Source organism: Aeromonas sp. 602658, from assembly GCF_049173005.1.
Classification (GTDB): domain Bacteria; phylum Pseudomonadota; class Gammaproteobacteria; order Enterobacterales; family Aeromonadaceae; genus Aeromonas; species Aeromonas veronii_A.
On record NZ_JAAKRF010000002.1, the window covers coordinates 228930 to 286206 of the forward strand.

General features: G+C 59.2%; 52 protein-coding genes, 1 other RNA gene and 1 riboswitch (1 of these 54 running past the window's edge). Of the genes, 42 read left to right on the forward strand and 11 right to left on the reverse strand.

The annotated features are described in order from the left end of the window. From G5253_RS03390 to G5253_RS03485, 20 genes are all read left to right on the forward strand, one after another. Window positions 1-1311, forward strand: partial view of a terminase gene (locus G5253_RS03390; RefSeq protein WP_421202699.1) — the 3' portion only. The gene continues 387 nt to the left of window position 1, outside the view; 1311 of the gene's 1698 nt are visible here — the last part of the coding sequence; the start codon falls outside the window, past its left edge; it ends in the stop codon at window positions 1309-1311. Further along, complete coding sequence (locus tag G5253_RS03395) at window positions 1311-3437, forward strand: portal protein (protein ID WP_421202700.1); 2127 nt, start codon at window positions 1311-1313, stop codon at window positions 3435-3437. The genes G5253_RS03390 and G5253_RS03395 overlap by 1 nt, the downstream gene beginning before the upstream one ends. Window positions 3438-3556: 119 nt before the next feature. Next, window positions 3557-3925, forward strand: a complete 369-nt coding sequence (locus tag G5253_RS03400; protein WP_421202701.1) for a Gp49 family protein — start codon at window positions 3557-3559, stop codon at window positions 3923-3925. Window positions 3926-4059: 134 nt separating this feature from the next. Then, a complete protein-coding gene (locus tag G5253_RS03405; RefSeq protein WP_421202702.1) occupies window positions 4060-4989 on the forward strand; it encodes a hypothetical protein in 930 nt (309 codons plus the stop codon). 72 nt (window positions 4990-5061) lie between these two features. Further along, window positions 5062-6279: a N4-gp56 family major capsid protein gene (locus tag G5253_RS03410; RefSeq protein WP_421202703.1), complete on the forward strand. Its 1218-nt coding sequence runs from the start codon at window positions 5062-5064 to the stop codon at window positions 6277-6279. A 68-nt stretch (window positions 6280-6347) separates the two neighbouring features. Then, window positions 6348-6737: a hypothetical protein gene (locus tag G5253_RS03415; protein ID WP_421202704.1), complete on the forward strand. Its 390-nt coding sequence runs from the start codon at window positions 6348-6350 to the stop codon at window positions 6735-6737. A 66-nt stretch (window positions 6738-6803) separates the two neighbouring features. Further along, window positions 6804-7241, forward strand: coding sequence for a hypothetical protein (locus tag G5253_RS03420; RefSeq protein WP_421202705.1), 438 nt, complete (start codon window positions 6804-6806; stop codon window positions 7239-7241). Window position 7242: 1 nt separating this feature from the next. Then, window positions 7243-7824 (forward strand): hypothetical protein, encoded by a 582-nt coding sequence (locus tag G5253_RS03425; RefSeq protein WP_159163997.1) that lies wholly within the window; start codon window positions 7243-7245, stop codon window positions 7822-7824. Window positions 7825-7833: 9 nt separating this feature from the next. Continuing rightward, window positions 7834-8511, forward strand: coding sequence for a DUF6682 family protein (locus G5253_RS03430; protein WP_421202706.1), 678 nt, complete (start codon window positions 7834-7836; stop codon window positions 8509-8511). Between the two features lie 11 nt (window positions 8512-8522). Next, entirely contained in the window at window positions 8523-10220 is a 1698-nt protein-coding gene (locus tag G5253_RS03435; protein WP_421202707.1) for a phage head spike fiber domain-containing protein, read from the forward strand. Between the two features lie 219 nt (window positions 10221-10439). Next, window positions 10440-10745 (forward strand): hypothetical protein, encoded by a 306-nt coding sequence (locus G5253_RS03440; RefSeq protein ID WP_421202708.1) that lies wholly within the window; start codon window positions 10440-10442, stop codon window positions 10743-10745. Between the two features lie 101 nt (window positions 10746-10846). Next, the gene (locus G5253_RS03445; RefSeq protein ID WP_421202709.1) at window positions 10847-12451 is read left to right on the forward strand and encodes a hypothetical protein; all 1605 of its coding nucleotides are present in this window, start codon (window positions 10847-10849) and stop codon (window positions 12449-12451) included. Continuing rightward, window positions 12451-16341 (forward strand): phage tail tip fiber protein, encoded by a 3891-nt coding sequence (locus tag G5253_RS03450; protein WP_421202710.1) that lies wholly within the window; start codon window positions 12451-12453, stop codon window positions 16339-16341. The genes G5253_RS03445 and G5253_RS03450 overlap by 1 nt, the downstream gene beginning before the upstream one ends. Next, a complete protein-coding gene (locus G5253_RS03455; protein ID WP_421202711.1) occupies window positions 16338-16697 on the forward strand; it encodes a hypothetical protein in 360 nt (119 codons plus the stop codon). Before G5253_RS03450 ends, G5253_RS03455 begins: the two co-directional genes overlap by 4 nt. A gap of 8 nt (window positions 16698-16705) precedes the next feature. Next, complete coding sequence (locus G5253_RS03460) at window positions 16706-17344, forward strand: hypothetical protein (protein WP_139407377.1); 639 nt, start codon at window positions 16706-16708, stop codon at window positions 17342-17344. A gap of 10 nt (window positions 17345-17354) precedes the next feature. Further along, complete coding sequence (locus G5253_RS03465; protein ID WP_252655467.1) at window positions 17355-17729, forward strand: hypothetical protein; 375 nt, start codon at window positions 17355-17357, stop codon at window positions 17727-17729. Next, entirely contained in the window at window positions 17729-17986 is a 258-nt protein-coding gene (locus tag G5253_RS03470) for a bacteriocin (protein WP_128297332.1), read from the forward strand. Before G5253_RS03465 ends, G5253_RS03470 begins: the two co-directional genes overlap by 1 nt. 13 nt (window positions 17987-17999) lie before the next feature. Then, complete coding sequence (locus G5253_RS03475) at window positions 18000-19400, forward strand: hypothetical protein (protein ID WP_421202712.1); 1401 nt, start codon at window positions 18000-18002, stop codon at window positions 19398-19400. A gap of 134 nt (window positions 19401-19534) precedes the next feature. Continuing rightward, the gene (locus G5253_RS03480; protein ID WP_421202713.1) at window positions 19535-28018 is read left to right on the forward strand and encodes an LPD38 domain-containing protein; all 8484 of its coding nucleotides are present in this window, start codon (window positions 19535-19537) and stop codon (window positions 28016-28018) included. A gap of 73 nt (window positions 28019-28091) precedes the next feature. Next, the gene (locus G5253_RS03485; protein ID WP_069556139.1) at window positions 28092-28295 is read left to right on the forward strand and encodes a hypothetical protein; all 204 of its coding nucleotides are present in this window, start codon (window positions 28092-28094) and stop codon (window positions 28293-28295) included. A 131-nt stretch (window positions 28296-28426) separates the two neighbouring features. Here G5253_RS03485 and G5253_RS03490 read toward each other — a convergent pair whose 3' ends face one another. Further along, window positions 28427-28921: a hypothetical protein gene (locus G5253_RS03490; protein ID WP_421202714.1), complete on the reverse strand. Its 495-nt coding sequence runs from the start codon at window positions 28919-28921 to the stop codon at window positions 28427-28429. Between the two features lie 75 nt (window positions 28922-28996). Next, the gene (locus tag G5253_RS03495; protein WP_421202715.1) at window positions 28997-29443 is read right to left on the reverse strand and encodes an Arc family DNA-binding protein; all 447 of its coding nucleotides are present in this window, start codon (window positions 29441-29443) and stop codon (window positions 28997-28999) included. 49 nt (window positions 29444-29492) lie between these two features. Between G5253_RS03495 and G5253_RS03500 the strand changes: the two genes are divergently transcribed. The 4 genes from G5253_RS03500 (at window position 29493) to G5253_RS03515 (ending at window position 31046) form a co-directional block, all read left to right on the forward strand. Further along, window positions 29493-29657, forward strand: a complete 165-nt coding sequence (locus tag G5253_RS03500) for an Arc family DNA-binding protein (protein ID WP_421202716.1) — start codon at window positions 29493-29495, stop codon at window positions 29655-29657. Between the two features lie 79 nt (window positions 29658-29736). After that, on the forward strand, window positions 29737-30531 hold the full coding sequence (locus G5253_RS03505) for a KilA-N domain-containing protein (protein ID WP_421202717.1): 795 nt from the start codon (window positions 29737-29739) through the stop codon (window positions 30529-30531). Next, window positions 30528-30659 carry a hypothetical protein gene (locus tag G5253_RS03510; protein ID WP_421202718.1) on the forward strand — a complete coding sequence of 44 codons (132 nt, stop codon included), beginning with the start codon at window positions 30528-30530 and terminating at the stop codon, window positions 30657-30659. The genes G5253_RS03505 and G5253_RS03510 overlap by 4 nt, the downstream gene beginning before the upstream one ends. Window positions 30660-30896: 237 nt before the next feature. Then, window positions 30897-31046 carry a hypothetical protein gene (locus G5253_RS03515; RefSeq protein WP_421202719.1) on the forward strand — a complete coding sequence of 50 codons (150 nt, stop codon included), beginning with the start codon at window positions 30897-30899 and terminating at the stop codon, window positions 31044-31046. A gap of 31 nt (window positions 31047-31077) precedes the next feature. Here the strand turns inward: G5253_RS03515 and G5253_RS03520 are convergent, their stop codons facing one another. The 3 genes from G5253_RS03520 to smpB all read right to left on the reverse strand — a co-directional run bounded on the left by G5253_RS03520 (window position 31078) and on the right by smpB (window position 33177). Continuing rightward, the gene (locus tag G5253_RS03520; RefSeq protein ID WP_421202720.1) at window positions 31078-31440 is read right to left on the reverse strand and encodes a helix-turn-helix domain-containing protein; all 363 of its coding nucleotides are present in this window, start codon (window positions 31438-31440) and stop codon (window positions 31078-31080) included. A gap of 722 nt (window positions 31441-32162) precedes the next feature. Continuing rightward, window positions 32163-32522: a transfer-messenger RNA gene (ssrA, locus tag G5253_RS03525) on the reverse strand. Window positions 32523-32688: 166 nt separating this feature from the next. After that, complete coding sequence (gene smpB, locus G5253_RS03530) at window positions 32689-33177, reverse strand: SsrA-binding protein SmpB (RefSeq protein WP_005334498.1); 489 nt, start codon at window positions 33175-33177, stop codon at window positions 32689-32691. A 169-nt stretch (window positions 33178-33346) separates the two neighbouring features. Between smpB and G5253_RS03535 the strand changes: the two genes are divergently transcribed. Together G5253_RS03535 and G5253_RS03540 are read left to right on the forward strand one after the other, a co-directional pair. Next, entirely contained in the window at window positions 33347-33781 is a 435-nt protein-coding gene (locus tag G5253_RS03535; protein ID WP_005334496.1) for an SRPBCC family protein, read from the forward strand. Next, window positions 33774-34121, forward strand: coding sequence for an RnfH family protein (locus G5253_RS03540; protein WP_058059898.1), 348 nt, complete (start codon window positions 33774-33776; stop codon window positions 34119-34121). The genes G5253_RS03535 and G5253_RS03540 overlap by 8 nt, the downstream gene beginning before the upstream one ends. Window positions 34122-34202: 81 nt before the next feature. On the opposite strand, the gene G5253_RS03545 is transcribed toward G5253_RS03540, so the two are convergent. Further along, window positions 34203-35477 (reverse strand): amidohydrolase, encoded by a 1275-nt coding sequence (locus G5253_RS03545; protein ID WP_266134521.1) that lies wholly within the window; start codon window positions 35475-35477, stop codon window positions 34203-34205. Between the two features lie 179 nt (window positions 35478-35656). Beyond that, entirely contained in the window at window positions 35657-38113 is a 2457-nt protein-coding gene (gene fadE / locus G5253_RS03550; RefSeq protein ID WP_266134520.1) for an acyl-CoA dehydrogenase FadE, read from the reverse strand. A gap of 255 nt (window positions 38114-38368) precedes the next feature. Between fadE and lpcA the strand changes: the two genes are divergently transcribed. From lpcA to G5253_RS03565, 3 genes are all read left to right on the forward strand, one after another. After that, window positions 38369-38947, forward strand: a complete 579-nt coding sequence (lpcA, locus tag G5253_RS03555) for a D-sedoheptulose 7-phosphate isomerase (protein ID WP_005334485.1) — start codon at window positions 38369-38371, stop codon at window positions 38945-38947. 164 nt (window positions 38948-39111) lie between these two features. Then, a complete protein-coding gene (locus tag G5253_RS03560) occupies window positions 39112-39921 on the forward strand; it encodes a class II glutamine amidotransferase (RefSeq protein ID WP_201991895.1) in 810 nt (269 codons plus the stop codon). Window positions 39922-40212: 291 nt separating this feature from the next. Continuing rightward, entirely contained in the window at window positions 40213-40548 is a 336-nt protein-coding gene (locus G5253_RS03565) for an Hpt domain-containing protein (protein WP_021229360.1), read from the forward strand. 39 nt (window positions 40549-40587) lie between these two features. Here G5253_RS03565 and G5253_RS03570 read toward each other — a convergent pair whose 3' ends face one another. After that, entirely contained in the window at window positions 40588-41502 is a 915-nt protein-coding gene (locus tag G5253_RS03570; RefSeq protein ID WP_047438497.1) for a gluconeogenesis factor YvcK family protein, read from the reverse strand. Window positions 41503-41615: 113 nt separating this feature from the next. Between G5253_RS03570 and G5253_RS03575 the strand changes: the two genes are divergently transcribed. Together G5253_RS03575 and G5253_RS03580 are read left to right on the forward strand one after the other, a co-directional pair. Next, window positions 41616-42800 carry an FIST signal transduction protein gene (locus G5253_RS03575; RefSeq protein ID WP_040065205.1) on the forward strand — a complete coding sequence of 395 codons (1185 nt, stop codon included), beginning with the start codon at window positions 41616-41618 and terminating at the stop codon, window positions 42798-42800. Window positions 42801-42831: 31 nt separating this feature from the next. After that, window positions 42832-44928, forward strand: a complete 2097-nt coding sequence (locus G5253_RS03580) for a hybrid sensor histidine kinase/response regulator (protein ID WP_266134519.1) — start codon at window positions 42832-42834, stop codon at window positions 44926-44928. Window positions 44929-45176: 248 nt separating this feature from the next. Here G5253_RS03580 and G5253_RS03585 read toward each other — a convergent pair whose 3' ends face one another. The 3 genes from G5253_RS03585 to narQ form a co-directional block, all read right to left on the reverse strand. Continuing rightward, window positions 45177-45752: an LON peptidase substrate-binding domain-containing protein gene (locus tag G5253_RS03585; RefSeq protein ID WP_005334473.1), complete on the reverse strand. Its 576-nt coding sequence runs from the start codon at window positions 45750-45752 to the stop codon at window positions 45177-45179. 103 nt (window positions 45753-45855) lie between these two features. Then, complete coding sequence (narL, locus tag G5253_RS03590) at window positions 45856-46494, reverse strand: two-component system response regulator NarL (protein WP_005334471.1); 639 nt, start codon at window positions 46492-46494, stop codon at window positions 45856-45858. Further along, entirely contained in the window at window positions 46494-48206 is a 1713-nt protein-coding gene (gene narQ, locus G5253_RS03595; protein WP_005334468.1) for a nitrate/nitrite two-component system sensor histidine kinase NarQ, read from the reverse strand. The genes narL and narQ overlap by 1 nt, the downstream gene beginning before the upstream one ends. 78 nt (window positions 48207-48284) lie before the next feature. Beyond that, window positions 48285-48425, forward strand: a riboswitch (molybdenum cofactor riboswitch). Here narQ and moaA point away from each other — a divergent pair. The 11 genes from moaA (at window position 48413) to moaD (ending at window position 57274) form a co-directional block, all read left to right on the forward strand. Next, window positions 48413-49408: a GTP 3',8-cyclase MoaA gene (gene moaA / locus G5253_RS03600; protein WP_266134518.1), complete on the forward strand. Its 996-nt coding sequence runs from the start codon at window positions 48413-48415 to the stop codon at window positions 49406-49408. It overlaps the preceding riboswitch by 13 nt. A 240-nt stretch (window positions 49409-49648) precedes the next feature. Next, on the forward strand, window positions 49649-50191 hold the full coding sequence (gene napF / locus G5253_RS03605) for a ferredoxin-type protein NapF (RefSeq protein WP_202003227.1): 543 nt from the start codon (window positions 49649-49651) through the stop codon (window positions 50189-50191). A 29-nt stretch (window positions 50192-50220) separates the two neighbouring features. Next, the gene (locus G5253_RS03610; protein ID WP_031227438.1) at window positions 50221-50475 is read left to right on the forward strand and encodes a chaperone NapD; all 255 of its coding nucleotides are present in this window, start codon (window positions 50221-50223) and stop codon (window positions 50473-50475) included. Window positions 50476-50576: 101 nt separating this feature from the next. Then, window positions 50577-53066, forward strand: coding sequence for a nitrate reductase catalytic subunit NapA (napA, locus tag G5253_RS03615; RefSeq protein WP_266134517.1), 2490 nt, complete (start codon window positions 50577-50579; stop codon window positions 53064-53066). Window positions 53067-53082: 16 nt separating this feature from the next. After that, the gene (gene napG, locus G5253_RS03620; RefSeq protein WP_201995906.1) at window positions 53083-53820 is read left to right on the forward strand and encodes a ferredoxin-type protein NapG; all 738 of its coding nucleotides are present in this window, start codon (window positions 53083-53085) and stop codon (window positions 53818-53820) included. After that, the gene (napH, locus tag G5253_RS03625; protein WP_216951734.1) at window positions 53817-54692 is read left to right on the forward strand and encodes a quinol dehydrogenase ferredoxin subunit NapH; all 876 of its coding nucleotides are present in this window, start codon (window positions 53817-53819) and stop codon (window positions 54690-54692) included. The genes napG and napH overlap by 4 nt, the downstream gene beginning before the upstream one ends. Continuing rightward, window positions 54692-55147, forward strand: coding sequence for a nitrate reductase cytochrome c-type subunit (locus tag G5253_RS03630; RefSeq protein WP_005334452.1), 456 nt, complete (start codon window positions 54692-54694; stop codon window positions 55145-55147). The genes napH and G5253_RS03630 overlap by 1 nt, the downstream gene beginning before the upstream one ends. Before the next feature lie 11 nt (window positions 55148-55158). Then, entirely contained in the window at window positions 55159-55749 is a 591-nt protein-coding gene (locus G5253_RS03635; RefSeq protein ID WP_005353459.1) for a cytochrome c3 family protein, read from the forward strand. A gap of 242 nt (window positions 55750-55991) precedes the next feature. Then, window positions 55992-56498 (forward strand): molybdenum cofactor biosynthesis protein B, encoded by a 507-nt coding sequence (gene moaB, locus G5253_RS03640; protein ID WP_064340970.1) that lies wholly within the window; start codon window positions 55992-55994, stop codon window positions 56496-56498. Window positions 56499-56507: 9 nt separating this feature from the next. After that, window positions 56508-57032, forward strand: coding sequence for a cyclic pyranopterin monophosphate synthase MoaC (gene moaC, locus G5253_RS03645; RefSeq protein ID WP_266134516.1), 525 nt, complete (start codon window positions 56508-56510; stop codon window positions 57030-57032). Next, complete coding sequence (moaD, locus tag G5253_RS03650; protein WP_266134515.1) at window positions 57029-57274, forward strand: molybdopterin synthase sulfur carrier subunit; 246 nt, start codon at window positions 57029-57031, stop codon at window positions 57272-57274. The genes moaC and moaD overlap by 4 nt, the downstream gene beginning before the upstream one ends. The last annotated feature ends 3 nt before the right edge of the window (window positions 57275-57277 follow it).

The window sequence follows — 57277 nt, forward strand, 5'->3', positions numbered from 1 at the left end:
CGGCGCGGCGGGGCCAATGGCGGTCATATCCTGTTCCGGCATGGCTCCAGCATTCAAGTGGCCACCTCTTTCCGCTCTGGTACCGTCCAGCGCCTGCATGTGTCAGAGCACGGCAAGATCTGCGCCAAGTACCCGGAGAAGGCCAAGGAGGTGCGAACCGGTACCCTGCAGGCTATCCACCCGGGCGCCGTGGCATTCATTGAGTCCACTGCCGAAGGCGTGGGAGGCGACTTCCACGCCATGAGCATGAAGTCCCTCGAGCTGGCCCGGGCATCCGGTGAGCTCAGTAAGCTGGATTGGAAGTTCCACTTCTTCGCCTGGTGGCAAGATCCCAAGTATCGCGCCGACGTTCCGGCGTCTGGCGTGGTGGCAAGCAAGGCTCAGCTCGAATACTTTGCCGCGGTTGAGAGGGCGATGAACTGCGCCATCAGCGACGAGCAGCGTCAGTGGTACGTGCTGAAAGAGTCCACCTTGGGCGCAGAGATGAAGCAGGAGTTCCCCAGCACACCGCTGGAAGCGTTCCTGACCTCTGGTCGTAGGGTATTCGACCCCATCGCCACAATGGAGGCAGAGGGCGACTGCATGCCGCCTATCATCGTCTACGACATGGATCCCGTTACCGGCAAGCGTGAGAAGGTCCGAAAGCCTGACAAACTGGACGAGCAGGGCCAGCGCTCCCTCGAAAACATGCTGTTGGTGTGGGAACTGCCCGATCCCGATGAGGATTACGCCATTGGCGCTGACGTGGCGGAAGGGTTGGAGCACGGCGACCGCTCCAGCTTTGACGTGATCGCCAAGAGTGACGGGCGTCAGGTTGCCCACTGGTTCGGCCATCTGGATCCCGGTCTCTTTGCACAGCTGCTGGCCCATGTCGGCAAGTTATACGGCACCGCAGAGCATGGCCCCGCCTATATCGGCCCGGAGCGTAACAACCACGGCCACGCCGTCCTGCTCAAGCTGCGCGAGCTATATCCTACCCGCCGCATCTACACCCAGGAGTATATCGACCGGGATCGGGATGATGAGACCCAGCGCCTCGGCTGGCTGACCACCCGCCAATCCAAGCCGATCGTGGTGGATGGTCTCAAGGCCCTGCTGCGTGCCGGTCAGGCCGGGATCCGCTGGATAGGCACCATTTCCGAAGCAACCACCTACGTCTACGACAAATCCGGCAGCATGAACGCCCAGGAAGGCTGCTACGACGACCAGCTGATGAGCTACATGATTGCCCAAGAGATGCGCGCCCGCATGCCTGCCCGCATCGTCAAACCCGAATCCACCCGTAAACCCAAGCATTGGATGGCCAACTGATGATCAACTCACAACCCAAAGCCCCCGAGAAGGGCGGCCTCGATACGCAGAAGCTGCTCGCGCTGATGAGCGATATCAATGGCCAGCCAGACTGGCGAAGCCTTGCCAATCGCTCCTGTGCCTACTACGACGGCGACCAGCTGCCGCCCGAGGTGGTCAAGGTGCTCAAGGAGCGGGGCCAGCCCATCACCATCCATAACCTGATCGCCCCGACTATTGACGGCGTGTTGGGGATGGAGGCCAAGAGCCGCACCGATCTGATGGTTGTCGCTGATGACCACGACGACGAGCTCGAGCAGCTGGCCGAGGCTGTCAACGCCGAATATTCCGATATGTGCCGCCTTGGCGGGCTGGATCGCGCCCGGGGCGAGGCCTATGGCGGCCAGATCAAGACCGGCTTGGGCTGGGTGGAGGTAAGCCGCCGCAGTGACCCGTTCGGCCCGCGCTACAAGTTCAGCAGCGTCCACCGTGACGAAGTCTATTGGGATTGGCACAGCCGTGAGCCCGATTTGAGCGACTGCCGCTGGCTGATGCGCCGCCGCTGGGTTGATCTGGATGAGGCCAAGACCATGTTCCCGAGCAAGGCTCAGGCACTGGAGTGGGGCGTCAACGATTGGGCCGGTATGGTCAGCCTGACCGCCATAGAGGGGCTGGATCCCAACCTTGTCAGCGCCTATGACGAATGGAGCCAGTTCAGCGGCAAGGAGATTGAGTGGTGCAGCCGGGAGCGAGATCGCGTTCTGCTCCAGGTGGTCTACTACCGCACCTACACCATGCGCCAGGTGTTGATGCTCGACTCTGGCCGTGCGCTGGAGTTTGACAAGAGCAACCAGCTGCACCGCGCCGCCATTGCCAGCGGTCGCGCCAGGCTGGAGCGCTGTCCGGTAGCCGTGATCCGCGAATCCTGGTTCGTCGGCCCCCATCATCTGGTCGATCGCCCCTGCACCGCCCCGCACAACATGTATCCGCTGGTGCCGTTCTGGGGGTATCGCAAGGACCGCACCGGCGAGCCGTATGGCCTGATTGCCCGCGCCATGCCGGCACAGGATGAGGTTAACCTGCGCCGCATCAAGCTCACCTTCTTGCTGCAGGCCAAGCGCGTCATCATGGATAAGGACGCCACCAACATGAGCCGGGATCAGGTGTTGGAGCAGGTAGAGCGCCCGGATGGCTATATCGAACTCAACCCTGACCGCGCCAACAAGACCAGTGTGAGCGACGCCTTCAAGGTGGAGCAGGATTTCAACGTGGCGGCCCAGCAGTTCCAGGTGATGCAGGACTCGGTGAAGCTGATCCAGGACACCATGGGCGTCTACGCAGCATTCCTGGGGCAGGGCTCGACCGGCCAATCTGGTGTTGCCATCAGCAATCTGGTGGAGCAGGGCGCGACCACCCTGTCTGAGATCAACGACAACTACCGGATGGGCTGCCAGCAGGTAGGGCAACTGGCGCTGGCTTATCTGCTTGAGGATATGGCCAGCAAGCGCAACTACAAGGTGACCGTCAACCGCGACGACCCGCGCCGCCGCAAGGCTGTGGTGATTAACGTGGAGCAGGAAGGGGGCAAGCTGACCAACGATGTGACCCGGCTGCGAGCCCATATTGCCCTGGCTCCCATCCAGCAGACCGCAGCTTACAAGCAGCAACTGGCCGAGCGAATGACGCAAGCCATGTCCCAGTTGCCGCCAGAGGCCGCCGCTGCCTGCTTCGATTTGCTGGTTGAGCTGATGGATGTGCCGCGCAAGGCGGAGTTTGTGGAGCGGATCCGCAATGCCCTCAACATCCAGAAGGATCCGGAGGAGATGAGCGACGAGGAGCGCGCCGCCGCAGAGCAGCAGGCCCAGATGGCCCGAATGCAGCAGGAAATGGCCATGCGCGAGATGCAGGCCAAGCTGGCGGAGCTGGAAGGAAAGTCTGCCAAGTTGCAGGCAGAGGCCCAGCGCATCACCAAACTGACCGACTCCATCCGCTACGATGACGGCCTCAAGCAGGCCCAGACCGGCAAGACGCTGCAGGAGATGGAGCAGTTGGCCGCCCAGCAGCAGGCGATGCAGGCCGAGCAGGCAGCCCTGCAGGCCCAGCTGTTGGACACCATTCAGCAGCAGATAGACGCGATCGCGCTCTGATAGTTGCTTTCCTAATCGCCCAGCGTTAGGATTTCTCCATCATGGCCCAGTCTTTCGAGATTGGGCCTTTTCATTTCCAGACCCGGCCATAGAGCCGGGTTTTTTATTTGGAGCAGGCCATGACCGACCGCCAGCAGATTGATGCCGAGATGGAGCGCGAGATCCAGACTCTCGGGCTGACAGCGCCGCGTGTGACCCCTGACCAGATCGAGGCGCTGATGGGTGGTGTTCGCTATGAGGTGCAGGTTGTGCCTGGCACCACCACCACGCTGGCCACCGCCATTGCTGCCAACGGCTTCACTCTTGCCATCGGCATGACCGCCTGCGCCGACCCGGCCAACTTCAATGCCGAGCTTGGCGCCAAGTACGCCATCAAGGATGCCGAAGCCAAGGCCCGCCAAGAGCTGTGGAAGCTGGAAGGCTGGCGGCTCAAGTGCCACCTTGACGAAGTGAGCGGGCCGCGAGTCGGTGGCCCAACGAATCCCTAGCGATAGACGACAGCAGCCCTTGCCCGCCTTGTGCGGGCTTTTTTATGCCCAGCCCCAGCCGGGGAGCGCTTTCACTGAGAGCCTTCCCCCGCTTGGGCAGCGATACCACCCACTGAAAACCCACGAGGACGACCATGAGCAAAACCATCGATAACCTGACCGGAACTGAAAGCCTGGACGAACTGGAAGCCATGCTGGCCGAGATTGAGCAAGCGCCCGATGTCGAGCTGGACAATGGCACTGACACCAAGCAAACGGACGTAGAACCCGCGCCGTCGGCGGGCGAGGTGGCAGCCGGTAACGAACAAGCCGCAGCCAATCAGGTTGAGGAACAGGCCAGCGCACCTGAAAAGGTCGTTATGGCCAAGAACGGTCAACACACCATCCCGTATGAAGTGCTGGAACAGGCGCGCAACGAGACCAAGCAACTGCGTGAACAGCTGGCTCAGGCGCAGCAGGCACAGGCAGAGCGGGATAAGTTGCAGGCGCTGCTGGAGAAGAACGGGATCGACCCATCTGTTGACCCGGACGACATCAGCCAGGAAGAGCTGGAGCAACTGGCGCAGGACTACCCGGATCTAGGCAAGCCCATCGCTGCCATTGCCCGCAAGCTCCAAAAGCTGGAGCCGCAAGCCGCGCCGCAACAGGTTCAGCCAGTCGCCAACCCGGTACAGGCCGCACTGCAGGCGGTACCTGACCTGACTGCATGGCGTGACGGCGACCAAGACCGCTTCGATATGGCCCTCACTATCGATGACAAGTTGCAGGCCGATCCCGCGTGGAGCAACAAGCCGCTGGCAGAGCGATTCGCAGAAGTGGCTCGCCGCACCAAGCTGGCCTTTGGCGACGAGGTTGAAGCGCCTCCCGCCAAGGCACCCGGCAAGGCGGCAGAGAAACCCGCTGATCACATCCCGTCCAGCCCATCAGAACTCGGCCAAACCCATCACGCACCGGCAACGGGTGTCGAGCGTTATGGCTCCATGTCCCAGACCGAACTGGTTGGTGAGCTTGGTGCTATGAGCGACGCCCAGATCGAGGCGCTGCTGGAGCAGTCCGGGTTCTAACCAACAACCCCGTTTACATCAACCAACCCCGGCCACTGTGTCGGGGTTTTTGTTTTCATGTAGGAGAGGATCATGACCCAAGTCACCTCGGCGCAAGCCAACAAGATTTTGCAGGCCGCCCTGTTTACCGCGGCCAACCGTTCCCACTCGCTGGTGAACATGCTGACCGATGAGGCCCCCAAGGGCGTCAAGGTCAACGGCGGCAAGCAGACCAGTGCAGGCGCACCGGTGGTTCGCATCACCGATCTGTCCAAGCAAGCTGGCGACTCCGTTGATATGCAGCTGTTCCATCAGCTCTCTGGCCGCCCGACCATGGGTGACCAGAATATTGATGGTCGCCTGGAAAGCCTCTCTTTTGCAGACTTCTCGCTCAAGGTCAACCAGACCCGTCACGGTGTGGATGCTGGCGGCAAGATGAGTCAGTCTCGCACCCGGCACGACCTGATCAAGACCGCTCGAGCGCTGCTTGGTGATGGTTACTACGGCCGACTGGTTGATCAGCGCGGCTTTGCCCAGCTGGCCGGCGCCCGCGGCGATTACTACGCGACCGATATCATTCTGCCGCTGGCGGATGACCCGGAATTTGCCGACATCATGATCAACCCGTTGACTGCGCCAACCTACGAGCGCCACTTCTTCGGTGGTGATGCGACCAGCTTCGAAGGCATCGACGCGGCTGACCGCTTCAATCTGGGCTGTGTGGACAACATGTCGCTGTTCCTGTCAGAGATGGCCAACCCTATCCAGCCGATCCGCATGGTGGCGGATCCGTCCGGTGGCGAGCCGCTCTACGTGCTCTATGTCACCCCGCGCCAGTGGCATGACTTCTACACCTCCACCTCTGGCAAGGACTGGCAAGCAATGCTGGCGGCCGCGATGGAGCGCAGCAAGGGTTGGAATCACCCCATCTTCCGCGGTGAAGGTGCGATGTGGCGTGGCATCCTGGTCAAGCCCTACAAGGGCATGCCGATCCGTTTCAACCAGGGCAGCACCGTCAAGGTGTGCGCCGCCAACTCCGCGGCCGGTACGGAAGTGGACAAGGTTGCTGGTACCACCATCGACCGCGCCGTGCTGCTGGGCGGTCAGGCGCTGGCTAACGCCTTTGGCTCCGGCGAGCAGGGTGCTCAATTCGGCATGCACGAAGAGAAAAGAAACCACGGCAACAACACCGAGATCTCCATCAGCTGGGTATCCGGCCTGCAGAAGATCCGCTTCAAGCAGCGTAACGGAAACATTCAGGACCATGGTTGCATGGTGTTGGATACCGCCGTCAGCGCCGTCGGCCGCTAAGCCACCCACCGTAGCGAGGGGGTTGATGCCCCCTCCTGTTGATATCTGACCAGATAAGGAGCCATGTTATGGCCAAAACTACCCTGATCGCCCGAGCGTACCGCTGGTTTATTGGTTCGTTCGGCAACCTCTCTATCTCCCCGACCCTGGTGGCCAAGCTGGCGGCAGTGCCCTCCGGCGACGTCATCGCCTTTGGTGACAAGGTGGAGCCCAACCTGAAAGTGGTCGGTGCCACCATCATCAGCGCCGGGCTGGGTGCCAGCACCACGCTGACCGTCAAGATTGGCGATACCACCATCATCAACGCCGAAGGCACGGCTACGGCGGTATCCAAGTATTTCCCGGTGGACGATCTGATGACGCTGCCCGACCAGGAGATCACCCTCACCGTCGGCGGCGCTGCGGCAACGGGCACGGTCAAGCTCAAGCTGCACTATGAGGTGATCGGCAACCTGTAAGGCTGCCCGTCACGCCATGCCCGGCCCGGTGCCGGGCTTTTTCATTTCTGGATTGGAGATATTGCCGTGAGCGACAAAATTGCCGTGGTTTATATCGGCGACAAGCCGAGCAAGAAAGACACTGTGACCGGATCCCGCCTGGTGTTCCCGCGCCACACGCCAGTTGATGTGGAGAGTCACATCGCCACGCAGCTGCTGGAGTTCCCTACCGTCTGGATCCGCCATGACGCGCTGGCCGGCACGCTGGAGCGGCAGGAGACTATCGCACGAATGGAAGCGGAAGAGCAGGAGCGCCTTGCTGCCGAAGCTGCCCGCCTGGCCGAAGAGCAGAGCATGGTGGTCGGTGATATCGATCTGGCCAAGCTCACCTCTGCCCAGCTGGCGACCCTGATCGAAGGTGAAGATCTGGGTATCGAGCAGAAGGGGCCGCAGGAGAAGGTGGACGACTTCCGCGTTCGCGTGCGTGACGCCCTGAAAGCCAAGGCCGCCAAGGCGGAGGGCTAAGATGCAGATGGTACCCCGCGAGCAGTTCCTGCCTACCGTCAGGCTGCACATCACAGGTCCGCTCGAGATGCTGCTGGAAGAGGCCGTGACCGAGGCGGCAATCACCTTCTGCCGCGAATCCGAGCTGATCACCCTCGATCGCCTGCTGCCAAGTGCGGCGGCTGGCAGCCTTGAGGTGGTGTGCAATGTGGACGGGGTTACCTCCTGCAATGTGTTGCACCTCACCGGGGCCGATGGCGTGCCGCTGGACTCTGGACGCGACTACTTCGCCATGTCGGCCAATGAGCTGAGCATCCTGACCGATCTGAGCAATGTGCGGATCTGGTACGTGGCGGCCCCGGTAAAAGGCGCCAAGGAGCTACCGGCACAGCTCTACACCGACCATGCCGAGGCCATCGCCCATGGTGTGGCTGCGCTGCTCTATGCCCAACCGGATCGCCCCTGGTCTGACCCCAAGCGGGCCAACTTCCATCGCGCCGAGTTTGTCGAGGGGTGGCGTCGTGCCGGCCGGTTCCGCAAACAGCACAGCGCCCCGACCCAAGTCGAATACTACAACCCGCCCCGCAAACACAGCTTTTTCTAAGGAGTCGCCATGGCTACCGTGCCTATTTCAACCATCATCAAGCGGGTTAACACCCTGCTTGTCGATCCGACCTTTACCCGCTGGCCCAAGCAGGAGCTGCTGGACTACTACAACGACGCCACCAAAGCGATCGTGCTGGTTCGCCCTGACGCTCACACCAAGAACGTTGAGTTTATCTGCGTAGCAGGCACCAAGCAGGCGCTGCCTGCCGACGCCCTGCGGCTGATTGAGGTGCTGCGCAACGCCAACGGCAAGGTGATCCGCTTTGTGCCGCGCAAGGCGCTGGATGACAGCTATCCAGACTGGCACTCCGGCAAGACGGCGACATCCGTTGATAACTACTGCTACGAAGAGCGCGACCCCAAGACCTTCTATCTGCACCCTGGCCCGGCCGCTGCGGTCAAGGTGGATGTGATCTACTCGGTCGCCCCGCAGTCCAAGCAGCTGGCTGATGTAGAGAACGCCAGCACCCCAGCCATGGCTGATCTGGATGATATCTACATCAACCCCGTCATAGATTTCATGCTCTACCGCTGCTTCTCCAAGGATGCCGAGTATGCCGCCAACAGCAACCGCGCGGCAGGTCACTACAACGCATTCCTGCAGCAGCTTGGGGAGAAAACCCAGGCTGACGCCAACATGGAAGCCCGTCAGCAGGCTGGCTTTAACCGGGTAACAGGGCAGTAAGGGGCGCATAGATGGCTGGAGTGTGGAAGCGTGACGGCACTGTAGCCGTCACCAACGGCAGCAAGAAGGTGACCGGTACCGGAACCACCTTTGCAGATGCCAAGAACGGGGTGGCCAAGGGCCACCTTTTTTGTATGACCACCGGCACTACGGTTGATCTCTATGAGGTCGATTACGTGGTGTCAAACACCGAACTCCATCTCGTGCAGGCGTTCCGTGGCACCACCGGCACCGGCAAGGCTTACGAGATTATCACCACCTTCTCTGACTCCATTCCGGAGTTTGCCCGTAAGCTGAACGCCTCCCTGTCCTACTACCAGAGTCAGTCGGATATGGTTCAGCAGTTGTTTACCAGCGATGCGGCAGAGATCACGGTAACCGCCCCGGACGGCACGACTCACAAGCTAATCCCTTGGAAGCGGGTGACCAGCGAAGGGGAGGGGCAAGCGGCCCGCGCAAAGGTCGAGGCGGATAAGGCCGCCGCGGCCGCAGCACTTGCCACCGATGTTGTTCGTGACTCGGCCATGCCGCTGCCGGATGTGTGGTCGCCGCTTGTCGATAGCCTGCGATTGGTTACCGGAAAGGGTAAGGAAATCAAGGTTGGTGAGGACGTTGTGGCCCGCCGCTGGGAGTTTGAACGACTGAGCGCCGCGACTGAGCGTCAGAAGGATGGCAAGTTGCGCCTGGTGCCAGCCGGTGAGCCACGTTACGAGGGTGGCGCACTGGTCAAGGAGCGCGGCTCAACCAACCTCTATTTCCCTCATGATGCATCTGTAGGTTGCACCCCTGTTGGTGGCGCCGCCGCAATGAGCACAGGATCGGGGTTGCTTGGGGAAACTCAAACCCTCAAGTTCTCAGAGGACAGCACTAATGGGTCGCACTACCTGTGGTTAAGAACCACAGGTGCCGTCACCGTTGGTGATTCTGTCTCTGTATCCGTTGAGTTGATAGTGCATAAGGCTGCATTTAATAAAATCAGCATTGGATGCAATGAACTGTCTGGTGCTGATCGTGTAACACTATCGGTTACGCCAGGCGTGATCGGTAAGCCGCTGCTGTTAACGTTCACTGGCACAGCTAATGCGGCCACCCTCAGACCATATGTTTGGGGGATGGTTGCTGACTCTCCGTCATGGCAGGGCGATGGCAGCCTGAACTTTGAAATCCTCTCCGCTCAAGTGGAGAAAGGCCCGCCAACATCCTTGATCCCGACAACCACGGCGGCCGCAACCCGCGCCGCTGAATCTGTATGGCTGCCCGGCCCGGCGAACAGTGCGGGCTACGGCAAGAGTAGGACCTTCGCCTTCGAGTTCGAGGTGATCAGCCCTAGTACAGGCGGATACACCCCGTTCATTTGTGATGGTCTATTCCCTACTCGAACATTTGTTGCAATATGGAGTGATGGATCCTTGCAGGCAAATAATGATTACGCAAAGGCGATTTTAACCAACCAGACATTGAAAAAACGAAACGTTATTTCCGCAACATTTGACTATGACGGCGGTTACGTCATGTTCAGCCTTAATGGTGGGCCAATTGTGAAATCCCCTACTCCTTGCACCATCAGGCCGGGCCAAGCGGAGGTTGCGTATGAGAAGCTAGATATCGGGACGTTGGGCAATGGCAACAACCACTCCAGCATTCGCATTCGCAATTTTAGACAGTGGAATCGCGCGTCGTCTGAGGCGCAACTCAGGGCCATCAAATGACCCGCCACTACTGCACGGGGCTTGGACCCATCTCTCCTGGTACTAACCGCTGCTGCCAGCAGCATGACCATGACTATGGCGCCAAAGGCACGGTATCCCGCGCCGAGGCTGACCGGCGCCTGCGGCAGTGCATGATGGCCCAGGGTAAGCCGGTATTGGCCTGGCTGTTCTGGGCTGCTTGCCGCATAGGTGGCTGGTATTTCTGGAAGGATAAAACCCATGGAACTCATTGATCTTTATCTCAAGGCGGCCAGCAAGTCTGCCATGACAACCGCCCTCAAGGTCGCAGGGTTCACCCAAGACAGCGAGAGCGGAACCTTGTATCGCCAGGGCGCTGACATCAGCGTGATTGGCACTATTTACCAGCCGACAGGTGAAACCACCATCGTTGATGGAGAGTCAGTGCCAGTGATGGCCGCCGTTCCTGGCTACCACGTCAATGTGCGAACCACCTCCCCCGAGGTGGCCGCTGCCCTCGATGCACTGCGTACATACCCGGAGACGCCAGTGAGAGTGTGGGCGTAATCTGGTTGCTTGCCTACTGGCGCTGTCAGCGTTAGGATTTACCCATCATGGCCCGCTCTATTCTGAGTGGGCCTTTTTGTTTCCTGCCCGCCGAGAATTCCATGTCAGCCATTGATATCGTCACAATGCGAGGTGTAACGCCGCGCGTTGAACCTCACCTTTTGTCTGATGAAGTGGCCGTGGTGGCCAGAGACTGTCATTTCGACCACGGCGTTATCTCTCCCATTGAGGAGGATGTGAGTGCAGGTGTTGCTCTTCCAATCACCCCAAAGACCCTGTTTCGCTATGGCGAGCACTGGTTTGCATGGAACAAGGTGGTTGAGGCCATGCGTTCACCCATCGCTCAGGATGAATACCGGCGCGTTTACTACACAGATGGAGAGTACCCCAAGGTTACCCATGCCCAGATTGCCACTGGTGGCAGCAATAAGCCTACAGCTTGGTACCGGCTGGGGGTGCCTGCTCCTGGTGTTCCTGTTGGTGTCAGCGCCATCACGCCGCCAGAGGGCGGCAAGGATGACGACATCACCGATGACGAAACACGCTACTACGTTGACACCTATGTCACCGCTATGGGCGAGGAGGGGCCGCCCGGGCCAGCCAGCGGCAAGGTGTCCATCACTATCCCTGAATCAACGGTGACGCTGGCGCTATCTCCTCCACAGTCGCAGGATAACAACATCACCAAGCGCCGGATCTATCGGTCTGTCTCAGGTGGCGGCCTGGCTGATTACCTGCTGGTCGCAGAGCTGCCCATTGCGCAAGCCTCGTTTGTTGATGGCCTTGCCGATGGTGAGCTTGGCCCTGTGCTGGAGACCTACGATTACGCGCCGCCCCCTGCTGCCCTGCGCGGCCTGTGCCAGATGGCCAACGGTATGTGTGCTGGCTTTGCTGGCAACTCGCTCTATCTGTGCGAACCCTATCTGCCCTATGCCTGGCCGGAGAAATACCGGCTCACCACAGAGCACGATATCGTGGCGATCGCTGCCATTGATACTGCACTGGTGATCGGCACCAAGGGTTACCCCTATCTGGCTCAAGGCGTGAGCTCTTCCTCTGTAACAAACCAGAAGCTCAGTCACCTGCCGCAAGCCTGTATCAGTGCGCGCTCAATGGTGGCGATGGATGGTGTCGTGCTCTATGCGTCCCCTGACGGCCTTGTCGGCATTGGCGCCAGCGGTGGGCATGTGGTGACCGAGCAGGTTATCACCCGCAAGCAGTGGCAAGCCATGAAGCCTGAAACCCTGCGCGCATGGCATCACGAAGGCAAGTACATCGGCATGACCGATACCCACGCCTTTATCTTTGATCCCAAGTCTGGCGACCTGCGTGAGCTGACAAATCGCTGGGATGCGGCTGTTTCGGACATGGAGAGCGATAGCCTGTTTGTGGCTAAGGGGCGAGATCTGCATATCTGGCGCGGCGGAGAGGCTGGCAACGGCCAGTTCGTCTGGCGCTCGAAGTTGTTTATGAATGTCAGTGGCACGGCTTATGGCTGCTGCCGGATCCTGTCGTCAGATATCACTCAGATCGGGGTCAGGCTGTTCGTGGATAACCAGCAGGTAATGGAGCTATCACCCGGCAATCTGACTGTGAGCGCGTTCAGGTTACCCCCTGTGCGCGGCCGTTGGTGGCAAATCGAGGTATTCGGTACCGCCACTGTACGGCGTATTACCCTGGCTGGCTCAATGGCGGAGTTGATGTAATGGCAAAAGCAGCATATCGGGCCGGGCGAGATCAGGCCGCCACCGCCGAAAACGTCGAGCTGCTTACAGGGCAGCGCGGCAATAAGTTGGACAAGGCTATCACGCTGCGCGAGCTGACCGCGCTGGGCCTGGCGACCCTGCGCCCTGGTGCTGGCGGCTCGTTCACTCCCGGCAAGAACCCGGACCTATTCCCCACTGGCACCTATGACAAACCTCACGCACCGGTCAATGTGCAGGCTAATGGCGCGTTTCATACCGTAGTTATCGACTGGGATGGGCCTAACTACCGTGGTCATGCTCACGCCGAGGTATGGCGATCAGAGACAGACAGCCTGCCGGCTGCCGCGCTGGTCGGTACTACATCGGCCAATGTGTTCTCTGATGCCATCGGCAAAGGGGCCACCTTTTACTACTGGGTTCGTTTCGTTAATGGCAAGGATGACGCTGGCCCATTTAACGCCAACGGCGTGAAGGCAGAGACCAGCCGCGACGTGCAGGACATCCTTGATGAGCTGCAGGGGCAGATTGATGAGAGCCATCTGGCAAAGGAACTGCTAGACCCCATCAAAAAAGTGCCACAACTATCCATGGATGTGGAGGCGATCAAGCCAAAGCTGGAGGAGGTGGATGTCTCCATCGGCTCAATCCAGAACAAGATCCCCAGCCTCGAGGGGGAGCTGGCGTCGCTGAACAAGAAGCAGCAGGACAGCGAGGCGCTGCTCAAGGACGCACAGGACCAGCTTGGCAATGCCAGTATCGATATCGGGCTGGTGCAGGACCGCCTGAATGACAAGATCGACAAGTACAAGGGAGACTTTGACAGCTTCCGGGATGCGGTGTTCGAAGTTGATCCTGAGAATGGCAACATCACAATGGATGCGGTTAACGCAGTCCGTGAAGAGCTGCGCACCTCCATCACAGAGGTACACCAGTCGCTTGATGCCGTATCAGGGCAGATCACCAGCAAGGCTGATAACGTCACAGTTGATAGCCAAGGGCAGCGCATCACCGAGGCCGAGCAGCGTATCAATGGTCTAGATGCCAGCCTGAGCCAGACTGTGACCAAGGGTGAGTTCACGGAGGAGCAGAAGAAGGTTACCCAGATTGGGCAGGAGCTGAATGCCACCAAGGGGGAGTTGGCCCAGAAGGCGACGCAACAAGAAGTTGACGAGCAGGGTGAGCGGCTGGCCAACGCTGAAAGCAAGCTGACGGTACAAACCGATGAGCTATCTAGCCAGGCGCAGCGAATCGATGGGCTGCAGGCCACCGTGAACCGAGGCGATGAAGCGCTGGATGCCAGGATCACCGAGCTGGCGCGCGTCACCGCTGACGCCGACGGCGTAACAGCCCAGCGAGTCAGTGGGCTGGAGGTGAGGACTGGTAATAACGAAGGCAAAATCAGCGCCCTGGAGGAGATTATCGAGTCAGAGGGCGGCATTACTGCTGGTCGGTTCGATGAAATCCAGGCTGAGATTGAGCTGGCAAAGGACAAGGCTGATGGTGCTGGCGATGCCGGTCAGGCGGCCATTGATGCCGCGTTGGCCGGTGATGAGCGAGACAGGGGCAACCGCACAGCCTTTGGCGCTATTCGCACCCAGCAGCAGGTGATCGTGAATGAGCAGGCCGCCCAAGCCAAGCGCATCACCGACATGAACGTCAAGTTTGAGGGGAAGGATGCCGACACCCAGGCTCGCATCACCGGCGTGGAGGAGGTCTTTGCCGACGCGGACAGTGCACTGGCTCAGCGCATTGATGATCTGAGCGCTTCGACGAGCGGGTCGTTTGGTGAAACCGCAGCGGCCATCAAGGCGCTGGAGAAGGTATCGACCGACGCTGACAGCGCACTGGCACTGCGCCAAGACCAGATGCATGCCGAGCTGACCGATGCAGACAACGCCCTGAGCGCCGGGATTGCCAGCGAATCTGAGGCAAGAGCGACGGCTGATGAGGCTATGTCGCGCCGAGTGGATGAGCTGACGGCCGGTGTGGATGGCGAGCTTGGTGACCTGAAAGCTCGCGTAGCCCAAGAGGAGCAGGCGCGGGCAGATGGTGACGGCGCACTGGCTCAGCGTATCACCACGTTGGACGCCAGCGTAAAGGAGGGGGACGCCACCAACGCGGCCAGTATCTCCAGCCTGGAAAAGGTGGTTGTTGATACCGCCCAGGCGCTGGCACAGCGTCAGGACAATATGGAGTCATCCATCGACCTTGGCGGTAAAACGGATGTCGAGGGGGCGCTGGCAAGCGATGAGCGCGATCGGGAGAACAGGAAGGCGCGCGGCAAGATCATTACTCAGCAGCAAACGCTGGCCAATGCCCATGAGGCGCTGGCTAGAGATGTGACGCAGCTCACCGCAGATTACGAGGCGGATAGCGCCGACCTGCACAGCCAGATCACCGAGGAACGGATGGTGCGCAGTACGGCGGACGAGGCGCTGGCACAAAAGACATCGGTGCTTGAGGCGCAGATAGAGGGGGTTGGCCAGTCGCTGTCTGCTTCTATTGCCGAGGTGGCCAAGGCAAGCGCTGACGCAGACTCAGCCATGACCGAGAAGTTGAGCCAGCAGCAGTCTGCCATGGAGACGGCTGACGCTGCGCTATCAGGGCGCATCAACGAGGAAGCGACAACCCGGGCTGATGCCGTGGAGTCGCTGGCCAGCCAGATCCAGCAGGTTACTGCTAATTATCAGGATGGTGATAATCGGCTAGAAGGCCAGATCACTGCGGAGTCAGAGGCGAGAGCAAGCGCTGTGCAGTCTCTTGCTAGTCAGATCAACACGGTTTCCGCTGTGGCTGGCAGCAAGAATAAGACGTTCTTTCAGGCCACCGCTCCAGGCAGTGGCATGGGAACTGGCGACCTGTGGTTTGACACCTCCAACAACAACCGTCCATATCGGTACAGTGGCACCGCATGGGTGGCCACAGATGACCCGCGGATTGCAGCTAACGCTGCAGCAGTGCAGTCCCAAAGCCAAGCCATCGCAGACTTGCAAAATGGCGCTCAGGCTATGTGGTCAATCAAGGCTCAGGCTGGCGATATCAAGGCCGGGATTGGCTTGGTAGCCAAGAGTGATGGCACCAGCCAGGTGATGGTGTCTGCCAGCCAGTTCTTTGTGTTCAACCCAAACAGCCCAAGCGCCACCGCTCCGTTGTTTGCCATCGATAACGGCCAGACAGTGATCGCCGAGGCCATCATTCGCAAGGCGACTATCCAGATTATCCACTCCGAGAAGATCACCGCCGACTATATCAAGGCGGGGGTGAGCATCAGCGCCCCGCTGATCACCGGCGGCCAGTTCGATATGGGCAACGCCTTTATGTCTGGCGGCGCGGCTGGCTTTGGCAAGGGTGGCCCTTATGGGTGCTGGGGGTGGGGGTGGCACACCATCATTTACGCTAACGGCAGTATCTACACTAACCGTCTCAATGCCGAGGGCGGCTATGTTCGCAATATGACTATCGGTAACTGCACGATAGATCAGAACTGCGTGGTGCTTGGCACCATTTATGCCGATCGGATTGTTGGTGATGTCACCAAGATGCTTACCCACAAGGGAGCATTTACCATTCCGGCATACAGTCGAGCGAGGAACCTGGTGCTGGTGCAGGGGGGTATTACGTTCCGCAGGAGAGTGTCTGGGGCTGGCACTATTGGACTTAATTTGCATGTGTACCTTAATGGCGCACTCATAGAGACACAGACGGCAACCGCAACAATACCAACCGGTGGCGATGTCGATTTAACCGTAACGATCCTTCCATTTATGGTGCTGCCAGCCAACGTCGATGCGTCTATCACATTTGCTACAAGCGCCTACGGGAATGGGGTTCTTTCTGGGCCAGAGTACAACATAACATCAAGAGCCGTTTGGCTAATGGCATTAACATGAGTAAGGCAATCAACCGCATAGCCAGCGACACAGGCAACCCAAGGCTATCAGCCGAACTGCAAGACGCCATCCGTAACCGGGTGGCGTTTTTGTTTGTGCGTGGCGATGACGGCTTCGTGTTGAAGCCGGTCAGCGAGCAGGGCGCTACCGGCGTGCTGGTATGGGTCGGCTGGGGTGATGGCGGTGCGCCAGAGCGCCACCTACCGGAGGTTAAGCGGCTGGCCCGCATGATAGGCGCCCGCTGGTTGCGCTTTCACTCTGCGCGCAAGGGGTGGCTAAGGGTAGCGCCAAGAATGGGGTGGGCGCGTCAGCCAGATGATGCTGACGGGCTCTTTGTGTTTCAGATCAACTTGTGAGGTGAGTGATGGGCAAGGGTGGCTCTAACGAAATTCAGGAGACGGAAGCCCAGAAAGCTGCGGCTGGCGTGGCCATGGAGCAGTGGCAGCTCTATAAAAACGACCTGCAGCAGTATGAGGACATCTTCATGGACAAGGTGGATGACCTCAACAACGAGAGCGAGTACGACAAGCTGGCTGGTACGGCCGCGCTGGGTACCGCTCAATCCTTTGGTGAGGCACGCGCCGGGCTGGCCGACTCTATGGCGGCTGGCGGTGTGGATCCGACCAGCGGCAAGTATCAGGCTGCCATGTCCAATCTGGAGACTGATCAGGCACTGAGCCAGACCGACACCACCAATCGCGCCCAGTCCAGCCAGCAAGATAAGTATGTGGCTGGCCTCAAGGATGTGGTGAGCATTGGCGCCGGGCAGAAGGCCGAATCGCTGGCTGCCATGGGAGATATGGCAACTACCAGCCTGCGCAAGGCCACCAGTGACGCCCAGAGCTCATTCCAGAGCCAGCAGGCGACCGCTGGTCTGGTTGGTACGCTGGCGGGAGCTGGCACGGCGTATGGGCTCAAGGAGCTTAAGGCGCCTGCAACAACCACAACCGTGAGCAAGAAGATCAGCCCGACAGCCAGCGTGCTGCAAGGCAAGGGCTATTAAGGGGTAAACGATGGGATACGCCGCAGATACATTTGCACAGATCACCCGAGAGAGCTACCAGGACTGGAAGGACCGCTTCTACCCGAAGCAGAAGGAGCTGATGGAGCTGGCCACCAACGGCAAGTTGCTGCAGGAGCAGCTCGGCCGGGTGGATGAGAACAACGCCAACGCCCTGCGTTCGGCCCAACAGGCCACGGCAAACCGCAATGCCCGCATGGGGGTGAGCAACAACGCCAACGACAACAGCCAGGGTTTGCGGGCTGCCCTGATGACGGCGGGCACGGAAAACGGCCTGCGCGAGCAGGAGCAGGCGCGCCAGATGGGGATCTTGACCGGCGCTGATGCCGGCCTGCGTGAGGCAATCAAAACTGGTGGAGGTATGTGATGGGGTACGGACTGCTTGATATTGGCGCCCAGACGCGCCAGCAGGGGATGATGGGGCTGCGTGATGCAGCCAATCGGGAGGAGGAGTTGGAAGCTGCCAACAAAAACCTCAAGACTGCCCGCAAAGGGCAGACCCTGAGCACTATCGGCACTGGTGCATCAATGGGGGCCATGCTCGGAATGGCTGGTTCGGTAGGCGGACCAGTAGGCGGGCTTATTGGTGCAGGCGTCGGATTTCTGGCTGACAGTTTGTTTTAAAGGGGAATGAGTGATGGGTGTATCAGGATTGGCAGAGGGCTTTCTGGCTGGCTTCAACACCATGGATCGCTACCAGCGCGGCCAGAAAGAGGACGAGCGGGCCGATCAGGCTATGAGCCTGCGCGACGCCATGTGGCAGAACGAGCAGGAGCGGCAAAAGGTGGCTGATGATCGCTACCAGAGCGAGCTGGATTACAGCAAGGGGCGCGACAAAGTCGCAGATGATCGTTATGAGCGTGAGTTTGCCTTGCAGGAGCAAGATGCCAAGGGGTTGCGTGAATACAGAAACGCTCAGCTCGGGATCTCGATGGCAGAAGAGGGGCGCCGCAAGCAGGAGTATGAGTGGCAGGTAAAGGACAGGGAGAAGCAAGCGTACCAACAGGAGAACCTGCCCATCATCCAGTCTGGCTGGCAAGCGGTGGCAGAAGGCAAAGACCCGGGCCAGCAGTTCTGGAATGTGGTGCGGGATCCGCGGGCTGGCACCTTCAACCCGGAGCGCTACCTGCAGCCGGATTATGCCGAGGCGGGTAAGACCTTTGTCACCCATGCTGGCAATCTGATGCGCCAGGCTCAGGAAGGAAAGCTCGACCCGACCACGCCGGAAGGGCATGCAGCCGTGAACAACCCGCAGTTTATCAAGGCAGCAGGCACCCTTTATCAGGATGAGGTAAACAAGGGGGTTGGCGATATCGACCCGGATAGCGGCAAGACCATCACCGGCAAGCAGCTGAACAACATCATGATCACCCCTGACGGGCGCGGCGTGGTGCTGGGGGTGGAGGTGACCTACGACGACGGCAGCAAGGCAGTCCGACCGGTCACCAATAACCGGACCTCTGCGCCGGATGACACTCCCAAGGTGATCCCCATCAATGACTTCCTGAAACCGGCCTATCAGCGGGCGGCGCTGGCCAAGCACATGATCGGTAACGCCGACCAGCTGCGCACCTCCCTTGGCCTGACGGCAGGCCCGGATCAGGCAGGATACAAGAAGGCGGTCACTGAGCTGGAGAAGCAGCACGGCCAGAACCGCGCCAAGATCTCCTCCAGCAATGCAGAGGATAAAGACCTGCAGCTCGACGCACTGGATGCCCAGCTTGAACAGAGCAAGGCGGCGCTGGCTGACACCTACGGCCTGACCACCAAAACGGATGAGCCAAAGCAGGAGGCGCCACTCAAGGTGTGGACCGGGGGCGATCCCGAGCGCCTGCAGTTTATCAAGGAGGCCAACCAGCACGGCAAGCTGAGCAGCCTGATGGATAACCCGGCACGGATGAACACGGCGTTCGAGCTGTGGCGCCAGCAGGCGGCCAAGCAGAAGAAAGAGGAGCAAGCCACCGTGACAGCCGGCAGGCTGCGAGATGCGGAGGCTGGCGCCTATCAGGCCATCAGTCTGGCGCAAGCGCGCCGCTAGTTGCCTTTCCAACCCCCCAGCGTTAGCATCTATCCATAGTCGGCCAGTCTGCTTATTGGCCAGCACTCCCCATATCAAGCCCTGATCGGTTCGCCGATCGGGGCTTTTCTTTTGCACAAAAAGCCGAGGACACCATGGACAAGCCTGGACTGCGCGACGCCTTGCCACAACCGAAACTATCCGACACCCGCACAGACCCGTTCTGGAGCAATCTCGATAGCAGCCTGTCTGCGGCTGCTGCCCCGTCTGCCGCCCAAACCCCACAGCGCGACCTCAATGTTGGCCTGGGGGATGTGGCGCGCGGCGTGGGCGCTGGCGCACTGGAACTGGTTGGCGGGATTGGTGAGTTGGCCCGGCAGGCAAGCCAGTTTGGCAAGGAGAACGCTGGCAAGCAGGGAGGCGATTACCTGGAGCAGGCTCGCGCCAATATGGCCAGCAAGCTGAGCCCGGTGCTTGATGTGGTGGCTGGCGCTGGCGATTTGGCAAAGTCAGGCGCCGAGTCGCTGACCGAGGGGATGAGCGGCGATGCCAAAGAGGCGATCGGCCGCAGCCTGATTGATGAGACGCCAGAGGGGCGCCTCACCATGGGGGATGGCGCTGGGGATCTCGACGTATGGGCCATGAAGATGGCGCAGGGCGTGGGCTCCATGGTGCCGACCCTGCTGGCTGGCGGTGTGACCGGTGCCGCCGCCAAGGCCAGTATCGGGCGCGCCGTTACCACCTCCATGCTCAAGCGGGGGGCTACTCAGGAGGTGGCCGAGGCTGTCGCCGCCAAGACGGTGGCCAAGCTGGCGACCGGCGCAGCCGTCACCACTGGCGCTACCGGTTCGGTGGGTAGCGCGGGGGTGAATACCCGCGAGTCAGTGCTGGGCATGAGCTTTGATGAGCTGTCCCGGAGCGATACCTTCCGCCAGGCATTCACTCGCATCGACCAGGATCAGCAGACGCAACACCTCTCTGATGAGGAAAAGCTGTCGCTGGCCCGGGAGGAGACTGCCAACGTTGCCAGTCGAGCCACCATGAGCGACGCCAAGGTGTGGGGCGCAGCCGCCATGGGCTCTGTGATGGGCGATGCCATGCTGTTCAAGATGCTGGCAGGCAAGGCGGCGACCGGTGGCGTGCTCAAGGGGGCAGCCAAGGGGGCGGTAGGTGAGGGGATCGGCGAGACCCTCGAGGAGGGGGTGCAGCAATACACCATCAACGAATCCCTTAACGAGGTGGCCGCTGCCGATATCGACCCGATGAAAGGAGTGGTGTCCAGTGCGCTGGAAGGCGGCCTGATCGGCATGGGGACCGGTGGCGCCCTGGGTGGCGCTGGCGGGCTGCGTGGCAGCAAGTCACAGCCAGAAAGCGAAGGGGGTGCACAGGTAGATCCCGCCACTGTGGAGGATGTCGCTCCTGTTGAGCAGGGTGATCCGATGCAAGCAAACCCCGCTGCCGCACCGGCAGATCCAGACTTGGTACCTGCCGCTGACACCATGGCCGATCCGGTGGTTGCACCCTCTGGCGAGCAATCCCCGCTCGGCCCTAGCGCCAGCCAGTTTGACGAGCTGCGTGATGTGCCAGCCTACCTGCGCCGCGACGATACCGCGGAGCGGTTCAAGGGCATGGCTGCCGATAGCGAGGTGCAGCGCGCCCTGGCTGGTGAGTTTGGCCAGTCAGTGCAGGAGCTGGTTGCCTCCCAGATGCAGGCTGGCGATCAGGGCAAGAGTCTTTATGAGCGAGCTCAGGCTGGCGAGCTTGGGCTTGACCCGTTCGCAGGCAACAAGAGCGCCCAGCAGGTAGCCATGGAGAACCAGCGCCCAGCCCTGCCGCTCAAGGATGTGATCTTTGCCGGTGACACCAATGCCGCCCGGGGGATGACCAAGGAAGGCCACTTTGACGACAAGCAGGCTGGCACCGGCCCCCAGTTCCGCGGCGCAGAGCGTACTCGCTGGCAGAGTGGGCAGGAGGGGGATGTGTTGCCGCCAGAGGCATCTTCCACCAAGCCCGCTGGCGAGCTGCCTGGCGCGGTGATTGAAGGGGAGGCCCGCGAGGTCGGTACCGAGTTGCCGCACCGCGATGTGGTCTATGGCGCAGATCAGCGACAGCCTGACGCCAAACCGATGCGCGGCAGTGCCACCGAATCGGCAGTTGGCCCGCTCCAGACACTCCGCATCACCCGCAAAGGCAAGCCGTTCGCAACCGAGAAAGAGGCTGCCATGGCCAGCCGCAAGGGCAAGGAGATGCCGGTGCAGCTCAATGGCGGCGGATTCGGGGTGGCCGAGATCGCCGAAGTTGAGCAGGTGCAGGCCGCCAACAACTCCAATGCAATCAATGGCCAGCAGGGCAATAACCAACCGCAAGCAGAGGTGAGCAATGAGCCAGTTACCCCAGTACCTGCAATCAGCAGTGAAGGACAAGGCGCTCAGCCTGGCGCAGGCGAACCGGCTGCAGCAGGCGCTGGACCAGCCATTGCCAGACTCACCGACCGAGCTGGATCCGGAAATCCGGCAGACAACACTCCTGCTTCACCTGTACCTGATGGACAGCAGCAAGATGACCAAACACTGACAGCCCCGGCCACAGATGCCGGGGCTGCTGTTTCTGGCCGTATTGGCGAGGACGAGCTGCGAGATCGCGACCTGCTAAAAGAGCATGGCGGGCACTGGAAGTATCGTTCTGCAGTAGGCGCAGGTTGGTTTACTGCCAACACCAAGGAGGCCGCCATTGAGCGTGCCGAGGAGGCATACCGCAAGGCAGTATCCAAAGGAGAGCCAGTCCCCACCAGGGATGAGCGGTTCGCACAGGCAGACGCAGAGCTGTTTAGTGAAATGGATCGCCGCTACGGAAAGATGTCAACTCCCGAGCTTGAAGCAGAGTACCAGCGACTTGGTGGCGAGGTTGGCGATCTGCAAAAATCAGGCTCTGGCGAGTTCAACGGCAATGGCGGCCGCCGCACTGGGGCTGCTGTATCCAATGAAGGTGCTCGTCAGGTTGGTGAGGAACGCTTGCGCCTTGGCGTTTACATGAAGATGCGCCGCGACCGCGATACCGTGGAGTCGGGAGCCAAGTCGCAGCAGATCGAGCCAGCCAACGACTGGAGCGGCGCCAAGAGCGCAGCGGATTACCACGCCGCGAAGCGTCGCCTGTTCTCCGGCGAGATGGAGTTTTCTGAATTTCAGGCGATGAGCCGTTCCGCCCTGGATAACGCCCCCTCTCTGCGGGCTGAGCTGGAAAAGAAAACCAAGCAGGATTTGCTTGATCAGATGAGTCGCTTCAATGCTGCCCGCTACAAAAATGACAAAAAGGCCGTCGTGGTCGAGGCCGCATACAACCAGCTGATCGGTGATCTGCGTTGGGCTGCCAATGGTGATGGCAATACCATCAGCGAGACCTATGCCATCGGCGGCGCCAGACAGAGTATCGAAGAGCGAGTCGCCAAGGCGCTGGATGGTTTGACCCCGGAGCGGTATCAGCTGTTTCGTGATAAGCAGCTGTCCGACGTTGCCGAGATGCAGCGGCGCCGGGAAGAGCTCAAGCAATCTCTCACCGACCCGCAAACCTTGGATGACTTTAAGGCATTCATAGAGCGGCGAGGGATTGACAAGCTGACCCAGGAGCAGCGCGCCCGCTATGAGGATATGGTTGCTGCTCGCAACCTAGATCGCAGGGAGCAGGAGCGCAGCGCCAAGGGAAATGAGACTGCCCCCTCTACCACTTCCAGCGACATCATCAAGACCAAGCACACCAAGACCGGCGATGATCTGTTTGTTGTGCAGATGGGGGATCGGGTTGAGCGAGATGCTTACAATCGCATCAATGCTCACGCCAAGACCATGGGTGGCTGGTATTCGTCATTCCGCGGCAAGGGTGCCGTGCCTGGTTTCCAGTTCAAGAGCGAAGAGAAAGCGACCGAGTTCCGCGCCTGGCTGGGTGGTGAGGTTGGCGGGGCTAGCCCAGATGTTGCACCTGATCAGTATACTGATAGCGAGGCGCAGCCGGCTGGCAAGTCCAAGCAGGTGGAGGCGCTGCGCAATCGCGCTGCGTCAGCGAGAGCCAAAGCGGAGGCGGTGTTTAATGCCGATCGCAAGGAGAATACCGCACGCCGCGCAAGCATGGCGGCCAACGCTAGAGCCAACGCCGAGCGAGACCTGCGTTTTGCTGGCTTGCTCGAGGCTATCGCCACCGGCATCGAGAGCGGGGAGATCACCTACCTGCGCAACCTTGCCAACGGCGCGCAACTTGAAGAGTTGCAGTCGGCGCTCAATCGGGGGCTGTGGTCGCTGCCTGCCACCAAGATTGATGCCCTGGTGAGCGATGGGGTGATCAATCGTGATGACAGCAGCCGTTATTCCTGGAGCGACAAGGCAACCCCTGAGCAGATGGTGGAGGGGGTATCCATGCCGGGCATGGATTACCACACCGATCGGCTTCGTGAGGTGGCCCTAAAGATGCAGGGGGCGAGCGGTTTTAAGCAGGCTGGTGCCAAGGTAATGAGCCTGGTCAAGGCTGCGGCAAACAGGGATAACAAGACCACAACCCTGAGCGATCCGGAGCTGATTGCCAAGCTCAAGGCGTATGTCACTGGTAGTGATGACTACAGCATCAGCACCATCAAGGATCAGATCGCCGGGTATGGTCGCCTGGAGCGCATGGGCATTACCAATCACACCGAACTGCGCGCGGCATTGCGTGAGCTGGTCAGACTGCAGCGCGGGCTGAATGAGGCGGCACCGCAGCGGGATCCGGTGACAGAAAAAACCAACGCATTGAAGCGCCGGTTGCTGAACAACCGCAACGCCTTTATCGACTTCTTCCCCACTCCGGAAGAGTACGCCGCCGACCTGGTGGACCGCCTTGGTATTGAGCCTGGCATGGTGGTGCTCGAGCCATCTGCCGGTCACGGTATGCTGGCAGAGGCCGCCCGGGATGCCGGGGCAACGGTGGAGGCCGTGGAGCTGGCTGGCGATCTGCGCGATATCCTGCAGGAAAAGGGATTCTATCTGGTCGGCGATGACTTTATGGAGACAGCGCCATCCCAGCGCTATGACGCTGTGATCATGAACCCGCCATTCTCCAATGACATGGATATTGACCATGTGCGCCATGCCTTTGGCCACCTCAAACCGGGCGGGCGGTTGGCTGCCATCGTATCCAGCATGGCTGGCCAGCGCAGCAACAAGAAAAACAAAGCGTTCCGCGAGTGGCTTGACGACCTTGGCGCCAGCGAGGAGATGATGCCGGAGGGGGCATTTAAGGATTCGCTCAACCCAACCAGCGTGCGCACCAAGATCATCACCATTGAAAAGCCGGTTGATAGCACTGCGAACTCGGATGCGACCGAGCAACGAGCCGTCTCATTCTCCAAACAGGCCATGGCGCAGGGCGAGAAACCATCCAAGCATCTGACCCGCAAAGAGGCGGAGCTGGTCACCAAGGAGTGGTTCAAGCAGTACCGTGGCGCCAGTGGCATTGATGTGCAGATCCACGCCACCCAGGCTGAGCTGGAACAGGCGCTGGGTCTGGCGGCACAAGATGGCCTGATCCGCCGCGCCGCCTTTGATGATGACAGCGGCACCCTGCATGTGGCGGCTGATACCATCGCCAACCCCAAGCGAATGCGCGAGATCCTGCGCCATGAGGTGCTGGCCCACTATGGCCTGGCCAACGTGCTGGGCGATGGCGAGTACACCAAGCTGATCAGCCGCATTATCAAGTCGAAGAGCGCCCCCAGCATGAAGGCGGTGTGGGATTGGGTTGATACCCATTACGCTGGCGAGGATGTCGGGGTGCAGGCCGAGGAGGTGATCGCCCACTTGGCCGAACTGGAGCAGAGTGCCTGGCGCCGCGGCTGGGATCAGGTGGTGGCATGGGTTACCAAGGCGCTGCGCACTGTCGGCTTTGTGCCTGGTGGCATTACCGCTGCCGAAACAAGAGTGCTGATTGAGGGTCTGGGCAAGAAGATGAAGCGCGGCGGCCCTGACGATGGTGGCCCGGATGGAGGCCAGAAATTCAGTCAGGAGGCGGCTAAGCCAGAGAAAAAGGGCGGACTCAAGATGAGCCAGACCAACACCGCAGCGGATGCGGCCATGGAAAAGCTCAATCTCGGCGCCAAGCCTGACATCATCGACAACACCAAGGCCAACCTTGCCAAGCTGCGCAAGGTTGATCGCGGCGTGGTTGAGTCATGGGTAGACCGCTTTATCAAGAAAGCCAACACCGAAGTGCTCGATGCGCTGGCCCCCATCAAGTATGCAGAGGATGCGGCAGGCATTACCGATGCTGCCGACTCAGGCTATGTTGCGGCGCGGATGGCGACCGGGGCAGCCTCCACCATGCAGGCAACCATGCTCTATGGTCTGCCGGAGTGGAATGACGGGGTGATCCAGCGCAAGGCGGGCACCGGCGAGAAAGACGCGCTGCTTGGCATCTTCTCCGATCTGGGGGCTGATCTGCACAACTGGCTGGGCTGGATGGCCGGCCACCGGGCTGAGCTGCTGATGGAGCAGGGGCGCGAGAATCTGCTGAGCGAGCAGGACATCGCCGCCCTGAAAGGGCTTGGCAAGGGCAAGGAGGCCAAGTTCAAGGAGGCCAAAGCCCGCTGGAACCGCCTTAATGCTGCAACCTTGGATCTGGCGCAGGAGGCTGGACTATTCACCAAGGAGGCGCGGGCCGAGTTTGAAAGCGAATGGTACATCCCGTTCTTCCGTGAATCAGATGACGGCGACGTGATCGCCCCCTTCAAGCCTAAGGGCATTGCCAACCAGAACGCCGGGATCAAGAAACTTAAGGGTGGGGAGGCCAACACCAACGACCTGCTCGAGAACATTTTCACCTCTACCTCCAAGCTGATCGACGCATCCATGAAGAACATGGCGGCACAAAAGACCGTCTGGAATCTGGCTGATACCGGGCTCATCGAGGTGGTGGCCAAGCCAAATATGATGGACTGGCGTGCGCTCAAGAACGGCAAGGATCTGATCACCGTCAAGCTGGAAGGTGAGGACTACATGATCCGGGTTGAAGATCCTGACCTGTATCGGGCCATGACATTCTTCGACCGCCAGCCATTCGGCACCATGATCAACATGGCATCAAAGGCCAAGCGCCTGCTGACAGCCGGGGTGACCGCATCCCCTGAGTTTATGCTGCGCAACTTCCTGCGCGACTCACTCTCCAGCTGGGCGATCAGCAAAGACGGATTCAAGCCGGTTATCGACTCCATCAAGGGGGTGAAAAAGACCCTGGCGATGGACGGCAGTACCATTGATGTGATGTTCAGCGGCGCCAGCTTCTTGGGTGGCTATGTCAACGGCAACGACCCGACCGCCATGGCCGACACTGTGCGCAAGTCACTGCGCCGCAAGGGGATGACTCCGGAGCAGATTGCCCGCTACGAAAAGAGCATTATCCGCAACGCCGCTCAGGCAAAGGGCGTGGTTGCCAATGTGTGGGAGAAGTACAACCGCTATGGCGAGGCTTTCGAGAATGCCAACCGCGAGGCGGTCTATGCCGCTGCCATCAAGGCGGGCAAGAGCCACGCACAGGCGGCGTTCGAGTCAAAAGACCTGATGGACTTCTCCATGATGGGGGCGGCCCGCTTTATTCAGGGGGCGTCCATGGTGTTGCCGTTCTTCAATGCTCGCCTGCAGGGTCTGGGCAAACTGAGCCGGGAACTGCGCGACAACCCCCGCGAAATCGCCAAGCGGGCTGGCATGATCACCGCCATGTCGCTCGGCCTGCTGGCCGCCAACTGGGACGATGAGCGATACGAAGAGCTGCCGGATTGGGACAAGGACGCCAACTGGCACTTCTTTGTTGGCGATCAGCACTTCCGGATCCCCAAGCCGTTCGAGATTGGCGTGATGTTCGGCACCATCCCGGAGCGCATGGTGCGCGCCATGGGCGACAAGGACACCGGCGCCCAGTTCGGCAAGGCTGTGGCCCGGGCAATTGGCGATACCTTTGCCCTTAACCCCACCCCGCAGATCATCAAGCCGCTGGTAGAGGCCGCCTTCAACTATGACACCTTCCGCGGCGGCCCCATCGACAGCCCGCAGGATCTGGCCGTCAAGGCGGAGGCCCGCTACAACGAGCAGACCAGCTTGCTGATGCGCGAGCTTGGCGAGCTGTCTGGCTTCTCGCCCAAGCAGCTTGAGCACTTGGTGATTGGCTATACCGGCACCATCGGCGGTTATGTGATGGCCACGGCTGATGGCCTGATCAGGGCATCTCGCCCGGGTGAGTCGGCCAGCTGGCGCGCTGACGAGATCCCGCTGGTGAAAGCCGTGTACCGCGGCACTGGCCCGGCCAAGTCCACCCAGCATATGGAGGAGTTCTACCGGATGCTGAGCGAGGTGAACCAGCTCAAGCGCACCGTTGACCAGTACCGCAGTGAAGGGCTGGACGATAAGGCGAATGAGCTGCTCGAGGAGCAGGGCGGCATCTTGAAGTCACGCCGCAGCCTGAGCCGTACCCAGCAGCAGGTAAGGGTGGTGCGCAACAAGATTGAGCTGATCCAGCGTGACCGCACCATGAACGCAGAGGAGAAGCGCAAGCGCATTGATGAGCTACTGGCCCGCCGCAACGACCTGGTATATCAGGCGGTAAACAAGAACAGGGAGAACTGGGAGTAAGGGAGAATAGCGGCCCTGGCTGAGCCCATGCGAAGGGGGTAAGCTAGGGCCTTAATATGTGAGGACCCTGACCATGTGGATACTGTTTGCGTTGATAATGATGGTGGTGGCGCTCAAGGCGTTCAGTTTCAGCTTTACGCTGGCCCTGATCCCCTTTGCTGCCGGGTGTTGGTGTTTTAGCAAATCCAGCCGGAGCGATCTGGATGACTTTATGGCATTCAGCTTCTTCTTCGTCCTGGTTGGATTTGCTATTGCGGCGCTTGATCAGCTGTTTTGATTGAGTCATTTCTTTGCTGGTGAGCTACTGATTTAGCGTAATATAAATCAGATTCAATGCAGATTTATTTAATTGCAATGTAATTAACAACTGCATCGATGTGGTGATATCACGTTTCGTTACGCACTTACTCAAATCCTAGCCTTAGAGTAAACCCCCTCTACAGCACATTTACTTCCGTTTCTGAATATTAGTTGTCCATAACCTGATGATGATATCACCAAGTGCGAATCTTCAACCATTGCCAAAGAAAGGCAGTTTGAAGTATGTATGTAAGCATTACTGCCAAACACCTCAAACCAATCATCATCATCCACGCTAACCTTAACGGAGTACTTCCCTGGCTTATACTCGTCCTTGCTAAAGACAGCTTTCACATCACAACGGTCATCACTATCCAAGAATATTAGCTCACCACCATATCCATCTGTTTTGAAAATAGCTTGCTCAGAGTAGGCGTATGCGTAGCAATATCTTGTTTGAACCAATATATCGTTGCCGCTTACCTTATATATGTTTTTGCTTTTCCTTGTTAGCGTAAGCTCATAGCTCTCAGCGAAAACATTATGAGACAGAACAAGAGGAGCAATCATAATTGCTGCGGAAAATATTTTTTTAGCTAACATCAAAGCTCCAAAAGAATTATACGCAAAGCTTAATGTTGCGCTATTTATCATTAGGTGTCAGTGAACAAGATCACATCATCTTTTTTTGTCTAGCATTTCTTTGGCGAGCTTTTCCACCATTTCGCGAACCTCTTTTATCTGCTTGGCTATGGCGGTCACATTGTAACGCGGGTCGTCCTTATCTATGCCGGGGTCTGTTATCTCCACAGATGCGATCATTCGTGACGATCCAGGCCCGCCATTGAGCTCTCCGACTAAGCTGGCATCAATTGACTGCTGAAGACGATGCACAATCTCGGCGTTCATGGACCTGCCGCTCGCCTTGGCTAGCTCAGAGATAGTATCCCTCATGCCGTCAGGTAGTCTTAACATGAACTTATCTGAGGCCCTGCCTGTTGTTGCTGTGCTCTTTTTCATCATTACTTTCATTTGCTTATACAAGTCATATAAGCATACAGGCACCGTGACATACATCAATGGAGTCACCGTGACACAAAAAAGGTTTGACGCAATGCGATACATGGAACACAATCCGTGAAGTCACCGTGACATAAACCCAAAGGAGATGTAAATGGAAGCGGGTAAAATCAAAAACACATCACTGCGCTTACCGAACGAGATCCGCAAGTGGTTGGGTCATCGCGCCGTAGATAATGGCCGCAGCATCAACAGCGAGATCATGATGATTTTCAAGGAGATGATGAAGAAAGAGGAACTGGAGAATGCTAGCAAGTAGCGGAAATGATTCGACCCAAGCTGTTGGCGCAGCTCGGGCCGAGGATGTAAACCCAAACAACCACGTTAAGGACTACGGTATGACTATACAACAACAGTATCAGCAAACCAAAGTTTTGGCAGGGCCGCAGAATTCCATGCCGGTGATTGCCGGGGTGGAGATCACCACTGATGAAGCTGGGCGCTTCAATCTCAATGCTCTGCATCAGGCAAGCAACCTCGGCGCTGAGAAAGCGCCCTCGAAGTGGCTTCGCAACAAGCAAGCTCAGGAGCTTGTTGCTGAGGTGGAAAAGCAAACTGGACAAATCTGTATAGTTTCCATCGAAGGCCGTAACGGCGGCACTTTCGCCCACGAACTGCTGGCAATCTCCTATGCTGGGTGGATCAGCCCCGCCTTCCAGATTCAGGTTAATCAGGCATTCTTGGATTATCGTACTGGAAAGCTGGCACCTGTTACGCAGCAACTCACCACCATCGAGATCCTACAGATCGCCATGCAGGCTGAGCAGGAGCGCCTGCGCTTGCTGACCGTCAACCAAGAGCTGGAGCAGAAGATCGAGACTGATGCGCCGCTGGTTCGCTTCGCCAAGCAGGTTGAAGTCACTCCTGACTCAATCAGCGTTGGTAAGGCGGCCAAGATCATTGGCACCGGCCAAAACCGGCTGTTTGCCTATTTGCGCCAGATTGGCTGGGTAAGCCGCAAAAATGAGCCGTACCAAGCCAAGATCGAGCAGGGGTTGATGGATGTGAAGATCAGCCCTTGGGAGCACCCTGAGTTTGGCTTGCAGAAGCGATCGGTTGCACTGGTGACTGGTAAGGGACTATCAAAGCTGCAACAGCTGTGGGCGGTAGACCAAGGGAGGTTGCTGTCATGAGCGCGGCCCAACTGATGGTGGAGCTTGCCGCCTTACTGGACGAGCTGGAAGGTGTCGATATGACGCGAGTCGATCGGGCCAAGATCACGGCGCGGATAGAGCGCATGATGCCTGAACATGCAGAGTAATAACGGTGGGGCTTCGGCCCCATTTTTATTGCCTATTGAAAACTACAAGATCCGGGTTGGGATGTGGCAAACCATAGCACCACACTGATAATATGGTCTCGTTGTTGGTTTCATTAGCGAACTGGAGGTATGGATGGTCAGTATACGTCGCTCTCATTAATCAGGTGTTCGCCTGAGAGGTGAGCAAGGCGTGCTTGGGGATGTTACCCCATGCAACTTTGCTATCAGGAGTTCGCAATGAACCCCATTTTCCTCGTGACTGAACTTGAAGAAATCATTGAATCGCTTGATCTTACCTGCCTCACTCGCGCCGAGATCGCCAACATCCTTGAGCGGTTGAAAGATTGTTGCGGCCGGGATGGTTCACACCAAGGCCACGATGAGTAAGACAGCACAGTGGGGGCGAGCCATCGCCCCCTTATCCCACCCGAACCCCAAGTATCTCTGCATAGCAATTCAGCATCGACGCCAGGTGCGGCTTCGGCAGTCGTGCTGCGCGGTTGATCAGCCCCATATGTTCATCATCTGAGACGCTCCAGTCAGGGTCTGCAAGGATGGCCTGGACGGATAACCCCATTGCAGACGAGAGCATGACCGCCTCTGCCAACCCCATGAAGTCGTCGTGATGTGGCGATAGCCATCTGCTGATACTTGAGCGGGGGATTTCGGTCAGCTTGCTGATCTTGGACTGGCTGAGCTTTCTCTCCGCCATCAGCTTGCGAACCTTCTTCTTGGTGCGATGTACATACTCAAGGCTAGAGCTGGTCAGATGCCGCTTCATAGGCATTTCCTTATATGTAGTTGCTAACCGTGCTCTAGATCATGTTTTTCTCATTGTCCCATATCTGGGATTCTTATAGTGCAATTGCTCAGTAATGGCACATCGTGGTCGTGTAGATTGTAGTCAAAAAAAATAGATGGCTGAGTACACGGAGAGTCGCCGCAAAAATCAACATTTACACAAGTGGCGGTTTTATGACGAGTCATAGAGTATGGGATCTATCAACGGCTAGGAAAAAGGTAAAGGAGGCTCAAGAAGATACTGCTCCACTAAGTCTGCAAAAAGTGGTACATTCGCTTGGTTACTGTATGGGTATACAGTGTTTCACAGTCGAGAGACTGAGAGGGGAAGAGCGAGGACCTGGAAGGATGGATTCACTAACTGAGCTAGAACATGTTATTGAGACTTTGGATCTGACAAAGGTGGAGGAAGAGAAAATCGCGCGCATTCTTGAACGACTTCGCGATGAGCTGCAAGCTGCTTCATAGCTGTTGCAGCCGGTTAGGATTGGCCCGCCATTGAGCGGGCTTTTCTATGCGCGCTTTTTGGTGGAGGCAGGTGTTGGGGAGGGGAAAAGAAAAAAGCCTGCATTTCTGCAGGCTTTCTTGCTCTTGGATCACCAGTGGATCATTTTAGTTCCCGTTTTGGGCCAGTCACTGTCGCCGTGATTTGGCTAAGTTGCTGTTTTAACTCGTTTTGTCCTGTCTGTGTCCTAGTTAAATTGGTGGAGCTGGGGGGATTTGAACCCCCGTCCAAAATTACTACATCCTCGGCACTACATGCTTAGTCACTCTTTACATTCGCCAACCCGCTGCGGAGAGACACGCCACGAATTGACTAGCTCGATTGGTTTTAATGCTTCCGCCCCGAGCAGGACTTCCACACGATCCTGTGAAGGATGACCTTCCGATTCCCTAGGACACAGGCAAGCTAGGGTAGAAGGGCTCTATGCAGGTTATTAAGCTGCTAGTGCGTAGTTTTCGTCGTTTGCGACTATTTTTTTGCGGTTTATTAACGAGGCCTACCGCACCTCGGCATGCACCTTGGGTTTCGTGAATCTTGTCGAATCCAGAATCAGCCCCAAGTTGTTAATTGCGATTGTACGCAAAAATGCTGTCATAGCAAGGCGTTGATACCCATTCCCTCTGGCAACCAGTCTGTTTGCCGATTTATTGTACGCAGCTGAGCCTGAAGAGCCAGCTGCGCCGGGGGAAGGTGAACTGGCGCCCAGATCATGCCAGCAGCTGGTTAGCCGCGATGCTTGTTCTTCATGATGCGAGCTTTTTCCCGATCCCACTCGCGGGCCTTGGTATCTTCGCGCTTGTCGTGCTCTTTCTTGCCCTTCACCAGGCCGATCTCGACCTTGACCCAGCACTGTTTCCAGTAGAGGGCGAGGGGAACTATGGTGTAACCCTGACGGGCGATCAGGCTTTCGAGCTTGTCGAGTTCACGACGGCTCAGCAGCAGTTTGCGGGTGCGGGTCGGGTCACATACCACATGGCTGGAGGCCGCTTGCAGTGGCAGGAAGCTGGAGCCGAACAGATAGGCCTCGCCATCGCGGAAGATGACATAGGCTTCGCTGATGTTGGCCTTGCCCGCCCGCAGGGATTTGACTTCCCACCCTTGCAGGGACAGACCCGCTTCGATCTTCTCTTCGATGAAGTATTCGTGGCGCGCGGTTCTGTTGAGTGCAATGGTGCTGGACCCGGCTTTGTTTTTACTGTTTTTTTTGCTCATGACGGGCGATTTCCGGCAATGACTAGGAGGCTCGTATTATACGTAGGCAGGGGCGGCTGTAAAACGCGCAGCAGGTCAAGTGGTGGCTTTCTGAGCGGTTTGACTGAGGTTTTACCTCCACAACCCCAAACATGGTGATAAAATCGCGCCGATTGGATGAGGAAAAGCCATGCCCCGAATTACGCGCAGTGCCCTGGTGATGTTCAGTGCAGAACAGATGTTCAAGTTGGTCAACGATGTGGATGCCTATCCGCAGTTTTTGCCCGGCTGTGTTGGCAGCCGTGTCCACGAGGCTGGCGATGACTACATGATGGCGTCGGTCGATGTGGCCAAGGCGGGGATTGCCAAGACCTTTACCACCCGCAATCAGCTGGATGTGAACCGCCAGATCAGGATGGAGCTGGTGGATGGCCCGTTCCGCAAGCTGGCGGGCTGGTGGACCTTTACCCCGCTCGATGTCGACGCCTGCAAGGTGGAGTTTGATCTCGATTTCGAGTTTACCTCCAAGCTTATCGAGGTGGCCTTTGGTCAGGTGTTCCGTGATCTGGTGAGCTCCATGGTCTCCGCCTTCTCCAACCGGGCGAAGGAGGTCTACGGTGTCTGACCAGCTCAATATCGAGGTTGTCTATGCCTTGCCGCAGCAGCAGACAGTGATTGCCCTGAGGGTGGCGCCCGAGACTTGCGTGCTGGCGGCCATCGAGCAGTCCGGCATCGTGCAAAAGCACCCCGAGATTGACTTGTCGGTCAACAAGTTCGGCATCTACAGCCGACCGGTGAAAGGGAGCGAGCCGCTGCACGACGGGGATCGTATCGAGATCTACCGCCCGCTCATCGCCGATCCCCGCGAGATGCGCAAAAAGCGGGCCGAGAAGGCCAAAGAGGAGGGGAGAGCCGATAGCGTGACCGGCGGCCGCCCCGATGTGCATCGCAAGCTCCGTGAGTAGCGCTCAGGTTTTTCTTACAGAAAGAAGGCGCCGAGGCGCCTTTTTTTGATCCCGTTAGCCGGTGAGCTGGCCGAAGGGATATCAAGAGAGGGCTGCTTCTATCACACCCAGCCGGGCGCGGGCCCAGGCGGCCAGCAGCTCGACCCCGCTTTGCATCACCCGCTCATCGAAATCGAATTCGTTGTGATGGTGCGGCGCCGCCAGATCGGCCCCCAGGATGAGGTAAGCCGCTTCGCCCCCCTGCTTTTGCACCCGCTCCATCAGAAAACCGGCATCTTCGCTGGCGCCAAAGCGGCGAGTCTGGATGGTGGCGAGCCCCTGCTTGCGGGCCAGCGCCGCCAGCTCGGCCTGCAGTGCCGGGCTGTTGTCGAGGGCAATGGCCTCGCCCTGTTTGATGATGCGGTAGGTGACGCCGTGGGCGAGGGCAGTCCCTTCGACGATGCGCTGTACCTGACTGAACATGTAGTCGTTGAGCGTGCTATCGGCGCCGCGGGTTTCACCGCGCAGCTCGGCATGATCGGGGATGACGTTGCGGCCGCTGCCAGCGTGAAGCTGGCCGACGTTGATGCGGGTCATGCCGTCTCGGTGGCGGGGAATGCCGAGCATGGCGGAGGTGGCCATGCAGGCGGCTGCCAGCGCATTGCTGCCTGCGTTGGGCTCGAGCCCTGCATGGGCGGCAGTGCCCATAAAGTGGACGTCGAACTTGGTGGAGCAGAGAAACTCGGTGGGGTTGATCACCAGCTCGCCGCTGCCAGCGTGAATACCGATATGGAGCGAAAGTAGGGCATCCACGTCATCGAGTGCGCCACCGGCAGCCAGCGCCTTGCCACCGCGGCACCCCTCTTCGGCGGGTTGAAAGAAGAGCTTGATGCGACCGCATAGCTGCTCCTTCATCGCCATCAGCTGGCTGGCCAGCCCCATGCCTATGGCGGTGTGGCCATCGTGGGCGCAGGCATGCATCCACCCCTTGTTGTGGGAGGCAAAACCCTCCTGCTGCGGCTGGTGCTGTTCGGCGTCGGACTCTTCCACCTCCACCGCATCTATGTCGAAGCGAAAGGCCAGGGTCGGGCCGGGACGGCCGGTATCCAGCTCTCCCATCAGTCCGGTGACATCGCCGATCCGCTCCAGCCAGTCGGGATGGGCTCCCTGACGGCGGGCGCGAGCCTTCTCGGCCGCCACATCCACATCACGGCCCATCATCAGATTGCTTGCCAGCAGTTTGTCGCCGAGCACGATGCGATAACCAAGCTCGCTCAGGTGGTGGGCAATCAGGCTGGTGGTGCGAAACTCTTTCCAGGCGGCTTCCGGCAGGCGGTGCAGGTCGCGGCGCCACAGGATCAGGTGCTCAAGGGTCATCTTGGCTTCCTTGGTGATTCGATTTGTCGGCTATTGTGCCTTTTTTCCCGGCTGACCACACGGGGCCCGCAGCTGGTCGGGGGAGCTGTGAGTGCAAGTGGTGGCTGTTCGGGCCGTGAATAGTGGTGAGCGCCCATAAAAAACGCCTCCACAAGGGAGGCGTTGTCGAGGCGTGGTTATCAGGCCGCGTGATGGTAAGCGGAGGCTTCAAACAGCTTCTTGTTGGCCACCAGATCGATGGGGTCAAAATCATCGACGTTGATGGTGCGCAGACGACTCACTTCGGCGCGGCGCAGCAGCTCGGCTTCGCTCTGGGTCAGTACGCCAGCGGCCAGGCCAATGTCGGCCACCTTGTCCAGTGCCATGAAGGGGCGCTTGATGCCATCGCTCTTGCAGACTTTCTCGAACAGCGGCTCGGCGGCCAGCACGTCATCGAGCGCCTGCTCCAGCAGACCGAAGGGGTTGCCCTCTTCGCGAGTCAGGTATTGGCCCTTGGCCAGGCGGCTGCGGGTCTCGCTCGGGGTTTGCAGCAGACGGGCCACTTGCTGGTCCAGCTTGTCGCACGGACGGTTCAGGTCACGACCCAGCGGCAGCACCACGGCGCGCAGGGCAAGGCCAATCCAGCGGTTCGGGAAGTTGCGCAGCAGCTCGTCGATCGCCTCTTGTGCCTTGAACATGGCATCTTGCAGTGCCCAGTGCAGCAGCGGCAGGTCGGCCTGCTGGCGTCCCTCGTCCTGATAGCGCTTGAGGGCGCTGGAGGCCAGATAGAGCTGACTTAATACGTCGCCAAGACGGGCGGAGACCCGCTCCTTGCGTTTGAGCTCGCCACCAAGGGTGCCCATCGCCATGTCTGACAGGAACGCCAGGTTGGCCGAGAGGCGGGAGAGTTGCTGGTAGTAGCCCTTGGTCTGGTCCTTGTACGGTGCAGAGGCAAAGCGAGCGCCAGTCACACCCAGCCAGAAACTGCGCACCAGGTTGCTGATGGCAAAGCCGACGTGGCTGAATACTGCCTTGTCGAAATCTTTCAGCGCCTGCTCCTTGTCGGGATGGCTGGCAGCCAGCATCTCCGGCAGTACATACGGGTGGCAGCGGATAGCGCCCTGACCGTAGATGATCATGCTGCGGGTCAGGATGTTGGCCCCTTCCACCGTAACGGCGATGGGGGCACCCTGATAGCCACGGGCCAGATAGTTATTGGGGCCCATGCAGATGGCCTTGCCGCCGTGGATGTCCATGGCATCGATGATGCACTTCTGGGCACGGTCGGTGAGGTGGTATTTGACGATGGCGGAGATGACCGAGGGCTTCTCGCCAAGGTCGATACCGGTCACGGTCAGGTTGGCTGCGGCGCCCATGATGTAGGCGTTGCCGCCGATGCGGGCCAGCGGCTCTTCAATCCCTTCCATCTTGCCGATGGGCAGCTTGAACTGGCGACGGATGCGGCTATATGCGCCGCTCGCCAAGGCCAGCATCTTGACGCCGCCGGTGCTGTTGGAGGGCAAGGTGATGCCGCGACCGACCGACAGACACTCGACCAGCATGCGCCAGCCCTGACCGGCCATGGCCGGGCCACCGATGATGAAATCGAGCGGGACGAACACATCCTTGCCCTGGGTCGGGCCGTTCTGGAACGGCACGTTGAGCGGGAAGTGGCGACGGCCGATGCCGACACCCTTGATGTCAGTGGGAATGAGGGCGCAGGTGATACCGAGCTCTTCCTCTTCACCCAGCAGGTGCTCGGGGTCACGCAGTTTGAAGGCCAGACCCAGCACGGTAGCAATGGGGGCGAGCGTGATGTAGCGCTTGTTCCAGGTGAGGCGCATACCGAGCACCTCTTTGCCTTCCCACTCGCCCTTGCAGACGATACCGAAGTCGGGGATGGAACCGGCATCAGAACCCGCTTCCGGGCTGGTCAGGGCGAAGCAGGGGATCTCTTTGCCTACCGCCAGGCGGGGCAGGTAGTAATCCTTCTGCTCGTCAGTGCCATAGTGTTGCAGCAGTTCGCCCGGGCCCAGCGAGTTGGGTACGCCAACGGTGGAGGCGAGCACGGCGCTGGCACCGCACAGCTTTTGCAGGACACAGGACTGGGCGTAGGCCGAGAACTCCAGACCGCCATATTTCTTCTTGATGATCATGGCGAAGAACTTGTTGTCCTTCAGGTATTGCCACACCTCGGGGGAGAGATCCGCGCGCTCGTGGGTCACTTCCCAGTCGCTCACCATGCGGCACACTTCCTCGACCGGACCATCCATAAAGGCCTGCTCTTCGGCAGAGAGGGCGCTGACCGGGATGGCGTGCAGCTTTTTCCAGTCCGGGTTGCCCGCGAACAGATCGGCTTCCCACCAGGTGGTGCCCGCTTCAATCGCCTCTTTCTCGGTGCGGGACATCTCCGGCATGATCGATTTGTAGATCTTGAACAGCGGCTTGGTTATTTGATTGCGGCGAAATTCCACCAGATTGAGCGGGATGGCGATCACCGCAAACAGCGCCCATACCAGCAAGGGCACATGACCATAGATGGCGCCAAGCACCAGGGCGGCGCCGGTGACCAGGGTGGAGATGAACAGGGATGCCCGGCGATATGCCAGGGCTCCGATAACCAGGATCACCCCGAGCAGAGTGAGGGTCGTCGTCATTGCTTGCTCCTTGCGTGGTTAGGTTGCCAACGTGGCGTAACTGATCCAGAGGTCTGACCTGTTGGATATGGCCCCTGTTGTAATTCATACGCACAAAGTTATCAAGCTGTTTACATCTTCATTACCTTCTCTCTGTGATCCCCATAACGCTCACGCGCCGCCAGCGCTGTGGCTCGCAGGGGGGCGACTGTGCGATTCGCTTGTGCGAGAATAGCCGGGATCTACACGCACACTAAAAACAGTGGAAGAGACATCATGTACCAAGAATTGATCCGCAATGAACTGACCGAAGCTGCCAGCGTGCTGCAGGCCTTCCTGGCTGATGAGCAGAACCTGAAAAACATCGAAGCGGCCGCCAAACTGCTGGCTGACTCTTTCAAGGAAGAGGGCAAGGTGCTCTCTTGTGGCAACGGTGGTTCCCACTGTGACGCCATGCACTTTGCCGAAGAGCTGACCGGTCGCTATCGCGAGAACCGCCCGGGTTACGCCGGTATCGCCATCTCCGATCCGAGCCACCTCTCCTGCGTCTCCAACGACTTTGGCTATGACTATGTCTTCTCCCGTTACGTAGAAGCGGTCGGCCGCCGTGGCGACGTGCTGCTTGGTATCTCCACCAGCGGCAACTCCGGCAATATCCTGAAAGCCATCGAGGCTGCTCGCGCCAAGGGGATGAAAGTGATCGCCCTGACCGGCAAGGATGGCGGCAAGATGGCAGGTCTGGCGGATGTCGAGATCCGCGTGCCGCACTTTGGCTATGCCGACCGTATTCAGGAAGTGCACATCAAGGTGATCCACATCCTGATCCAGCTGGTCGAAAAAGAGATGGCCAAGTAATCAGGCTGTCACTACCAGACAAGGGCAACGCCGGTAGCATGGTTCGCCATCGGCCGGTTGTTGCCAGTCACAGGGGAAGGGATTGCGCCTTCCCCTGCTGTCTGTCGAACCAGCGTGCTGGTCGAACATGACACAAGCCAAATCATGAAAGGAGTCTGCCGGATATGTGCGAACTGCTCGGCATGAGTGCCAATGTGCCGACCGATATCTGCTTCAGCTTTACCGGGTTGATGCTGCGCGGCGGCAAGACCGGGCCCCACAAGGATGGCTGGGGGATCACCTTTTACGAAGGGAAGGGCTTTCGCACCTTCAAGGATCCCGAGCCCAGCGCCCAATCTCCCATCGCCAGACTGGTACAGGCGCTGCCCATCAAGAGCTGCGCTGTGGTCAGCCACATTCGGCAGGCCAATCGTGGCTGCGTGTCACTGGAAAATACCCACCCCTTTACCCGTGAGCTGTGGGGCCGTTACTGGACCTTCGCCCACAACGGTCAGCTGACCGGTTACAAGAAGCTGCCAACCGGTCGCCACCGTCCGGTAGGGGATACCGACAGCGAACACGCCTTCTGCTGGCTGCTCGACAGGCTGGAGCAAAAATATCCCAAGCGTCCGTCCAACTTTCCCGCCATGTTTCGCTATCTCGCTACCCTGTGTGACGAGCTCAGAGCGTTCGGAGTGTTCAACATGCTGCTCTCGGACGGGGAGTATGTGATGAGCTACTGCAGCAACAACCTGCACTGGCTGACTCGCTGTGCGCCCTTTGGCGAGGCTAGTTTGCTGGATGAGGAGGTGGTGATCGACTTTCAAAGGGAGACCACCCCCAACGATGTGGTGACCCTGATCACCACTCGTCCGCTTACCGGCAATGAGAATTGGGTCAAAATGGCGCCCGGCGAATTCAATCTGTTTCGCATGGGGGAGCGGGTGGCGACCAACCAGGTCGCGCTTGAGCAAGATAAAAAAATACCAGGGTAGATACCTACCCTGGTTCTTCGCAGCAGCCATAAAAGGCAAAAGGGATGAGAGGTGTTGCTGAGCATCATCACTCTGACGGCATTGAGTGTTGATCAATTGTTAATTTGTGGCAATCAAGTTGTTGTCTTGACGGGCGTTTCAGCATCGCTATTTCGATACCGATCACATTTTTTGCCACTTTATTCCCTGAGCCATCCAATCTGGTGCTTCATCACAGCCTGGTCGTGAGCCACGACATCGAAAACTATCTATAGTATGGTCTGTTTGAATACTGTTCAGGAGGAGCCTCGCATGGAGTGGGTGGATCGCAAGGTGTTGCAGCAGCTGGCAGAGGATATCGGTCCGGATATGCTGCCCGTGGTCATCGCAGTCTTTATTGAAGAGGTGGGCGAGCAGCTGAGTCAGCTCAGACCCCTCTATGAACAGGGAGAGTGGGAGGCGCTGGCTCGGGTGGCGCACAGCATGAAATCATCCTGTGGCAGCTATGGCGCCATACCGAGTTATCAGCAGGTGATGGCACTTGAGATGGCCAGCAAGCAGGCCGATGTGGCCGAGGCAGAGCGCCAGTTGCAACTGCTGGAGGCCTCCTTGCCCCAGGTGCTCGCGTTTCTTGCCGATTATCATTAACGGCGCCATGCAGGGATGCCGGGGCGCCGTGACCGTTGCCTAACGCTGGTTGAGCAGTTGCTGGATGATCCGGTCCAGCGCCAGTTTCAGCTTCAACCGATCGTGCCGATGGGGCAGCTCAAGCTCGCCCAGCTCGGCTTCGATCACTCGCCCTTGCCAGTCCCCCGCATCACCCGCGCCTTGTGGGGCCAGGATGGCATCCAGCCGACCCTGACCGACCCGGGACTCCAGCCAGCGACACTGACTCATCAGATCCAGCTGGCTGGCAGGGCCGTTTTCCGCTACCAGATTGCAGACGAAAACCAGCATGGCGCTGCTCTCGTTGATGGCCTGGGCGATCTCGGCCAGCAGCAGTGGCGGCATGATGGAGGTGAGGAAACTGCCCGGCCCCAGAATGATCATGTCCGCCTGCTGCAATGCCAGCACCGCTTCCCGGGTCGCTTGCACCTCCGGCATCAGGCCGAGGGAGAGGGGCGGTGTTGCCAGTTGATCGATGGATACCTCTCCCAGGATCTGGGTGCCACACTCCATATGGGCGCAGAGATCGGTGGGAAATTCAGACATGGGTAGTAATTGTGACTCGATTTTGAGCATGTCACTGATCAGCTTGATAGCATCAAGAGGACGGACACAGAGATTATCGAGCGCCAGCAGCATCAGGTTGCCAAGGTTGTGACCCGCCAGCTCGCCTTTGCCGGCGAAGCGGTATTCGAACAACAGGCTGCCGATACTGGGATCGGTGACCAGCTGGTTCAGGCAGTTGCGCAGATCGCCCCAGGCGATGCACTCCTGACTCTTGCGCAAGCGTCCGGTCGAGCCACCATCATCTGTGGTGGCGACGATGCCGGTGAGCCGTTGACCGAGAAACGAGAGGGACGAAAGCACTCGTCCCATGCCGTGGCCACCACCGATGGCAACGACCCGATCGAAGTCATTGATGTTTTTTTGCCACATATGGGCGTCCTGTCATTGGTCTCAGTTGACCGCTATGTTAGCAAGTGAAGCGAGATAATTGTTTGATAAAGGTATGATTTTTGCTTGAGGCTGCCATTCGATAAAACAAGGAGATGGTGTTGAAATTTCTGACCGTTCACTCCCTCGCCCAGAATTCATCGCTGGCGGCCCAAGATATCTGCGCGCAGCTGCGCCACCATGCCGATCAGGCCCCCTCCCTGCTGTTACTCTATTTTACCCAAGCCCATGAGGGGGCGATACTGCGCGACGCGCTCAAACGCCAGTTCCCGACGACCCGCCTGCTTGGGTGCAGCTCTTGCGGTGGCGTCATGACCGAGATGGGACACCACGCCCGAGACGGATATGGGCTGGCCGTTGCTGCCCTGTACGATGAGAAAGGGGCATTCGGGGTAGCCGGTGCCAGCGGTGACGGGGTGGATGTGCGGCAGTTGCTGCGCCGAGCCATGAGCGACTGTGGTCGGCCGGGCGAGCTGCCCCAGCTGATCCTGTTTCATGCCAGTCCCGGCAAGGAAGAGGGGCTGCTGGCCGGTATCGAGGCCGAACTTGGTGCCTCGGTGCCGGTGGTCGGTGGATCCGCGGCTGATAGTAGCGTCAGCGGTGACTGGCAGCTCTGCTGGGATGAGGCGGTGGCTCAGGATGGCATCGGTCTGGCGGTGCTCTATCCCGATTGCCAGCTCGCTTTTCAGTTTCACTCGGGCTATGTGCCTGCCGAATTCAGCGGCGAGATCACCGCCTGCAACGGGCGGGAGGTACTCACTATCGATCACCAACCTGCCGCCGAGGTCTATGCCCGCTGGTGCGGGCGCGAGCAGCCCTGGCCGGTGGGGGCGATTTTGCGGGAGACCACGCTCACCCCGTTGGCTCGTCAGGTGGGAGCACTGGATGGCATTCCTTACTACAAACTCTCCCATCCCGAAGCGGTGACCGAACAGGGCGGGCTGCGGCTCTTTACCGATGTGGTGCAAGGGGAGCGTCTGCTGTTGATGTACAGCAGTCAGGAAGGGTTGTTGCAGCGCAGCCTCAATGCCATGCGCGTCGAGCCAGGGTATGGGGTCGATGTGGAATTGCAGCCTATCGGCGCGCTCATCATCTTTTGTGCTGGTTGCCGTTTGGCGCTAGGTGATATGTTGTGCCAATTTGTCGAGCAGAGCCAGGCTCGCCTCGGCAAGATCCCTTTTATCACCCCCTTTACCTTCGGCGAGCAGGGGCGGCTGCCCAATGGCGAGCTGGCCCACGGCAACCTGATGGTATCGAGCGTGATTTTCCTGACCCGTTGAGTCGGCAGAACATAACAGAGCAGGCAACAAGATGATTGGCAACAGTGAACTGGAAGCCCTCGGCGACAAATTGCAGACCACACTGGTCGATCTTATACGTTGCCGCGAGCGCGAGGCCAAGTATCGTCACGAGTCCCAGACCCTGCTGGGCGGGGTTGCCACCCTCGCTGATGCCAAGACGTTGGAGCAGGTGCTGGAGAGCCTTATCCAGGTGCTCAAACCCTTTATCGGCTTTGAGCACGCGGATGTGGTGGCCTGGGAAGGGGAGCAGGGAAGTACCCACCTCAGTACCGAGCCAATGCTATCAGCCCGCAGCTGGCGCATGACTCCGGCATTTGCCCGCGCCATTTCGGGTGAAACCCTGGTGATTTACGATCCCGCCCAGCTGCCTGAGCTGGCGCCGCTGGCGAGCGAGCCGGGCTGGGCCAGCGTGATGCTGACCGGGCTACAGGCCCCCGGTTTTACCGCTACCCTCATCTGCCGCCACGCCCGGGCGGGCACCTTCGATCTCACCAGCAAGGCCGCCATGGAGCGTTGCCGTCCGCTCATCGCCCAGGCGCTGGTCAACATCACCTATCGGGCCCGCTTGCAGGAGCAGGTCGCAGTAAAAACCGAAGCGCTGCAGGCCAGCGAACGCCGTTTTCGCAGCTTCGCCGCCATGGCTTCGGACTGGTTCTGGGAGACAGATGCCGAGCATCGCCTCAGTTATGCCTCTGAGCCGGGTTATCTGGATGAGATGACCCCGCAGGCGACCCGGCCGACCCTCTATGACTACGTCTGCAACAAGCAGAGCTGCGATGCCCAGAAATACCTGCAGCTTTTGGCGCTGCGCCAGCCGGTGCGAGGGGTGCGGATGCAGGTTGCGCTGCAACACGGCCCCTGCTGGATGGAAGTGAGCGCCGAGCCCTGCTTTGACAATGATGGCCTGTTTATCGGTTATCGCGGCACTGCCCGGGATATCAGCAACCAGATCCGCCGTGAAGAGGAGCTTGCGCGGGCACGGGATGAGGCCGAAGCGGCCAACCGTGCCAAGTCCCAGTTTTTGGCCATGATGACCCACGAGATCCGTTCGCCCATGAATGCGGTGTTGGGGATGCTCGATCTGGTGCAGCATGCCGAGCTGGCGCCGGAGCAACAGAGCCTGCTGCGCCATGCCACCCACTCGGCCAGATTGCTGCAAACCATCATCGACGACGTGCTCGATTTTTCGAAAATTGAGTCGCAAACCCTGGTGTTTCACTGCGAGACCCTGCAACCCGTCCAGCTTTGCCAATCTCTGGTCGAGCCGCTGCAAGCTCGCGCGACCGCCAAGGGGATTGCGCTGGTTTATCGGGTCGATGAGTCTGTGCCCCGGGAGTTGCAGGGGGATCCGATGCGTCTGTCGCAGGTGATGGGTAATCTGCTGGACAACGCCCTCAAATTTACCGAGCAGGGGCAGGTGACACTGCACCTGGGTTGGCAGGATGAGAAGCTGCTGATCTCGGTCTCCGACACCGGGATCGGGATCGCTGATGCGGATCAGGCACTGCTGTTTGAACCCTTCTCCCAGGTCGACAACTCGGCCACCCGGCGTTTTTCCGGTACCGGCCTCGGTCTTGCCATCAGCAAGCGTCTGGTGACGCTTATGGGGGGAGAGATCCACCTGAAGAGCGAGCTGGGCAAGGGAAGCTGTTTCTGGTTCGAACTGCCTGGCATGGCGTTGCCTTGCCATAGCCAGCCGCAGCGGGAGGAGGGGGCTTCGGCACTGCTGCCACTGGATGTGCTGGTGGTGGAGGACAGCCCGGTAAATCAGCTGGTGGTATCGCTGATGCTGCAAAAACTGGTGGGCAAGGTACGGCTGGCTGCCAATGGTCTGGAGGCGCTGGCGCAGGTGGATGAGCAGCTCCCGGATTTGATCCTGATGGATATGCGGATGCCCCTGATGGACGGACTGGAAGCGACTCGCCGGTTGCGGGAGTTGGGATGCACCATGCCTATCGTCGCCCTGACGGCCAATGCGATGGCGGAGGACAAGGCGTGCTGTCTGGCGCAGGGGATGGATGACTTTCTCGCCAAGCCTATCACCTTGTCACGGCTGAGAGAGTGTTTGCAGCGTCACTTTGGTCAGCGGTTGCCGACGCGCGGATAAAAAAAATGGTCAACTTTGTGGGTTGACCAGTTCTTCAGCAAATACTGAAGAGAGCACGGGATAAATCGGGTTGTATCAATCTATATGAAAAATCTGTGCCAACTTTTTTAGACTCTTTTGTGTTCAATTTTGGCCGTTTAGCGCAGCGGCTCTCTCTTGTTATGGCGTTTTGCGTTCCTACTTACTCGCAAAATGCGAATTTCACATTTTCATTGTTGGAATAATTGCATTTTGCAACGCTGTTTTTGTCATTGTGAAATCAGGCGATGCAGAAATTTACGGGCTGCTTCGCTGTTTTGTTTGGCAATCAGCATCTGCTTTTCATAAATCGGCATCGGCAATATCTCGAGCCAGCGCTGGCAGAGCCAGGCGGCATCTTCAAAACGCTTGTCCGGATAGAGTTCATCAAGCTCCGGATACTGCTCGAACACTTCCCGCAGGCGATTGACCAGCAGCTTGTCGTTGAAATCTGAGTGGGTGCTCGGCCAGTTGGGCAGCATCTCCACCTTGGCCCGACGCAGGCCCATCTCGTCTGTTTCCATCTCGTGGATGCAGAAGCGCTCCAGTCCCAGCACCGTCACACCCAGCAGGCCGTCATTGAGGGTGTAGAAGTCGGTCACCTTGACCCGGGTGCCCACCGGCAGAATGCGGCCGGATTGTCCCGAGGTGGTCGACTCTTCCATCACGATGCCAAAGCCCTGATCGTTGATGAATGACTCCTTGAGCATCTGCAGGTGGCGTGGCTCGAACAGACGCAGAGGAAGCTTGCCGCCCGGCAGTATGTGGGAAGGCAAGGGGAACAGTGCCAAAGGTTGTAGTTTCATGTTCCATCCTCCATTGAGTAGTTGCTGAATATGACAATGCAGCGACTGTGCCAGAGAATGAAAAAAGCCACCGGAGGGTGGCTTTTCGGGCGGTTGAGGGCGCTTAGTTGCGCTGCTCCAGATACATGACAGCCGCTTCCACGCGGCTTTGCGCCTCGAGTTTCTTCAGCAGGCTCTTCACGTGAACCTTGACCGTTCCCTCGGAGATATGGAGTACCGAGGCGACCTGTTTGTTGGAGAGGCCTTTTGCAATTTCGCGCAGGATTTGCATTTCGCGACGCGTTAAGCTTTCCAGCTTCTGCTGCAGGTGATCCAGCTCGTAGATGTTTTCGAGATAGGGGCGCAGCGGTTCGCTCAGGATCTGCTTGCCGGTCATCACGTCGGCCAGCTGGGCAAGCAGCAGATCAGGCTCGGTATCCTTGAGCAGGTAGCCGTCGGCACCGGCCTTGAGCAAAGCCACCACATCCTGACGGGCATCGGAGACGGTGAGGATCACCACCCGGGAGGTGATCTCTTCGGCCCGCAGCGCCTTGAGGGTATCGAGGCCGGAGAGCCCCTTCATGTTGAGGTCGAGCAGGATCAGGTCCGGCTCGGACTCTTTGGCCAGCGCCACGGCATCTGTGCCGTTGGAGGCTTCACCGGTCACCTCCATGTTCTCTTCCAGAGCCAGCAACTGCACAATCCCTTTGCGCATGAGGGGATGGTCATCTACGACCAGAACTGTGTATTTCATCTCGTCCATCAGGCGTCTCTCGCTAGACTGGTGGGAAAGGTCAGATGCACGCAGGTGCCTTGTGGTTGCTGCTCGTTGATGGTCAGCAGACCGTGCAGTTTGCTGGCGCGCTCGTTCATGATGCTCAACCCGTAATGGTTGATCGCCGAGCTGGCGAGTCCGATCCCGACACCGTCATCTGAAATCTGAACCTCAATGTTACCACTGGCGAGGGTCTCACAGCTAACATCAATCACTTGCGCGTTGGCATGTTTGATGGCATTGAGCACTGCCTCACGGATCAGCTGCAAAATGTGGATATGCTGGCCCGCCTCCAGGTCGTTGTCGGCCAGTCCGTAATGGAACCGGATTTCGGCCTGGGTCTGAGGTTGCAGCTGATCGAGCATCACCCGGATTGCTTCCCCAAGATTGGCATCGCCAATGGTGAGACGGAAGGTACCGAGCAGTTCGCGCAACTGGGTATAGGCATTGCTAAGCCCCTCGTCGATCTGCTGCATCGCCTCCTGCGCCTTGTCATGCTGCCCCTTGGCGTAAGAGCGCTTGAGCAGGGTGGACTGGATCTTGAGATAGGAGAGGGCCTGCGCCAGCGAGTCGTGCAGCTCCCGGGCGATCACCGCCCGCTCCTCCATCAGCAGCAGTCGCTGCTGTTGCAGCAGGGTCTGGTCTTTGTGCAGCACCTGAGCCAGCAGCATGGTGAAGTTCTTGATCAACCGCTCATCGATGGGGTGCTGGCTGATGATGTCGAGGCGGCCGAACTCCTGCTCATCCATCTGCAGATAGAAGCTGGCCACCGCATCGAGATCGCCGGGCCAGCCGGTGCGCCCCGAGATATAGACCGGCATGGCATTGTGCTCGAAGCGGGTCAGCCGGATATGGTCGATATGCTGGTGGGCGGCGGCGCGGTCCAGCAGTTTGATGAGGGTACGGGTGCTGAGCGGGGCTGCGTGCAGCTTCTGGGCGGTCGAGTAGAGAAACGAGAGGGTGTCGTTGGCCTGTTGCAGCTTGGCGGTTTTCTCTTCCACCTTGTTTTCCAGCTCCCGATAGAGTTTGCCCAGCTCGTCGGCCATGGTGACGAAGGCGCGCGACAGCTCCCCCAGCTCGTTTTCGCCGTGGGCGGGCAGCTTAAGATCGAAATCCTGCCGCTGGATCTGGCGGGCACAGTAGACCAGCTGGTTGAGGGGGGCGACCACCTGCTGGCGGGTGAAGCGCACCGTGAACCAGGCGATGGTGATGATGGCCAGCAGGCCGAGCCCCTCCGCAAGCGCCAGCATCCGCACCTTGAATTCCACGTGGTACTGCATCTGATTGACGAAATTGTCGATGGCCGCCACAAACTGCTCGGTGTTATCGGTGTACCGTCTGGGGGTGCGATCCTCGATGTGCTGGCGCATCACCTGCCACTGGCCGAGCACCTCGCCATAGGTGCGACGCAGGGAGGCAGGAGTGATCCAGCGCTGGGTCTCCTGCAGCTCTTCGGCGTGCAGGGTCTCTTCAAACTGGGAGAGGCGCCCCAGCACGCTGTCGCCCCGCTCGATTTCGTAGGCCATCCGGTAGGCCTGCATCCGCAGCGAACCGGAGAGATTGATCGCCTTGGCATCGGGTACCGAGTAGAAGAGGGTGACCATGGCGACCAGCGCGATCAGGCTGGCCATGAAGAGGATCAACACCATGGCGCGGCCAATGGCACTGCTGACCGAATGGACCCTGAACCGTTTTCCCATACTGATGCGCACCTCTGAATAGTGATAAGGACCCCGCAAGATGCGTGGGAGTGTACTCCAACTTGTGTTAGCATCGAAAAACTAGATGAACTCCGAGCGGTTTTGCCTAAGTCCTGGTGATAGGGGGAAACCAGCCGTCAGCCGACGTTCGAGCTGTAAGGGTCAGGAAAGAAATGCCCTGGCCTCCCGTATTTGGAAAGGTGTTTATGTTGCCACTTGAAGATGGTTTTTCCCGTCGTTTTTACTATTTGCGTCTGTCAGTGACCGATGTGTGCAATTTCCGCTGCACCTATTGCCTGCCTGACGGCTATCGCCCCCCCGAAGGTCACAAAGCGGGGCGTCAACCCTTTCTCTCGATTGACGAGATCAGCCGCGTGGTCAGCGGTTTTGCCGCCATGGGTACCCGCAAGGTGCGCATCACGGGGGGCGAGCCCTCCCTGCGCCGCGATTTCACCGAGATCGTCAAGGTGATTGCCACCACCCCGGGCATCGAGAAGGTCGCTATGACCACCAACGGCTATCGCCTCAAGGAGCGGGCTCAGGAGTGGTTTGATGCCGGACTCAATGCGCTGAATGTCAGTGTCGACAGTCTCGACCCGCGCCAGTTTCACCAGATCACCGGTGAGAACAAGCTGGCCGAGGTGATGGAGGGGATCGAAGCAGCACTGGCCGCCGGTTTCAAATCGGTGAAGATCAATGCGGTGCTGCTCAAGGGGCTCAACGACTATCAGCTCGATGCCTTTCTGGGCTGGATCAGGCACAAGCCCATCGAGCTGCGCTTTATCGAGCTGATGCAGACCGGCGAGATGGATACCCTGTTTCGTGACCACCATGTCAGCGGGGAGCAGATCAAACAGCGCTTGCTGGAGAGTGGCTGGGTGCAGCAGTTGCGGGGCACGGATGACGGTCCGGCGCAGGTCTTTATGCACCCTGATTCGCAAGGTGGGGTGGGGCTCATCATGCCCTACAGCAAGGATTTCTGTGCCGGTTGCAACCGGCTGCGGGTCTCCTCGCTGGGGAAGCTGCATCTTTGCCTGTTTGGCGACAACGGCATTGACCTGCGGGATCTGCTCGGCGCAGATGGGCAATCTGATGAGCTGCAACAGCGCATTCGCGCGGCACTGGCGGGCAAGAGTGCCACCCATCGTCTCCATGAGGGCAATGCCGGCATCACCCCTCATCTCGCCTCGATCGGCGGATAACCGCAAAAAATCGCCAACGATTAAATAGCAATCCTCACATGGAGGTATTTTAACCGATACCTCCATTTTTATTGCGCTGCAAGGCTTTGATCTGGCGCAAGAATCCCCCCTGTTTATCTCCCTGGTGGTATATCCCTTACCTTGTCAGGGCCGCAATATACACCCACTCTTATAATTGGTATCAAGAATGCCAATCATGGACTCGCACTGTCCCCCTTTTTCACCAGAACAGGAGTCAACATGCCGGATGAGATCGATCTTGCCCGCCGCGGCCTGTTCCGGGGGCGGCTGAGAACCGCCGAACCGCCGGTGCAGTTGCCCTGGTCAGTCAACTGGTCGGCATTTGTCGCCGACTGTACCCGCTGCGGGGACTGTCTGGCGGCCTGTCCGGAGCAGATCCTGGTGAATGGCGAGGGTGGTTTTCCGGTGGTCGATTTCCAGCGTGGCGAATGCACCTTCTGCACCGAGTGCGCCACGGTCTGCAAGGCGCCTGTATTTCGCCCGACCAGCGAGTCCCCCTGGCACTACAAGGCCCATATCGAAGCCAACTGTCTGGCCAATGGTCAGGTGTTCTGCCAGCGCTGTCAGGACAGCTGTGAGCCCAATGCCATTCGTTTTATTCCGGTGCTGGGGCGTGTGCCTACCCCGACGGTCGAGCCGGATCGCTGTAATGGCTGCGGCGCCTGTGTGCAGGATTGTCCGGTTGGCAGCATCAAGGTCGATGGGCGAGCCGCCCCATCCGGTGTTACGAGCCAGTCCACCCTCAAGCAGGAGTCAGAATGAGTCAGAAGCCGTGTGACACAGAAGCCACAATGGATCAGGAGTTCCATGTATCGAGTCTGGTGGTGCTGACCCAGCCCCCCTTGCGCCATCAGCTCGCCGAGCAGATTGGCGCCCTTGAAGGGGCCGAGATCCACGCCGTCAGTGACGAGGGTAAGCTGGTCGTGACCCTGGAAGGTCCGAGCCAGCGGCCGATCATGGCGGCCATTGATGCGATACAGGCGATGCCGGGTGTGCTCTCTGCCGCCCTGATTTACCACCAGTTCGATGAACTGGGCGGTCACTGAAAAGAGTGATGGGATGCCGGGCGTGCCCTCTGCCGCTGATGGCTGGCTCCCGTTCGACAGATTCGACAACTATTACGCGATAAGCAATGTGAGGATATGCCATGAAGCTGAGTCGACGCGACTTTATGAAGGCCAACGCGGTGGCAGCTGCCGCTGCCGTGGCCGGTGTCAGTGCCCCCACGCTGGCAGCCAATCTCATCACCAGTACCGACAAGACTGCCATCCATTGGGATAAGGCTCCCTGCCGCTTCTGCGGTACCGGCTGCTCCGTGCTGGTGGGCTCTCAGGATGGTCGGGTCGTGGCGACTCAGGGCGACCCCGATGCGCCGGTCAACCGTGGCCTCAACTGCATCAAGGGCTACTTCCTCTCCAAGATCATGTACGGCCAGGATCGCCTGACCCAGCCGATGCTGCGGATGAAGAACGGCCAGTTCGACAAGGATGGCGACTTCGCCCCCATCAGCTGGGATCAGGCGTTCGACATCATGGCCGAGAAGTTCAAGGCGACCCTGAAAGAGAAGGGGCCGACCGCCGTCGGCATGTTCGGCTCCGGCCAGTGGACCGTCTGGGAAGGCTATGCTGCCGCCAAGCTGATGAAGGCCGGTTTCCGCTCCAACAACATTGACCCCAATGCCCGTCACTGCATGGCCTCTGCGGTCGTTGGCTTCATGCGTACCTTCGGTATGGATGAGCCGATGGGCTGTTACGACGATATCGAGCAGGCCGATGCGTTCGTGCTGTGGGGCTCTAACATGGCCGAGATGCACCCCATCCTCTGGTCGCGGATGTCCGATCGCCGTCTCTCCAACCCGGATGTGCAGGTGCACGTGCTCTCGACCTTCGAGCACCGCAGCTTCGAGCTGGCGGACAACGGCATGGTGTTCACCCCGCAGACCGATCTGGCGATCCTCAACTATGTCGCCAACTACATCATCCAGAACGACAAGGTGAACTGGGACTTCGTCAACAAGCACACCGTGTTCAAGAAGGGGGTCACCGACATCGGTTACGGCCTGCGCCCGACCGATCCGCTGCAGCAGAAAGCGAAGAACCCGGACAGCGGCGATGCCACACCGATGACCTTCGAGGAGTTTGCCAAGTTTGTGGCCGACTACGATGTGGAGTCTGTCTCCAAGCTCTCCGGCGTCTCCAAAGAGAAGCTGGAAAAGCTGGCCAAGCTCTATGCCGATCCGAGCAAGAAGGTGGTCTCTTACTGGACCATGGGGTTCAACCAGCATACCCGCGGTGTCTGGGCCAACAACCTCTGCTACAACATCCACCTGCTCACCGGCAAGATCTCCGAGCCGGGTAATGGTCCTTTCTCACTGACCGGCCAGCCCTCTGCCTGTGGCACCGCGCGTGAAGTGGGTACCTTTGCCCACCGTCTGCCTGCCGACATGGTGGTGACCGAGTCCAAGCACCGCGCCATTGCCGAGAAGATCTGGAAACTGCCGGAAGGGACCATTCCCGACAAGGTGGGTTTCCACGCCGTGCTGCAGGATCGCATGCTCAAAGATGGCAAGCTCAACGCCTACTGGGTGATGTGCAACAACAACATGCAGGCCGGCCCCAACATGAATACCGATCGCCTGCCTGGCTATCGCGATCCGCGCAACTTCATCGTGGTCTCCGACCCGTACCCGACCGTCACTGCCCAGGCTGCTGACCTCATTCTGCCGACAGCCATGTGGGTGGAGAAAGAGGGGGCCTACGGCAACGCCGAGCGCCGCACCCAGTTCTGGCACCAGCAGGTGAAAGCGCCGGAAGGGGCCAAGTCCGACTTGTGGCAGCTGATGGAGTTCTCCAAGCGCTTCAAGGTTGAGGAAGTGTGGCCGGCTGAGCTGATTGCCAAGATGCCGGAAGTGAAGGGCAAAACCCTGTTCGATGTGCTCTATGCCAACGGTCAGGTCAACCAGTTCCCGAAAGAGCAGAGCAAGGGGATGCTGAACGACGAAGCCGAACACTTCGGGTTCTACGTCCAGAAGGGCTTGTTCGAGGAGTACGCCACCTTCGGTCGCGGTCACGGCCACGATCTGGCGCCGTTCGATCAGTACCACGAAGCCCGTGGTCTGCGCTGGCCTGTGGTAGATGGCAAAGAGACCCTGTGGCGCTATCGCGAAGGGTTTGACCCCTATGTGAAAGCGGGCGAGGGGGTGCGTTTTTATGGCAAGCCCGATGGCAAGGCGGTCATCTTCGCCCTGCCGTTCGAGCCCGCTGCCGAGTCGCCGGATAAAGAGTACGATCTGTGGCTCTCCACCGGCCGCGTGCTGGAGCACTGGCACACCGGCACCATGACCCGTCGGGTGCCCGAGCTCTATCGCGCCTTCCCGGATGCGGTGCTCTTCATGCACCCGGATGATGCCAAGGCTCGCGGCGTGCGTCGTGGTGAAGAGGTGATCGTCTCCTCCCGCCGTGGCGAGGTGAAGACCCGGGTCGAGACCCGTGGTCGCAACCGTCCGCCGAAAGGACTGGTCTTCATGCCCTTCTTTGATGCGAGCCAGCTGGTCAACAAGCTGACCCTGGACGCCACCGATCCGCTCTCGAAAGAGACCGATTACAAGAAGTGCGCCGTCAAGGTGATGAAGGCTTAAGGCGGGGGAGTACGAGATGAGTCGTAGTCGTCGCCAGTTTCTGGCCGACATGGCCAAGGGGGCCTGCGGTGTGGGCCTGCTTGGCGTGGGGCTCGGCGGCATGGCACGCCAGCAGGCACAAGCTGTGCCTGCCCAGGCGCTGCGCCCGCCTGCCGCCCTCGATGAAGCAGAGTTTCTCGGCGCCTGCGTGCGTTGCGGGCTCTGCGTCGAGGCCTGCCCCTACGACACCCTCAAGCTCGCCCGGCTGTTTGACCCTGTGACCACCGGCACCCCCTATTTCAAGGCGCGTGCCGTGCCCTGCGAGATGTGTGATGACATCCCTTGTGTGGTGGCCTGTCCGAGCGGGGCGCTGGATCAGCAGATGACCGACATCGATCAGGCCCGGATGGGGGTGGCAGTGCTCATCGATCACGAGACCTGCCTCAACTATCTGGGGCTGCGCTGCGATGTCTGTTATCGGGTCTGCCCGCTGATTGACAAGGCGATCACTCTGGAGCTGCAGCATAACCAGCGTACCGGCAAACACGCCATGTTCCTGCCCACGGTACACAGCGATGTCTGTACCGGCTGTGGCAAGTGCGAGCATGCCTGCGTGCTGGAGGAAGCGGCCATCAAGGTGGTGCCACGCCAGCTCGCCAAAGGTGAGCTGGGTCATCACTACCGGCTCGGCTGGGAAGAGAAGGCCAAGGCGGGGAACAAGTCGCTCATCGGCGACAGACTCACCCTGCCCACCCGCAAACCGGAGGGGTTATGAGTCGTTATCCGGGGGAAGAGGCTAGCATCAAGCTGGGGTGGTGGCGTTCCCACCGCTTCCTGCTGCTGCGTCGGCTGAGTCAGTTCAGCGTGCTCGGGCTGTTTTTGCTGGGGCCGCTGGCGGGCATCTGGATCCTCAAGGGCAACCTCTCCAGCTCGCTGTTGCTGGAGACGGTGCCGCTGACCGATCCCCTCACGCTGTTGCAGTCGCTGGCGGCGGGTCACTGGCCCATCACCACTCTCTGGCTGGGGGCTGCCATTGTGCTGGCCGGTTACTGGCTGGTCGGGGGGAGGGTGTTCTGCTCCTGGGTCTGTCCGGTCAACCTCATCACGGATGCTGCAGCCTGGCTCAGGGTGCGCCTTGGCCTCAAGGGCAATGGCCAGTTCAGCCGTGCGACCCGCTACTGGCTGTTGGCCATGGTGCTGGTGGTGCCTGCTGTGGTCGGCGTGATGGTGTGGGAGCTGGTCAATCCGGTGTCACTCGCCATGCGCGGCCTGCTGTTTGGCATGGGGGCTGGCTGGGCCCTGCTTGCAGCGCTATTCCTGTTCGATCTCTTCGTGGTTGAGCGGGGTTGGTGCGGTCATCTCTGTCCGGTGGGGGCCTTCTATGCCCTGGTCAACCGGGTCGGATTTATCAAGATTTCTGCCAAGGGGCGCGAGCGGTGCAACAACTGCATGGATTGTTATGCGGTCTGCCCGGAGCGTCCCATCCTGCGCGGGCCTGTTCATGGTGCCAAGCGCGGTCATGGGCCCTTGATTGCGGCTCAGGAGTGTACCAACTGTGGCCGCTGCATCGATGTCTGCGCGGAACAAGTTTTTGAAATCACTGTAGGTTTTGCCGTCAAGGCAGAAAAAACGTCGGAGAACAAATAATGAAAAAGCTGATTGGAGCAATGCTGGCCTGCCTGATGGCGGGATCCTTGATGGCAGCGGCCCCCGAGATCACCAACAGTACCGGTGGCCTCAAGTCCGAGCGTGGCGCCACCGATCTGGTGACCGATGCCACCGCCGCGCCCCTGAAAAACTTCCGCAAGGATGGCGCGCCCTACGATCGCCAGTACATGCATCAGCCGCCGCTGATCCCCCATGACATTCGCAACTACGAGGTGGACACCAAGGTCAACAAGTGCCTGGCTTGCCACAGCTTCAAGAATGCCAGCGCCATGAAGGCCCCCAAGATCAGTCCGACTCACTTCGAGACCCGCGACGGCCTGACCCTGGGTGAAGTGTCGCCGCGTCGCTACTTCTGCCTGCAGTGCCATGTACCGCAAGCGGATGCCAAGCCGCTGGTGGAAAATACCTTTAAACCGGTTGAAGCGCTGAACTGAGGAATCCATAGATGAAATTACCCGGCTTTATCCAGCGTCTGTGGACCACCTTCAAGTCACCATCGAAGGCGGCTCTCTGGGTCATCCTGCTGATGGGCTTCTTCGGTGGCGTGATTTTCTGGGGTGGCTTCAACACCGCCATGGAAGCATCCAACACCGAGGCCTTCTGCACCAGCTGTCACGAGATGAAGGACAACGTGTTCGAGGAGTACCGCGACACCATCCACTACGCCAACCGCTCCGGCGTGCGGGCCAGCTGCCCGGATTGCCACGTACCGCACGAGTGGACCTACAAGATCATCCGCAAGGTGCAGGCCTCCAAGGAGCTGTGGGGCATGATCACCGGCAAGGTGGATACCCGTGAGAAGTTCGAGTCGCACCGGCGCGAGATGGCGGAGCGAGAGTGGCAGCGGATGAAAGAGACCGATTCGCGCGAGTGCCGCAACTGCCACAACTTCGAGTATATGGACTTCTCCCTGCAGGGGCAGCGTGCCGCCAAGATGCACTCTACCAATCTGGCCAGTGGTGAAAGTACCTGCATCGACTGTCACAAGGGGATAGCTCACCAGCTGCCCGACATGACTGGGGTGAAAGGGTTCTGATCCTGCGACGACAGGCCGGGTTTGCCCGGCCTGCGTTTTGTTCATATATGGGACAAGCATCAGATTTGTGTGTCTTTTAAATCCCATATCTCGTGAAACCTTTGATAGAATCAGCCCGCCGTCACACGCTTGAGCAAGTTGGTCACCCCTGTCTGCGTCCGTTTTTGCGCCCTGACAGCTGGCCTCTCATACCCCTTCTCTTCCTGCCTCGTTGACGGCCCATAGCCACAAGGAGCTGCCCGATGGGACAGAAACATAACGCATTTATTCCCCTCAAGATCGCCGTGCTGACGGTTTCCGACAGCCGCACTGCCGCCGATGACAGCTCGGGCGACTATCTTGTCTCGGCCCTTACCGACGCAGGCCATCAGCTGGCCGATCGGGCGCTCTGCCCCGACAACCTGTTTCGCATTCGCGCCCAGGTGAGCGAGTGGATCGCCGATGAGGGAGTGCAGGTGGTACTGATTAACGGCGGTACCGGCTTCAATGAACAGAACCGGGTACCGGAAGCGGTCGGTGTGCTGTTCGAGCGCACCGTACAGGGTTTTGGCGAGATGTTCCGTCAGCTCTCTTTTGCCGAGATTAAAGGCTCCGCCATGCAGAGCCGTGCGCTGGCGGGGCTCGCCAATCGCACCCTGATCTGCTGTCTGCCGGGCTCCACCGGCGCATGTCAGCTGGGTTGGGAACAACTGATCCGCGATCAGCTCGATGCCCGCACCAAGCCGTGCAACTTTGTCTCCCACCTCTGAGAGCAAACGATGAACCAGACCGATCCCAAGCAGACCCAGCCCAACCTGACGCATCTGAACCAGAGCGGCGAAGCCCATATGGTGGATGTGACCGACAAGCAGGTGACCGAGCGCGAAGCCCGCGCCGAGGCGTTTGTTGTCATGGCCCCCGAGACGCTGGCGCTGATCCTGAGCGGCCAGCACCACAAGGGTGACGTGTTCGCCACCGCCCGCATCGCCGGCATCATGGCCGCCAAGAAGACCTCCGATCTTATCCCACTCTGCCATCCGCTGGCCTTGACCAAAGTCGAGGTGGAGATAGTGCCGCTGCCCGAGCAGCAAAAGGTGCATATCCGCACCCTCTGCAAGCTCTCCGGCAAGACTGGTGTCGAGATGGAAGCGCTGACCGCCGCGTCGGTGGCGGCGCTGACCATCTACGACATGTGTAAGGCGGTACAAAAGGACATGGTGATCGAACAGGTGCGGCTGGTAGAGAAAAAGGGCGGCAAGTCCGGCCATTTTCAGCTGGGGTCAAATAGCGGGGAGCAAGCATGATCAAGGTACTGTTTTTTGCGCAAGTAAGAGAGCTGGTGGCCTGCGATGAGCTGAGCCTGCCGTGCGACTACGCCACTGCCGAACAACTGCGCTCGGCGCTCTGTGAACGCGGCGACAAGTGGGCGCTGGCGCTGGAAGCTGACAAGCTCTTGGTCGCGGTCAACCAGACCCTGGTGCCCCTCGACACGCCTATCAATGATGGCGATGAGGTGGCCTTCTTCCCGCCGGTGACCGGAGGTTAAGGA

Excerpts from the sequence above, each read along its gene's own strand:
- napG (WP_201995906.1), top strand. The coding sequence starts at position 53,083 with ATGAGTCGTAGTCGTCGCCAGTTTCTGGCCGACATGGCCAAGGGGGCC.
- G5253_RS03460 (WP_139407377.1), top strand. The coding sequence starts at position 16,706 with ATGGGCAAGGGTGGCTCTAACGAAATTCAGGAGACGGAAGCCCAGAAA.
- G5253_RS03560 (WP_201991895.1), top strand. The coding sequence starts at position 39,112 with ATGTGCGAACTGCTCGGCATGAGTGCCAATGTGCCGACCGATATCTGC.
- moaD (WP_266134515.1), top strand. The coding sequence starts at position 57,029 with ATGATCAAGGTACTGTTTTTTGCGCAAGTAAGAGAGCTGGTGGCCTGC.
- moaA (WP_266134518.1), top strand. The coding sequence starts at position 48,413 with ATGTTGCCACTTGAAGATGGTTTTTCCCGTCGTTTTTACTATTTGCGT.
- G5253_RS03585 (WP_005334473.1), bottom strand. The coding sequence starts at position 45,752 with ATGAAACTACAACCTTTGGCACTGTTCCCCTTGCCTTCCCACATACTG.
- napF (WP_202003227.1), top strand. The coding sequence starts at position 49,649 with ATGCCGGATGAGATCGATCTTGCCCGCCGCGGCCTGTTCCGGGGGCGG.
- G5253_RS03565 (WP_021229360.1), top strand. The coding sequence starts at position 40,213 with ATGGAGTGGGTGGATCGCAAGGTGTTGCAGCAGCTGGCAGAGGATATC.
- G5253_RS03490 (WP_421202714.1), bottom strand. The coding sequence starts at position 28,921 with ATGTTAGCTAAAAAAATATTTTCCGCAGCAATTATGATTGCTCCTCTT.
- G5253_RS03400 (WP_421202701.1), top strand. The coding sequence starts at position 3,557 with ATGACCGACCGCCAGCAGATTGATGCCGAGATGGAGCGCGAGATCCAG.
- G5253_RS03505 (WP_421202717.1), top strand. The coding sequence starts at position 29,737 with ATGACTATACAACAACAGTATCAGCAAACCAAAGTTTTGGCAGGGCCG.
- G5253_RS03485 (WP_069556139.1), top strand. The coding sequence starts at position 28,092 with ATGTGGATACTGTTTGCGTTGATAATGATGGTGGTGGCGCTCAAGGCG.
- G5253_RS03635 (WP_005353459.1), top strand. The coding sequence starts at position 55,159 with ATGAAATTACCCGGCTTTATCCAGCGTCTGTGGACCACCTTCAAGTCA.
- G5253_RS03455 (WP_421202711.1), top strand. The coding sequence starts at position 16,338 with ATGAGTAAGGCAATCAACCGCATAGCCAGCGACACAGGCAACCCAAGG.
- G5253_RS03435 (WP_421202707.1), top strand. The coding sequence starts at position 8,523 with ATGGCTGGAGTGTGGAAGCGTGACGGCACTGTAGCCGTCACCAACGGC.
- G5253_RS03630 (WP_005334452.1), top strand. The coding sequence starts at position 54,692 with ATGAAAAAGCTGATTGGAGCAATGCTGGCCTGCCTGATGGCGGGATCC.
- napA (WP_266134517.1), top strand. The coding sequence starts at position 50,577 with ATGAAGCTGAGTCGACGCGACTTTATGAAGGCCAACGCGGTGGCAGCT.
- G5253_RS03470 (WP_128297332.1), top strand. The coding sequence starts at position 17,729 with ATGGGGTACGGACTGCTTGATATTGGCGCCCAGACGCGCCAGCAGGGG.
- G5253_RS03610 (WP_031227438.1), top strand. The coding sequence starts at position 50,221 with ATGGATCAGGAGTTCCATGTATCGAGTCTGGTGGTGCTGACCCAGCCC.
- lpcA (WP_005334485.1), top strand. The coding sequence starts at position 38,369 with ATGTACCAAGAATTGATCCGCAATGAACTGACCGAAGCTGCCAGCGTG.
- G5253_RS03415 (WP_421202704.1), top strand. The coding sequence starts at position 6,348 with ATGGCCAAAACTACCCTGATCGCCCGAGCGTACCGCTGGTTTATTGGT.
- smpB (WP_005334498.1), bottom strand. The coding sequence starts at position 33,177 with ATGAGCAAAAAAAACAGTAAAAACAAAGCCGGGTCCAGCACCATTGCA.
- fadE (WP_266134520.1), bottom strand. The coding sequence starts at position 38,113 with ATGACGACGACCCTCACTCTGCTCGGGGTGATCCTGGTTATCGGAGCC.
- G5253_RS03465 (WP_252655467.1), top strand. The coding sequence starts at position 17,355 with ATGGGATACGCCGCAGATACATTTGCACAGATCACCCGAGAGAGCTAC.
- G5253_RS03520 (WP_421202720.1), bottom strand. The coding sequence starts at position 31,440 with ATGAAGCGGCATCTGACCAGCTCTAGCCTTGAGTATGTACATCGCACC.
- G5253_RS03575 (WP_040065205.1), top strand. The coding sequence starts at position 41,616 with ATGGTGTTGAAATTTCTGACCGTTCACTCCCTCGCCCAGAATTCATCG.
- G5253_RS03495 (WP_421202715.1), bottom strand. The coding sequence starts at position 29,443 with ATGTATCGCATTGCGTCAAACCTTTTTTGTGTCACGGTGACTCCATTG.
- G5253_RS03510 (WP_421202718.1), top strand. The coding sequence starts at position 30,528 with ATGAGCGCGGCCCAACTGATGGTGGAGCTTGCCGCCTTACTGGACGAG.
- narQ (WP_005334468.1), bottom strand. The coding sequence starts at position 48,206 with ATGGGAAAACGGTTCAGGGTCCATTCGGTCAGCAGTGCCATTGGCCGC.
- G5253_RS03545 (WP_266134521.1), bottom strand. The coding sequence starts at position 35,477 with ATGACCCTTGAGCACCTGATCCTGTGGCGCCGCGACCTGCACCGCCTG.
- G5253_RS03440 (WP_421202708.1), top strand. The coding sequence starts at position 10,440 with ATGGAACTCATTGATCTTTATCTCAAGGCGGCCAGCAAGTCTGCCATG.
- G5253_RS03535 (WP_005334496.1), top strand. The coding sequence starts at position 33,347 with ATGCCCCGAATTACGCGCAGTGCCCTGGTGATGTTCAGTGCAGAACAG.
- G5253_RS03480 (WP_421202713.1), top strand. The coding sequence starts at position 19,535 with ATGGACAAGCCTGGACTGCGCGACGCCTTGCCACAACCGAAACTATCC.
- G5253_RS03450 (WP_421202710.1), top strand. The coding sequence starts at position 12,451 with ATGGCAAAAGCAGCATATCGGGCCGGGCGAGATCAGGCCGCCACCGCC.
- G5253_RS03570 (WP_047438497.1), bottom strand. The coding sequence starts at position 41,502 with ATGTGGCAAAAAAACATCAATGACTTCGATCGGGTCGTTGCCATCGGT.
- G5253_RS03475 (WP_421202712.1), top strand. The coding sequence starts at position 18,000 with ATGGGTGTATCAGGATTGGCAGAGGGCTTTCTGGCTGGCTTCAACACC.
- G5253_RS03445 (WP_421202709.1), top strand. The coding sequence starts at position 10,847 with ATGTCAGCCATTGATATCGTCACAATGCGAGGTGTAACGCCGCGCGTT.
- napH (WP_216951734.1), top strand. The coding sequence starts at position 53,817 with ATGAGTCGTTATCCGGGGGAAGAGGCTAGCATCAAGCTGGGGTGGTGG.
- narL (WP_005334471.1), bottom strand. The coding sequence starts at position 46,494 with ATGGACGAGATGAAATACACAGTTCTGGTCGTAGATGACCATCCCCTC.
- G5253_RS03515 (WP_421202719.1), top strand. The coding sequence starts at position 30,897 with ATGAACCCCATTTTCCTCGTGACTGAACTTGAAGAAATCATTGAATCG.
- G5253_RS03395 (WP_421202700.1), top strand. The coding sequence starts at position 1,311 with ATGATCAACTCACAACCCAAAGCCCCCGAGAAGGGCGGCCTCGATACG.
- moaB (WP_064340970.1), top strand. The coding sequence starts at position 55,992 with ATGGGACAGAAACATAACGCATTTATTCCCCTCAAGATCGCCGTGCTG.
- G5253_RS03500 (WP_421202716.1), top strand. The coding sequence starts at position 29,493 with ATGGAAGCGGGTAAAATCAAAAACACATCACTGCGCTTACCGAACGAG.
- G5253_RS03410 (WP_421202703.1), top strand. The coding sequence starts at position 5,062 with ATGACCCAAGTCACCTCGGCGCAAGCCAACAAGATTTTGCAGGCCGCC.
- G5253_RS03425 (WP_159163997.1), top strand. The coding sequence starts at position 7,243 with ATGCAGATGGTACCCCGCGAGCAGTTCCTGCCTACCGTCAGGCTGCAC.
- moaC (WP_266134516.1), top strand. The coding sequence starts at position 56,508 with ATGAACCAGACCGATCCCAAGCAGACCCAGCCCAACCTGACGCATCTG.
- G5253_RS03580 (WP_266134519.1), top strand. The coding sequence starts at position 42,832 with ATGATTGGCAACAGTGAACTGGAAGCCCTCGGCGACAAATTGCAGACC.
- G5253_RS03430 (WP_421202706.1), top strand. The coding sequence starts at position 7,834 with ATGGCTACCGTGCCTATTTCAACCATCATCAAGCGGGTTAACACCCTG.
- G5253_RS03405 (WP_421202702.1), top strand. The coding sequence starts at position 4,060 with ATGAGCAAAACCATCGATAACCTGACCGGAACTGAAAGCCTGGACGAA.